This is a genomic window from Streptomyces sp. SS1-1, from assembly GCF_008973465.1.
GTDB lineage: Bacteria > Actinomycetota > Actinomycetes > Streptomycetales > Streptomycetaceae > Streptomyces.
In genome coordinates this window covers 6,063,053-6,120,723 of sequence record NZ_WBXN01000004.1, presented here as the reverse complement: position 1 = coordinate 6,120,723, position 57,671 = coordinate 6,063,053, and the positions used below count along the sequence as shown (strand labels likewise).

Below are 57,671 nucleotides of genomic sequence, written 5' to 3'. Positions count from 1 at the left end.
CCACGCGCACGACTCTCAGCTCCAGCGGCTCCACCGGCCGCGGACGGCCGAGCCGACGGGCACGCTCCTTCTTGTACCGGGCCTCCGCCCGCGACCGTGCCCGTCGCACCGTGCGCGCCTGCGCACGCAGGCGCCGCAGCCGCTCGGCAGGCTGTACCGCGAGCTCCGCCCGCCGTACGGCCCCGCGGGCGAGGACGTCGGCGTGCGCGAGGACGACGGTGACGGGGCCGACGAGCGCGGGATCCTCCAGAGCCGCCGCCGTCTCCGCTGCGCAGACCCCGTTCGCCTGACGGAGAACGGCCTCCTCCAGGGCGGTGAAGTCGTCGGCGAGCCGGCGGATCAGCTCGGTGTGTTCTGCCATCACGACGGTGTCCTCTCAGGCGGGTCGGAGGTCGGGGAAGCCGCTGCGGCGCGGGTTATCGCACCTGGCCGGTGAAGATGGCCGTGCGGTACCACCCGGAGCCCGAGGTGTCGGCCGGCGTGATCTCGATCTGGGCGTCCTTGGCGGTCTTGGGGAACACGCAGGCCGCCTTCCAGGTCCCGGACTTGCCCGACAGGAGGTGCGTGTCCGGCGCACCGTCGAACCCCGCGTCCGTGTCGAAGACCTCCTCGGCACCCTCCGGGCAGGACAGGCTGATCATGCTCAGGTCGAGGGCGGACTTGGAGCCGTTCTCCACCGTGACGGAGAAGGACAGGTAGGCCTTGCCGGATGGGCTGGCGTACTCGCCGGAGGTACCCCGGCCGAAGCTGCCCAGGTGCGCCTTGACGCCGTTGTTCCACGTGGCGGTCTTGTCGAGGTCGACGGTGAAGGTGTCGCCCTCGGAGTCGTCCACGGCGTCCGACGCCGCCTCCTTCTCGGCGGTCTGGTCCTCCTGCGAAGCACTGACCGTGGCGCTCTTCGGCGTGGAGTCGGTCTCGGTGCCGTCGATACCGGAACAGGCGGTGAGGAGGACGCCCGCGGCTGCCGCGGCCACGGCCAGGAGGGGCTTGCGCCTGCGGGCCGGGCTCGTCGTGATCGGTGTGCGGGGCGCGACGGCGATGTTCGGGATGTTCATGGTCTTTTCCTTGTCTGTATGGAGAGGGCGGACGGAGGCCGCCCTTCGGGTACGGCCCCGAGACACCGGATACGCGGGAGCGAGGGGCCGTGCCCAGGTGAAGGGACTCGTGCGGGCGGTGCTCGGCCGAACGGATCTACACGTCAACAGGACCCTGATATGGCGCTGTTGACGGACGTACGCCGCGGACCTTCTGACCCAGTTCGCTGCTCGGACGGAGGAGCGCGCCGGCGACGCGGCCGGCTGAGTCCCTGACACCCCCGCTGAAGTTGAGGCGACCGGAGGAGCCCACGGTGGCGCAGACGCCCTCCCAGTAGCAGGCTTCGCGCTCCCAGCGGACGTCGGCGAGCAGGTGCTCCACCGTCTCGTAGTTCACCGCGTCATCGGGGGCGCACCACGGGGTGGCGCGGTGAAGCAGGATGCCGAGGCCCGCCATCACGGCCGGGGCGGTGATGGCGCTGCGCCGGGCGAAGTCCGGGAAGTGGTCCCCGATCAGCCGGGACACCAGGCGGGCGACCACCGTCGCCACCTCGTCGGCGTCGGTGCTGGGCGGCAGGTCTCCCTCGTGGACGTTGGCCGCCGAGTAGTGGACACCCTTGCTGCCGAAGACGGTGGTGACGATCAGTGCCCGCAGCGCGGACAGGGTCACCACCTCCTTGTCGGACTTGGTGAGTTGCCGCTTCCCCGCGTTGACCAGCTTGCCGAACGGCATCCGCTGCCCGTCCGACTCGACCTCGAGCGTCTCGCCGACGGCGTAGGCGAGGCGGGTGGCCACGTCCCGCTGATCCATGGACATGGCCAGGTTCTTGGCGACGTCGACGCCCTTGACGTTGCGGTCGTAGAAGATCTGCCGGGCGTCCGCCGCAGAGATCCCGAGGTAGAGCTCGAAGGGGATGCGGACGCGCTGGTTGAGCTCGGTGTAGCTGAGGCCGAAGGCCTCCGGGTCCCGGTAGATGTCGTGCCAGGCGGTGGTCTGGGTCTCGCCGTCGACGGCGATCACCATGGCGTCCGGAGCCACCGTCAGCGTCCGCAGGCCGGAGCCGGGAACCAGCTCGTCGCTCATCGCGGCGACCTCGCCCGGGTGCCAGAGCGTGACGGGCGGCGTGGACCAGGCGGAGCCGTGCTTGCCGAGGATGCCGGCGGCGATGTACTCGGCGTAGTCCGGGATGTTCTTGCCCTTCTGGGACTTCAGCGTCCGCTGCACGGTCGCACGCAGTTCGGCGCGGCGCCGGTCGTGCCCGGAAGCGGCCTTGAGGACGCGCGGGTCCTCCTCCTGACGCGGCGACGGCACGAGCCGCACCAGCGTGGCGAGGGACATGGTGCCGATGACGGCGTCCTCGCGGAACGGCATGACGGTGAGCGGGATTCCTTCCGGGATGCCGCTCGGCATGGTCAGGCGCATGGGGTCCCCCCTGATGGTGATCGATGGCCCGGCGTCAAGCCGCGAGGCGCGGACTTCGCAGGTGTCGTGATGTGGAGCTGAGACGCGGGCCGGGCTCTCGAGACATGGCTGTGGCCAGGTACGTGCTGTGTCGGACCACCGGTGCACTGCTCACCGGCGGAAGCGATTCCATGTAAGCATGACCGTGAAAGCATTGTCCATCAACTTGCCAGGGTTGACGGGTGCTGTAGGGTGTGACCACGCCGACCATCGGAGCCAGGACCTCACCCATGCCGCAGCCCTCCACACCCTCCGCCCAGGTGACAGCCGCCGAGATCTCCCGCATCGCGGGCGTCACGCGCGCCACCGTCAGCAACTGGCGCCGGCGGCACGACGACTTCCCCGCGCCCTCGGGCGGCACCGACAGCAGCCCGCTCTACGACCTCGAAGAGGTCCGTGCCTGGCTCGCCTCCCGCGGACAGCACACGGCGGCCACGCCCAGCGGGGAGTTGCGCACCACTCTGCGTCTCCGCGAGCCGGCGGGAGCCGGTGCCTCCGACCTGCTCGTCCTCGTCCTGGCGGCGGCCCGCCGTCCCGCCGACGAGCTCACGGACCTGCTCGCGGCGACCGACGCCGACCTGGTGAAGCGGGCGAACGAGGCTGCCGCCGGGGTGGCGGACGTGGTCTCGGACACGGAATCGGTCCGGTTCACCGACGTCGACACCACCGTCCTGCGCGCTCTGCTGCTCTGTGTCCGCGACGAAGGCGCGCAGGCGGCGCTCGGTGTACTGGCCGAGCGGGAGCTGGAGGACAGCGCTGCCAGCGGCGCCTACCGAACCCCCGCCCCCTTGGCCGACCTGATGGCCGGCCTGGTCCCGGCCGACCCGGCCCGCGTCCTCGATCCGGCCTGCGGCAGCGGCACCCTGCTGACGGCTGCGGCGGCACGGGGCGCGCGTGAGCTGTACGGGCAGGACAGCGTGCCGGTCCAGGCGCGTCGCACCGCGGTCGGCGTGACCTTGACGGCGGGCGAGGGCGCACAGGTCACCGTGCGCACGGGCGACAGTCTGCGTGCCGACGCGTTCCCGGACCTCACGGTCGACGCCGTCCTGTGCAACCCGCCCTACGGCGACCGGGACTGGGGACACGACGAACTGGCCTATGACTCGCGCTGGGCGTACGGCTTCCCGCCCCGCGCCGAGTCGGAACTGGCCTGGATCCAGCACGCGCTGTCCCACCTCGAGCCGGGCGGCCACGCCGTACTCCTCCTCCCGCCGGCTACGGCGTCCCGCTCCTCCGGCCGCCGTATCCGCGCCGAACTGATCCGGAGCGGCGCGCTGCGTGCCGTCGCCGCCCTGCCTCCGGGGGCGGCGGTCCCGCTCCACATCGGCCTGCAGGTGTGGGTGCTGCAACGCCCCGAGCCGACGCGGCCGGCCTACCAGAGCGTGCTGTTCGTCGACCCGGTGGGCGAGCCGTCAACCCCGGGGCGGGGCGCAACCCGTTCGGGTTCGGTGGACTGGGCACGGGTGACCGAGCAGATCCTCTCCGCGTGGACGGCGTATGCCGAGGACCCGGACGGCTTCGAGGCGCAGGCCGGTGTGGCACGGGCGGTGAGCGTGGTCGACTTGCTCGACGAGGTCGTGGACGTGACACCCGCCCGGCAGGTGCGGGCCTCCCAGTCGGACATCGATCCGCAGGACCTGGCCCGCGAGGCCGCGGCGGCTCGCGAAGGGCTGTCGGCCGCGGTGCGGACGGTGGCCGAACTGGCCGGCACGACGGCGTGGGACGCGGCCGGGGCCTCGGCCCGCGAGTGGCGCACCGCGACGGTGTCGGACCTGGCCCGGGGCGGGGCGCTGAAGGTACTGCGCGCGGTACCGGTCTCACCGAGGGCGGCGGCCGAGGCGGGTGCCCTGGATGCGGGCAGCGGCGACAGCCGCGACCCTCGCCCTGTCCTGACCGGCCGTGACTTCAACGCCGGGACGGGACCGACCGGACTCTCCTTGGAACTCCAGGCCGAGCAGATGCCGGAGATCGCCGAAGGCGACGTCCTGGTCCGCAGCCTGGTCGGCGGCAGCGGCCCCATGGCCCGGGTGGCGGGCGAGGCCGAGGCCGGTGTTCTGCTGGGGACCGGACTTCACCTGTTCCGTCCGGACCCGGCGCGGCTGGACCCTTGGTTCCTCCTCGGTTTCCTCAGCTCCGAGGCCAACCTGGCCGGCGCGTCGACCGGCAGTTCCACACTCCACCTCACACCGGGCCGGCTGCGCGTACCGTTGCTGCCGCTGGAGGAACAGCGCCGGTACGGCGAAGCCTTCCGGCACGTTGAATCGTTGCGTGAACAGGCGCGGCGCGCCAGGGACTTGGCGGAGGAGACGGCGCGGCTCGTGAGCGGGGGGCTCGCGGGCGGCCAGTTGGTACCGGACCCCACCTAGGCTCCGGCCACACCCCCACTTATACGCGGACGGACGAGGCCCCAGCGTCCCGCGCCCGCCGCACCACAGTCATCCGTACGGCCCCGGAAGGGAAACGGAAGAAGTCTTGAACAGCAGCAAGCACACGGAGTTGGCGAACCACGCGTGGTCCGTCGCCGACCTCCTGCGGGGGGACTACAAGCAGTCCGACTACGGCAAGGTCATCCTGCCGTTCACGGTGCTGCGGCGCCTGGAGTGCGTCCTGGAGCCGACGCGCGACAAGGTCGCGGAGATCGCCGAGCAGCACAAGGACAGCGGCATCGACCCGGACCGCTTCCTGCGCCGGGCCGCGGGCCACTCCTTCTACAACCGGTCCCGCCTGACGCTGAAGAAGATCGCGGCCGACCCGCAGAACGCGGGGAAGAACCTCCACGTCTACGTGGGTGCGTTCTCCGACAACGCGCGCGGGGTGCTGGAGCGCTTCGACTTCGCCCAGCAGATCAAGAAGCTCGACGACGCCGACCTGCTCTACAAGGTCATGGGCCGGTTCACGGACCTGGACCTGCGCCCCGAGGTCGTGCCCAACCACAACATGGGCTACATCTTCGAGGAGTTGATCCGCCGCTTCTCGGAGCAGTCGAACGAGACGGCCGGTGAGCACTTCACGCCGCGCGAGGTCATCCAGCTCATGGTGCGGCTGCTGGTCGCCCCGGACGGCGACGCGCTCCAGCTCCCGGGCGCCGTGCGCACGGTCCTGGACCCGGCCTGTGGCACGGGCGGCATGCTTTCGGCGATGGACGACCTGATCACCGAGCTGAACCCGGACGCGACGGTGGAGGTGTACGGGCAGGAGCTGAACCCCGAGTCGTGGGCGATCTGCCGGTCCGACCTCATGATCAAGGGCCAGGACCCGGAGAACATCGCCTTCGGCAACTCCTTCTCCGACGACGGCCACGCCCGCAAGACCTTCGACTACATGCTGGCCAACCCGCCGTTCGGCGTGGAGTGGAAGAAGGTCAAGGAGGCGGTCGAGGACGAGCACAAGTCGCTGGGGGATGCCGGCCGCTTCGGCGCGGGCCTGCCCCGCATCAACGACGGCTCGCTGCTGTTCCTACAGCACATGGTCTCGAAGATGAAGCCGGTCGACGTGAACGGCGGGGGCGGCTCGCGCATCGCGATCGTCTTCAACGGTTCGCCCCTCTTCACGGGCGCGGCCGGGTCCGGTGAGTCGGAGATCCGCCGCTGGATCCTGGAGAACGACTGGCTGGAGGGCATCGTGGCCCTGCCGGACCAGCTCTTCTACAACACCGGCATCTCCACGTACTTCTGGATCCTCACGAACCGCAAGAGCCCCGACCACAAGGGCAAGGTCGTGCTGCTGGACGCACGCGACCAGTGGGAGAAGATGCGCAAGTCGCTGGGCGACAAGCGCAAGGCTCTGGGTAAGGAGCACATCGCCACGGTGGTCAAGCTGTACGGCGAGTCCCTGGCGGTGGCGGGCGACGCCGAGCACCCGTTGCACGGGAAGGTGAAGGTCTTCCGGAACGAGGACTTCGGGTATCAGCGGATCACTGTCGAGCGCCCGCTGAAGCTGCGGTTCGAGGTGACGGAGGAGACGCTGGCGGCGCTGGAGGCGTCCAAGACGATCCAGAAGCTGCCGCAGGCTTCTGTCCTGGCGGATGCGTTCAAGTCGCTGATGGGAACGAGTTGGGGTACGAAGCAGGAGGCCTGGCTCGCGCTGAAGGATGCGGTGGTGCAGGCCTGCGGGACGTGGCCGACGGGAGCGCCGTTCAACAAGGCGCTGCGGGAGGTCGTCGGGGTACGGGACCCTGAGGGCGAGGTGCAGCTCGTCAAGGGGCAGCCTGAGCCGGACGCGGAGCTGCGGGACTACGAGAACGTGCCGCTGGGCGAGGACGTCGAGGAGTACTTGGCGCGGGAGGTCCGCCCGCATGTGCCAGATGCGTGGATCGACCACAGCAAGACGAAGATCGGGTACGAGATTCCGTTCACTCGACACTTCTATGTGTATGAGCCGCCTCGGCCTTTGGCGGAGATCGACGCGGAGTTGAAGGCGCTGGAGGCGGAGATTCAAGGGCTGCTGGGAGAGGTGACGGAATGAGCTCTGTGTTGAACGTTACCATCCCCGACTCCTGGTCTTCCGCTCCGCTAAAGCGCGTGACATCAGCGTTGAATCGTGGGTCCGCTCCGGACTACGTCGATGCTGGTCCCGTAAGAGTCATCAGCCAGGCCTCGAACCAAGCTAGCGGTCTAGACTGGTGGCGCACTCGTTTCCATGACTTCAACGGAAACCCAAAGAGCCTTAAGGGCTACCTGTACCCTAGCGACGTGCTCATCAACTCCACAGGCACAGGCACTTTGGGTCGCGTCGGCTACTTCACTGGTTCGCCTGACGGACTCCCATGTATGGCGGACAGTCACGTCACGATCGCGAGGGCAAAGCGCGACGAGCTGGATGCTCGCTTCTCCTACTACTGGCTCGGTTCAAAGCCTTTCCAGGAGTATATCTACGCAGCCCTCGTGGTCGGGGCAACAAATCAGATCGAACTCAACCGGGACCGGCTTGGCGACGCGCCGGTTCCCTTGCCGCCGCTGGATGAGCAGCGCAGCATCGCAGACTTCCTCGACGCCGAGACCGCCCGCATCGACCACTTGATCTCCAAGTTTGACAAACAGCGAACCTTGGTCAGCGAGCGCGAAAGAGCGGCCCTGCCACTATCAGTCGGTGGCGCTCTACTCGGAGATGGGCATATCGAGACCGGCCTGCCTTGGTTTGCAATGGCTCATCCGGAATCTCGTTTGGTGCCCCTCATTCGAGTACTACACCTACAGCGAGGAGTGGACCTTTCTGACAAACAGCGACGCCCGGGAAGTGTACCTGTATTCACGACAGCAGGCCCCTCGGGCTCACACGACACGGCAATCGCAGGTGCACCCGGCGTCGTAATTGGCCGGTACGGCTCAGTCGGCAACGTCCATTGGGCAGAGACGCCGTACTGGCCCCACAACACCACGCTCTATGTCAAGAATTTCGGCGGAAACGACGAGCGCTACTGCTATCACCTTCTACGCGCGCTCCCATATGACATGGAGCAAGCTAGGGCGGCGGTTCCCGGGGTGAACAGGAACGACCTACACAAGCAGCTTGTTCCACTTGTCCCCCGCAATCTTCAGAAGCGCACCTCTCAGCAAGCTGACGAACTAGCTTCTTGGCGCCACGCAACTAACAGTCGCATCGAGCGTGCTCAGATCTTGTTGAAAGAACGCCGCAAAGCCCTAATCACCGCCGCCGTGACCGGCCAGTTCGACGTATCCACCGCTAGCGGCCGCAACGTAACCGAAGGAGTGACCGTATGAGCCCCGTGCACGACGAGTCCTCCTTCGGGTCTGCCATCGTCGCTGCCCTCTGCGAGCGAGGCTGGCGTGAGGCGAACCCCGAGGACTACCGACCCGACCTCGGGCTCGACACCAACGAGTTGTTCACCTTCATCGGGGCCACCCAGCCCGACGAGTGGGACGAACTGCTCACCGTCTACGGCGGAAACCCCAACGAGGCGCAGCATGGCTTCGCGCAGCGGCTTGACCGGGCCATCGCCGATGATGGGCTGCTTCACGTGCTCCGGAGCGGCGTCAAAGACCGTGGAGTCCGGCTCCGTGTCGCCTACTTCAAGCCCAACCTGATCTCCGCCGACTCCGTCCTTAACGGCTACCGGGCCAACCGTCTCACCGTGGTCCGCGAACTCCCCTATGCCAGCAAGCAGGCCGACTGGGGACACCGACTCGACCTCACCCTGTTCCTAAACGGCATCCCCATCGCCACGGCCGAGCTGAAGAACCCACTCACCGGCCAGGGCGTAGAGCAGGCCAAGGAGCAGTACCGCACCGACCGCGACCCGACCGAGTTGATCTTCACGCGGCGGGTCGTCGCGAACTTTGCCGTGGACCCGGACCTCGTATTCGTCACCACTCAACTCCGGGGCAAGGCCACCCAGTTCCTCCCCTTCAACACCGGCTCGAACGGCCCCGGCCAGCCCGGCGGCGCCGGGAACCCGGCACCCACGGCGCACGGCACGTACGCCACCTCGTACCTATGGGAACAGGTATGGGAGCGCAACAACTGGCTCGACCTGCTCCAGCGTTTCGTGCACCAGCAGAAGCACAAGACGCCCGGCGGAGGCACCACCAAGTCGACGATCTTCCCTCGTTTCCACCAGTGGGACGTGGTCAAGAAGCTGACCGCGCACGCGTCGGTGCACGGCGCCGGCCAGAACTACCTGATCATGGCCTCTGCCGGCTCGGGCAAGTCGAACACGATCGGCTGGCTGGCCCACCGCCTGAGCGACCTGCACGCCCGCATGGACCCGCACGTCCTCAACGCGGAGGCGCTGGCCGACTGCCGCATCAAGCCGGGTGAGCCCGTCTTCGACAAGGTCATCGTCATCACCGACCGCCGCGCCCTGGACGCACAGCTCTCCGCAACCGTAGGCAGCTTCTCGCAGACGGACGGCCTGGTCGTGAAGGTCGACGAGAAGCACGGCGCCAAGAGCGAACAGCTCGCCCGCGCCCTCTCCCGCGACACGGGAAAGATCGTCACGGTCACCCTGCACTCGTTCCCGGCGCTTCTGGACTACATCAAGCGCAACCCCACGGAGATCAAGGGCACCCGCTTCGCGATCATCGTGGACGAGGCGCACTCCTCGCAGTCCGGCGACGCGGCCACCGCAGTGAAGTCCGCGCTGCGCGATCTCGGCCTGGACGCTGACTCGGACGATGAGGGCGCGACGACGGTCACCGTGGACGAGCAGTTGAAGGCGAAGGCCGTGTCGCGTTCCCGCGCCGCGAACCTCTCCTACTTCGCGTTCACTGCCACTCCCAAGTCCAAGACGCTCGAACTCTTCGGCACGGAGGGCGTGGAGAACGGCAAGGCCGTCTACCGCCCGTTCCACACGTACTCCATGCGCCAGGCGATCGAGGAAGGCTTCATCCTCGATCCGCTGCGCAACTACGTCACGTACAACACGTACTGGAAGCTCGCGAACTTGAACCGCGACGAGAAGGAGGTGGACCCCTCCAAGGCGAACAGCCACCTCGCCCGGTTCGCGCTCATGCACGAGCACACGGTGTCCCAGCACGCCCAAGTGATCGTGGAGCACTTCGTCCGCCACACCCGTGGGCGGCTCGGCGGGCGGGCCAAGGCGATGGTGGTCACGGCGTCGCGGCTCTCCGCCGTCGAAATGGCGCGGGCCATCCGCAGCTACATCGCCGACGTCGGGTACGACACCAAGTACCCGGACCTCGGCGTCCTGGTCGCGATCTCCGGTTCCCTCACCCTCGACGGCGAGGAGACCACCGAGGTCAAGGAGAACGGCGGCCTCTCGGAAGCGGCGCTGCCGAAGGCGTTCGCCTACACCCGCGCCGACGACAAGGCAGCGAAGGCCGGCGGCAAGGGGCAGCAGGAGTACCGCATTCTCGTCGTCGCCGAGAAATACCAGACGGGCTTCGACCAGCCGCTCCTGACGACGATGTACGTGAACAAGACGCTGACCGGCATCGCCGCCGTGCAGACCCTCTCGCGCCTCAACCGCACCGCCGAGCGCAAGTCCCAGGCCGACCTGGCCGTCCTGGACTTCGTGAACGAGGCCGAGGACATTCAGGACGCCTTCCGCCCGTACTTCGAGGAGGCGCACACCCTCCCCTCCGACCCGAACCTCCTCTACACGGCCCAGAGCCGCGTCATGTCCGCGCCGATCATCTCGGAGCAGGACATGGACCAGTTCGTCGCCGCGTACATCGAGGCGGAGGCAAAGGCGGCCGGCAACCAGTCCAAGTGGGAGAAGCTGCACGCCGAGCTGTACCGGCTCCTCTCCCTCGCCGTCACCCGCTTCACCCACCTCCTGGAAAGCGAGGAGGAGGACGACGTCGAGACCGCCGAGGAGTTCCGCGCGAACCTCAATGACTACGTGCGCAAGTACGGGTTCCTGGCCCAGATCGTCCCGTACCAGGACGCCGAACTGGAGCGGCTGTACCTCTACGGCCGGCACCTTCTCAACCGCCTCCCGCGGCTGGCAGACGGCGGCGTCGACATAGGAGAGGTCGACCTCAGTCACCTGCGCGTGGAGAAGACCGGCGAGCACGACGTGTCCCTCACGCCCGAAGGCCCCGCCGAGCTCAAGGGGTTCGGTGACGGTGTCGGCGGCGGCAAGGACGCCGAGAAGTCACTGCTGTCCGAGCTGATCGAGAAGTTCAACGCGAAGTTCGGAACGGAGTTCACCGAGGAGGATGTTCTCCCGGCCTTCAACGCGACCAAGAAGGACCCGAAGGTGCGGGCCGCCGCCCTCGTCAACGACGAGGAGAACTTCGGCATCGTCTTCGACAAGAAGTTCGAGGAAAACATGATGGACCACGTGTCCACCATCGACACCCTCGGCAAGCGCTACTTCGGCGCCGACCGCAGCTTCAAGTCCAACCTGGACCGCAGCGCCCGCCGCGCGGCCTGGCGCATGATCCGCAACGAGGAAGGTTTGGACGACCTGTAGTCCCGAGCCATGAAGAGGGGCCGACCGCATGACGGTCGGCCCCTCTTCGGTATGTCAGCGGGCACCGGCCGCCGCGATGAACGCCGACCATGCCTCGGCCCCGACAGCGAGCACGGGGCCGGTGACCCGCTTCGAGTCACGGATCAGAACGGCGTCGGACGACGGAGCCACCTCAAGGCACTCGCCGCCGTTCCCCGTGCTGTAGCTGCTTTTGAACCAAGCGGCTTCCGGTACAGCCGCCCTGGTGCGCTGCACGCTCATCCTTCTCCCATCAATTCCTCGATGAACGCCGACGACTCACTCGGTGTCAACGCCTGTGATCGGAGGATCCCATAACGGGCTTCGAGCGTACGGACGTAGGAGGCATCGGTATACAGGCGGCTGTCGTCCTGTGCTTCCGCATAGGCGATGCGCTGGTCCTGGTCCGTGTCGATCAGGGTGAAGGGAGCACCCAACGCGGCGTTGTCCTCCCGATCGATGGGCATGACCTGCACTTCGACGTTGCGCAACTGGCCCGTGAGCAAGATCTGTTCCAGCGTGCCACGAATGACCTTGCGGCCACCGAAGGGCCGACGGAGCACCACTTCCTCGATGACGAAGCTCACCAACGGAGCCGGTCGCCGGTTGAAGATCTCCTTCCGAGCCAATCGCGCTTCAAGACGCTGCTCGATCACATCGTCCTCCAGGAGTGGGCGTTGCATGCGGAACACTGCCCGCGCGTAGTCCTCTGTCTGCAACAGTCCCGGCACGGCGTACACCGCGTACACGTCCAGGGTCCTCGCCCGCGCCTCAAGCCTCGCCGCGTCACGGAAGAAGGCGGGATAGCGCGCCCGCGCCAACTCGTCCTTCAGCGCGACCAGCACGCCCCCCGCCCCCAACACCTCATCCGCCCGCTCCACCAACCGCGGCTGCGGAATCCGGCGCCCCTGCTCAATGGACGCGATGGACTCCGCCGCGTACCCGACCCGCTTTCCGAACTCCGCCCGGTCGAGCCCCGCGCGGACCCGCAGCAGCTTCAGCTGCTTGCCGAAGGCCGCGACGACGCCCGTCCCCGGTTCGTCCTCCGGACGCTGTGCCACCCCGTCGTCGTTGCTCATCGCGTCGCTCCCAGCTCGCCGCTCAGTCCTCGGCACGCAAGTTCCGGATATGGGCCCGCAGCGCGTCCGTGCTGTGGAAGATGCGGTAGTCACCCGCCTCCAGGGCCGCCTGCTCCTCCTCGGTCATGTCCGGCGCGAGAACGACCGGCATCCCGCCCTCCGCGCGGAGCCCCTGCGGCCAGTACGCGGCAGCGACCACGATCGCGGCCCCGGTGGCCGGGTCGCTGACCTCGCTGTCCAGCTCGGGTGCCGCGAGGTCCGCCTCACTGGCCTCGGCCAGGAGCGCGCCCAGGCCGGGGATCTCCTCAGCCGCGTCGGCGCGTGCCGTGCCGGACAGGGCGACCACGGACGGAGCCGCACCCGGACCGGGGCGGGAGTCCGCGACCGCCGCCGGGTACGGCCCGTCGTGGAGGCCCTGGAGGAAGTCGTTGGCCGCACGGGCGAGGAGTTCACGGCGGGCGGCGAGGAAGTCGTGGTAGGCGGACACCTGCCACAGGTCCCGGTCCATCGGGATCCACTGGCTGGCCAGCGCCCCGGGCATACGCGACTCGATCTCCTCCAGGTACTCCATCGGTTCCCTCGCCCCGATCTTCAGGTTGGTGTCCTGGGTGAGGAAACAGAAGTTGGCGACGGCGTTGACGTCGGCGCGGCTGTAGTCGTGCTTGTAGAGCAGGGCCTTGGGGAAGATGTGGTGGACCTGGAGCGAGCTGAGCCGCCCCAGCATCCCCGCCCGCAGTGGGACGCCGCTGACGAAGTCCTGCGCGCTGTGGACGCGGGTGAGCATGTAGAGCAGCGGGTAGAACCGCGAACCCATGCTGGAGCCGACGAAGTCGTCGGGCTCGACCACGAGTCGGCCACCCCGGCTGCGCCGCAGCACGCTGATCAACTGGTTCACGCCGCCCTCGTCGACGGCCTGGAGGTCCTGGTTCAGGTAGGTCTCGGTGGCTCCCGTGTGGCGGCCCCAGAGGGAACTGTGCACGTACCAGTAGAAGAGGCGGTCGCGTGTCATGGCGTCGGGGAACCTGCCGCCGTGGTGGTGCAGCAGCCGGCTCATGACCGGGAAGGCCACGCGGCCGTTCAGCACCGAGCCGTGGTCGAGCCCCAAGCGGCCGCCGAGGGCGTTGAGCAGGTACGAGACGGCGTCGATGGTCTCGGAGAGGCCGGACCGGAAGGCGGAGACGTCAACGTCGGCGAGCTTGGAGAACTGTGCCTCACCGGTCAGGACGGCGTTGACGTTGCGCAGGAGCCAGTCGAGCTTGAATCCGAACCCCGCGGCGGTCCACTCGTCCAGGGCCTTGTTCATGGTGGGGCGAGCGGCCGGCCAGGAGGCGCAGATGGTGGCCAGCGCCAGATCACCCTTGGTGAGCTTCGTACCGCCCGAGTTGACCCGGTTGAAGATCTGCACCACCACGTCGATGGTCTTGTCCTCGCCGGTCACCTCGTCGATGTGGACGTTGCGGTCCTTGATCTGGGTGATGCGGTTCAGGCGCTCGATGTAGACGGCCTGACGGCCCGCGTCACCGCTGGCGAGTTCGGTCACGGCGAGGAGCTGGCTGCCCAGCCCGTTGAGGAAGAGCGCCGTGACGTCCACCCACACCGGGTTGTCCTTCATCTTGGCCGGGGCGTAGAACTCGAAAGCCTCCGTATCCAGGTGGAAGTGGAGGCCGGTGAGGGCGGAGGCGTTGCCCTCGAAGAACTCCGGGGGCCGGCCGCGGGTGACGCCGTACAGCGTGGTCACGCGCTGCTGGCCGTCCAGGAGGAGGTGGATCGTGCCGTCACGGCCGGAGTCGCCGCCACGGGTCTGGACGCCCTCCGCCTTGGTGCTCCACGTCAGGAAACCCCCGATCGGGTAACCCCGGTACAGGGACTGGAAGAAGCCGCGTACCTGGTCCCGTGTCCAGACGTAGCCGCGCTGGAACTCGGGGAGCGCGATGTCCCCGGCCTCGACCTTGTCCAGAACCTGTGAGATGTGCACCGTCGTTGTGCCCGTTCGTTCGGTCCTGGCGACTCCGTCACCAGAACGTAGCTGACCGATCGCCCGAAGCTAGCAGTCCGGTCGCCTGGTTACTCCCGGAACAGCGGCATATGCGCCCGACCGGGCGGCCCAAAGGACGGCACCGAGAAGAGCGCTGTTCTCCGCTGCCGCCTGGACGCCGGCAAGCCCACGTACAGGCGTCGCCGCCGCGCGTACAACGAGCCGGTGACGGCACGTCACCTCTATACGCGGAGGGTGAGCGGCGAGCAGCGTACGAGTCATGACCACCGACCCGGACGCCACGGCTCACCCCTCGTTCGCCCGCCCCGAACTCCGCTCCCCCACCCACCATTTCGCGATGGACTTCTCCTCCACCCGGCGCGGCGCCCGGCTCGCCCGGCACTTGTGCGGGGCGCGGCTCGACGCGTGGGGTGTTCCGTACGGCAGCGATCCGCACGAGGCCGCCACGCTCGTCGTCGCCGAGCTCTGCGCCAACGCCGTCCGGCACGGCCATGTGCCCGGCCGTGACTTCAGGCTGCGACTCCTGGGACGGGATACGACCGTGCTGGTGGAGGTCTCCGACACACGCGCCGAGCGTCTCCCCGTTCTGAGCGCACTGCCCGAAGTGCTGGGTGGCCCCGATGAGGTTCCGGAGGACGACCGGGACGGAGGCAGAGGCCTGCTGCTCGTCGCGGCCCTCGCGGACGGTTGGGGCTGGTGCCCGCGCGCGGAGGGCGGGCCGGGCAAGACGGTGTGGGCGCGGCTCGCCCTCCCCGCGAGTTTCGCCCTTATCGCGCCCACACTGTCACCGGCACCCATCTCCCCCTCCATGCCCCGGACGCTCGCCCGCCTCCCCGGGTCGGCGGCGGCGCGACGGTCCGTAACGGGGTCCCTGCGGGCCTCCCCGCCTCCCGGGCAGGACTCTGCCGGTCACTTCTGATCACCCTTCGGTGGCCGCTGGGGCATCTCGGCTGGACTGGCGTTCCCGCAGCGACGACACTGGTGCCCGACCAGTCGGACCGGCGCCGATCCATCGCTCGCCGGCGAGGTGACTCGACGGGGGCAGGGGTGCCGCAGAAACCGGTCGCGGGGCGTTACGAACTGCTGGAGCAGCTCAACCACGGCGGGATGGGCGAGGTCTGGCGCGGCTACGACGCCGTACTGGACCGACCGGTCGCCGTGAAGGTGATCCGGGGGCAGGCCGCCGCCACCCCGCAGCTCGCCGAGGAACTGGCGAAGCGGTTCCGGCGCGAGGCACGGATCACGGCCCGCATCCAGCACCCGGGCGTCCCGCAGGTGTACGACGCGGTGCTCGACGAGGACTCCTATGACCGGCTGTTCCTGGTGATGGAACTGGTCGAGGGTGTGCCGCTCAGCCACCTCGTCCAGCCGGACCGGTCGCTGCCCATCGGCTGGGCGGTGGCCGTCGCCGCGCAGGTCGCCACGGTGCTCTCGTACGCGCACGAGGTGCCCGTCATCCACCGCGACCTGAAGCCGGGCAACATCCTCGTCGCCCACGACGGGACGGTGAAGGTGCTGGACTTCGGCATCGCCGCCATCCTGCGGACCGACGTCACCAAGCTGACCGCTACCGGCAGCCCCGTCGGCACCTACCAGTACATGTCGCCGGAGCAGGTCCGCGGCGGACAGGTGACCCCGAAGGCCGACCTGTACGCGCTGGGCTGCGTTCTGCACGAACTGCTCAGCGGACGAGCGCTGTTCAGCGCGGACAGTGAGTACCTGGTGATGTTCCAGCACGTCAACGCGCCGCCGGCGCCGCTGCGGCAGCTGCGGGCCGACGTACCGGTCGAGCTGGAGGAACTCGTCCTGCACCTGCTGCGCAAGGCCCCGGAGGCCCGGCCCGCGGACGTGCAGGAGGTGTACGAGCGGCTGCGGCCCTTCCTGCCGGCGGCGGGCGAGGAGGCCGCCCCGCACGAGGCGGTGCCGCCCGGCACGCCGGACCCGACCGGGGTGTTCCGCCGCCCCTACGCGCCCCGCAGCCGCGGCCGATCGGCGGGCACGCCGGGCCCAGCAGTGGCCGAGGCCTCGCCCGAACCTGCCGCCGCGCCCCTGTCCGAGACGTTGCGCGCGCAGATCCGTGAGGCACGCGAGCACTACGACGCACTCGTGGAGGAGGAGCGCTTCTCGCAGGCCGCCGAGGTCGCGGGCGAGATCGTCGAGCCCGCCGCACAGGCCCTGGGCGCCGAGAACAAGGTCGTGCTGGCCCTGCGCGCGCGGCGGGCCGGCGCCCGGCTGCTCGGCGGCGACTTCCGGGCGGCACTGCCCGAGTTCGAGACGCTGGCGGAGGCGTACGGCCGTATCAACGGGCCCACCAGCCGGGCCGCACTGGACTGCCGCGCCCAGGCCGCCCGCTGCCGCGCCGAACTCGGCCAGGTCACCGAGGCCCTCGCCACGCTGGAGAGCGTCCTCGGTGTCGTGCGGAACGTGGACAGCGACGCCAGCGAGGACGCCGTCGTCCTGCGCCGGGACATCGGCATGCTGCTCCTCGCCCAAGGCCGCGCCGACGAGGCCCGCGCCCTCCTCGAACCCCTCCACGACGACCTGAACCTGGTCTACGGCCCCGAGGACGAGATGACGCTGGAGGTCGCCGAAGCCCTTGCCGTCCTGCGCCTCGACCTCGACGGCACGACGGGCTGAGCCCGGTCCGCGACATCGGTCCGCCCCCGCCGGCCTTCTTGACCCCGGTCACTGTCACCCAGGAGAGAACCGCCTCATGCCCCGCCTCGCCTTCGACATCGGCTTCTGTGCTCAGCTCGGCAAGCTTCAAGGGACCGTGCGGGAAGGGGTGTTCTCAGCGTGGGAGAAGTTCGAGCGGCTCACGCTGGACCAGTTGTTCAAGGATCCCGGCCTGAAGCTGGAGTCGTTGAAGCAGGCGCGTGACCCGCACATCCGCACCATCCGGATCGACCAGGGCACCAGGGGCGTAGTCCTCGCGCCGGAGTCCGGTGAGACGTTCGTACTACTGCGGGTGATGCCGCACGACAAGGCCATCGCCTGGGCGGTCAAGCAGAAGTCGAGCATCAACACCGTCACCCGTGCCGTCGAGATCCGCGACATCGCCTCCTTGGAGGAACTGACACCCGCGTACGAGCGGATCGCGCCCGAGCCGGACAGGCGGCTGTTCGCGAAGGTCTCCGACGGGGACATGGCGGCGCTCGGCATCGACGGTACGACGCTGCGGCAGGCCCGCGCGCTGACCGACCTGGAGCAGCTGGAGGTCTTCGCTCCGTACTTCCCCCAGGACCAGCGGGAGGTGCTGGAGTACCTCGCGGCCGGGTTCACCGTGGAGGAGGTCTGGCGGGATGTGGTGTCCGTCGCGCTCGCCCACGCGCCGGCGGCCCCCGTCGACGCGTCGGACTACGAGACCGCGATCCACCGCAGCCGCGCCCGCATCGCGGTCGTCTCGGACTCCGACGAGATGCGCGACATCCTGGACAAGCCCTTCGCCGCCTGGCGCGTCTTCCTGCACCCGACCCAGCACAAGGTGGCCTACCGCCCGTCGTACTCCGGTCCCGCCCAGGTGACCGGGGGTCCCGGCACCGGCAAGTCCGTCGTCGCCCTCCATCGGGTGCGCCACCTGCTGCGGCACCTGCGCGACGGCGACCGCATTCTCCTGACCACGTTCACCAACGCGCTCGTGGACGCTCTCACCGAGGGGCTCGGCCTGCTCGTCGACGACCCGGACCTCCGCGACCGGGTCGACGTCATGACGGTCGACGCCTTCGCCGGACGTGTGGTGAACACGTCTCGCCGGCCGCTCAACGGATACGAGGAGACCGCCCGGTGGGAACAGGCCGCGGCGGCCGCCGGCTTCTCCGGAACCCCGCAGTTCCTCGCCCAGGAGTACAAGCACGTCGTCCTGGCCCAGGACATCCGTACGCAGGAGGTTTACGAGAGCTGCGAGCGGCGGGGCCGCGGCAGCGCCCTGTCCTCCGGTGCGCGACCGCTGGTGTGGCGGACCGTGGAGGAGTTCACCCGGCGGCTGGACGAGGACGGACTTCGCACCTATCTCGGCACCTGCGCGGAGGCCACCGACCTGCTGGCCGGGCAGGGCCCGTCCTACCGGCACATCGTCGTCGACGAGGCGCAGGACCTGCACCCGGTCCAGTGGCGGATGCTGCGGGCGGCCGCCCCGAAACGGCCGGACGATCTGTTCATCGCCGGTGACCCGCACCAGCGGATCTACGACAACCGGGTGTCGCTGAAGGCCCTCGGCATCAACGTCGCGGGCCGTTCGACGAAGCTGCGCAAGAACTACCGTTCCACGCATGAGATCCTCAGCTGGGCGACAGGTCTCCTTCTGGGCCGGCCCTTCGCCGAACTGGCCGACAGCGGGCGGCACGACACCCTGGTGGGGTACAGCTCCGTCCTGCACGGCTCCGGGCCGTACGTCCACGAGGCGGCTACGGAGGAGGCCGAACTCGACGCCCTGGTCGAGCAGGTGCGGGAGTGGGTGGACGGCGGTGCGGCGTACGGCGAGATCGGGGTCTGCGCACGCTTCAACAAGACATGCGAGAAGGTCAGGGACGCGCTGGTGAAGGCCGGCATCCCCGCCAGCCGTGTCCGAGCCGGTGCGGCCCGCACCGACGACGCTGTGAACGTGGGCACCATGCACACCTTCAAGGGGCTCGAGTACCGCTATGCCGCCGTCGTCGGCGTCAACGACACGGCCCTGCCGAACCCTTCAGCGGTCACGCCGGAAAACGTCGACCGCCTCCAGCACGAAGCCGACCTCGCGGCGGAACGCTGCCTGCTGTTCGTCGCCTGCACGCGGGCCCGGGACGGCCTGTACGTCTCGTGGACCGGGCAACCAAGTCCCTTCCTCGTGGAGGCCGGTTGCGGCGCGGGTTAGTCACCGGACCCAGGCACCACCGGTGGGCAACTTCGAGCCAACTACAGCCGTTTGACGACGCTTTCAACCTATGGAAGGGTGGAGCCGCTTCGGCTTGTAAGGGGCGGCACGGCGAGGGGAGCCGTGACGCGAAGTCGTGGGCGGGTGGGAGCAGGGGGCACGACTTCAGACGGCCGCGCGCGTCCGCGGCACGTCTGACCGGACTCTTCCGCCCTGCTCGCAGCAGTGCGGGGCTCCGATGGGGAGCGCCGCAGGAGGGGTGGTGCGTGATGGCCGACGAGAAGACTCCCGACGAGGGGGCCGACGAGAAGACTCCTGATGAAGGAGCCAACGGCAAGACTCCGGACGAGGCGGCCGACGGCAAGACTCCCGACGAGGGGGCCGTCGAGAAGACCGGGCGATGGGTCGCCGATCTCGCGGAGAAGGTGATGGTGAAGGGCGTCGGCCCGATCACCGGGTCGGTCACATGGGCCGAGGAGCGTCTGTCGCGACGGCAGGGCGCCGCCTACCGCGCACCGGACGACGAAGAGCGCCGGTCTCCGGAAGACATGAAGGACGACATCGACGCGGTCGTCGCCCGGCTCATCAAGGAGTCCGTGGCGGCGGCCGGTACTCAGGGGTTCATCACCGGTCTCGGCGGGCTGATCACCGCGGGTGTGACACTCCCCGCCAACGTGGCCGCGGCCCTCACCGTCAACATGCGGATGGCCGGCGCCATCGCGCACCTGCGGGGGTGGGACATCCGTGATCCGCACACCCGGACCGTCGCGATGATGCTCGCGATCGGGATGAGCACCCAGAGTGTCCTGGCGGCCTTCGGCGTGAAGGTCGGCCAGAAACTCGGCGAGCAGATGATCAAGAAGATCCCGATCACCATGATCCGGGCCATCAACAAGAAGGCCGGCACTCACCTGGTCGCGAAGTACGGAACGAAGCGCGCCACGATCACACTCGCCAAGGGCGTCCCGATCCTGGGCGGATTCGTCGGAGGCGCCGTGGACGCCGGATCGACCGCCGTCATAGGACGGGCCACGGACAAGGCTTTGAGGGGCGACATGCTGCGGGTTGAGGAGCCGGAGAAGTAGCGCCCTGTCCGCCCCGAGCGGCACGCACGGGGGTCCGCCGGTTTCAGGAGGTTTTCTGGCCGGCGGGGCTCTCGGTGCCGACGGCCACCCCCGCCCCTCGGGGAAGCACCGGAAGCCACAGCAGACACCCCAGCAGGGGCACGGCGGCATAGACGGCCATGCCGACCCCGGAACCCATCCCGTCCATGAGCGCGCCGAGGACGAGATAGCCGGTGCCGATGAGCACCGACTCCACGAAGGCGATCACCGACAGCAGGCTCGCCCGGTGGCGCGACGGCACGGCCTCGTTGAGCACGTTGTCCACGAGCACGGCGGTGATCTCGGGAATGCCGACGAGGACGAGAAACGCGGCGATGGTGACGTGGACCAGGCCGAGGCCGCTCAGCCCGAGTGCCGCGGCGAGCGCCAGGAGGGACACCGGGACGGCGACCCGGTACCCGAAGCGCCGGTGCACGCGATCCGACAGCAGGGGCACGAGTCCCCCGGCGAAGAACCCCGCCGCTATGACCACACCGACCAGCCCCGCGCCCGCGCCCTGATCGGCGAGGGTCTTCTGCGTGAAGATGATGTACGGCGTCAGCGTCGCGTGCATCAGCCCGGACACCACGGCGAGCGTGACGAGCGCGGGCGTCGCGACGCGAAGCAGCGCCCGCCACGCGGTGGCGTCGCGAGGTGCCTTGTCGGCACCGTCCCCCTCGTCCGCCTCATCCACCGCGTCCGCGCCCCGGATCTCGGGCACCCGAGCCAGCAGCACCAGTACGGCCAGGACGAGGCACAAGGCCGAACCGGCGTAGACGATCCCCCAGGAGAACCGCTGCAGCTGGCCGCCGAGGACGATGGCGACACCCGACGTCACCGTCCCGAGCATGGTGAACCGGGACCTGATCCTGACGTACCCGGCCGTCACCCCACGCCGCACGAGCAGGTCATACAGCAGGGCGGTGTCCGAACCGGACACGCACGCCATGCCCACGCCGTGGCCGATGAACAACGCCACGAACATCCAGTACGAGGTGGACGCCGCCTGGCCGAGCAGGCTTCCCGCGATCAGCACCTGGCCGATCACGATGCTCGCCCGTCGGCCGATCCGGTCGGAGATGACACCCGTCGGCAACTCCGCGAGCCCGCTGACCAGGTAGATCAACGTCTGGAGAAGGGCCACCTGCCCGGCGGAGAAGCCGCGCTGCTGGAGGTAGAGGACGAAGACGCCGCGCTGGAAGAGGGAGTTGGCGAGGACGGCGTACACGGAGAAGGGGCGGGTGACCCCGCGTACGCCGCGTACCGTGTCGCCGACCGCGGCCGATCCGCCGAGGGCCCCCGTGGTGGTCATACGGCGGGCTCCGCCTGGTGAGTCCGGTGCTGATCGCGGACGAAGCCGAACACGACGGGGAAACCCCCGAAACGACGAATTACCGGTGAGTCAGTTGACTCGACCGGTAATCCGTCGTGCTGTGTGTCCGAGGGGGGACTTGAACCCCCACGCCCGATAAAGGGCACTAGCACCTCAAGCTAGCGCGTCTGCCATTCCGCCACCCGGACTAGGTGTGCGCCGCCGCGCCGGGGTGTCCCGTCGGCGACATGGACAACAATACCAAGCTTTCGGAGTGCCTTTCACCTGCGTTTCCTTCCGCCGGGCGGGGGTCCCGGACCTCGCGGGCCCGCGCGCCTAGGGTCGCACCATGAGTGACTGGCTGGTTACGCGGAGCCCGGCCGCGGGGCGGCGTCGCCCGCGGGCGCTGTCGCCCTTCCGGGAGCATCTTCGGGACACCTTCTGGTTCGCGCCGACGGCCGCGATGGTGATCGTCTTCCTCGTCTGGCTGGCCGCGCAGGCGCTCGACACGGCGATCGTGGACGCGCTGCGGGAGGACGGCGACTACGGGACTCTCGAGGATCTGCTGCGGTTCGCGGAGGACGCCAAGACCGTCGTGAACGCGGTCGGGTCGGCCATGATGACGTTCATCGGGGTGGTCTTCAGCATCTCGCTGGTGGCCGTCCAGATGGCGAGCGGGCAGTTCACCCCGCGGGTCGTACGGCTCTTCGTGCGCAGCCGGATCACCAAGGCGACGTTCGCCGTCTTCCTGGCCACCTTCGTGCTGAGCCTGCTGGTGCTGACCTCGTTCGACACCACCGACGATCCGCGGAAGGTGACGACGCTGCCGCTCGTGCAGTCGGTGCTCACGCTGTTCATGGTGGCGCTGAGCCTGCTGCTGTTCGTGCTGTACGTGAACGGCACGCTGCGGCTCATGCGGATCAGTCATGTGATCGCGCGGATCGCCGCGGAGTCGTTCCGGATGGTGGCGGCGATGCCGTCCTCCGCGAGCGGGCCGGGGGTGTCCGAGCTCGGGTCGCCGACGGCGTGGGTGCCGCACGACGGGCCGGCCGGGGTGCTGCGGGACGTGCACATCGCGCGGCTGGTGCGGGTGGCCCGCCGGCACGGGGTCGTGCTGCGGCTCGTCCCGCGCATCGGGGACTTCGTGGTGCCGGGCACTCCGCTGTTCGCCGTGCACGGCGGGGCGGCTCCGCCGGTGGGCGCGCTGCGCCGCACCACGTCCGTCGGTGTGGAGCGGACGTTCCACCAGGACCTCGGGTTCGGGCTGCGGCAGCTGTCCGACATCGCGCTGCGCGCCCTGTCCTCGGCGGTCAACGACCCGACGACGGCCGTGCAGGCCCTGGACCGGATCGTGCAGTTCCTAGCGGCCCTGTCCCGGCGTCCACTGGACGAGGCCGTGCACCGGGACCGGGGCGGCGCCGTGCGTCTGGTGCTGCCGGTGCCGGGGTGGACCGAGCTGGTGGATCTCGGGTTCAGCGAGGTTCGGGGATGCGGCGCCGACAGTCCGCAGGTGACCCGGCGGCTGCTGGCGGGGCTGGACGATCTGCTGCTGCTCGCTCCGGCCGAACGGCGCGAGCCGCTGCTGCGGCATCGCGAGCTGCTGCGGCAGGCGGTCGAGGAGACCGTCCCGAACGCCTCCGACCGCGCGTTCGCGCTGCGCCCGGACCGGCAGGGCATCAGCTGACCGGACGCGAACGGCCGGCCCGCCGATGCCCCGGTCGGTCCGGGTGCCCCGGTCAGGGGAGGGACGGGTGCCGGGGAGCCCTGCCGGTCGCTCCCGCGGCCACTGTCAGGGAAGCAGCTGGTACTCCGGGAAGTTCCCCGGCAGCCTCTCCCCCGCCGGGCCCTGCGTCACCGCCCGCACCAGCAGTTCGCCGCCCACGAACGCGCCCCGCCAGGACGCGCCGAAGCCGCCGAAGAGTTCGGCTCGGTCGCCGCGCGAGCGCGGGGTGCCGTGGCCGATCTTGAAGGCGCGGATCTGGGGGGCCAGGCGGGCGAACGTGGCGTCGTCGTCGGTGGAGAGCGTGGCGACCAGGGCGCCGTTGGAGGCGTTCATGGCGGCCAGGAGCTCCGCCTCGGTGTCGACCAGGACGATCGTGTCGACCGGGCCGAAGGGTTCCGCGTGGTGCAGTGGGGAGGACCGGGGCGGGTTGAGGAGGGTGACGGGCTGGACGTATGCCGAGGTGTCCTGGCCGGGCAGGAAGCGGGCGTCGGAGAGCCGGCCGCGGTGCAGCGGGACGGCGCCCCGGTCGATCGCCTCCGCCACCTGGTCGTGGAGCTCCTTGGCCTTGGCGGCGTTGATCACCGGGCCGAAGTCCAGGCTCGGGTACGGGTCGTCGGGCTGCTCGACCGCCAGGGGGTGGCCGGTCCGCAGGGTGCGGACGGCGGGCAGGTAGGCGGCGAGGAAGGCGTCGAACAGTTCGCGCTGGACGACGAAGCGCGGGTACGCCGTGCAGCGCTGTTTGCCGTAGTCGAAGAGCTTGGGGACGACGGCCGTGAGCGTGTCCCAGTCCGAGTAGTTCCAGATGCCCCAGGTGTTGAGTCCTTCCTGTTCGAGGATGTGGCGCTTGCCGAGGTCGGCGACGGCCGTGGCCACCGCCGCGCCGGTGTCGCGGCCGCCGACGAAGGAGACGCAGCCGATCTCGGGCGCCCGCACCAGCGCCTGGGACAGCTCCCCTCCGCTGCCGCTGACGAGGGTGACGGGGATCCCCTCGCGGGCGGCGAGCGCGCAGGCCAGGGTCAGACAGGCGACACCGCCGTCGGTCGGGGTCTTGGCGATGACCGCGTTGCCCGCCAGGGCCTGTACCAGCACTGCGTGAACGAGCACGCTCATCGGGTAGTTCCAGCTGGCGATGTTGGAGACGGGTCCGTCGAGCGGGGCCCGGTCCGCGATCATCGGTTCGATGCCGTCGACGTACCAGCGGACGCCGTCGATGGCGCGGTCGACGTCCGCCGTCGCGAGCCGCCAGGGCTTGCCGATCTCCCAGACGAGGAGCAGGGCGAGCAGGTCGCGGTGCTGGGCGAGGGCGTCGAGGGTGGCGGCGACGCGGGCCCGGCGTTCGTCGAGGGGGACGTGCCGCCAGGCGCGGTGCTGGTCGAGCGAGGCGCGTACGGCCTGGTGGGCGATGGCAGAGTCCAGGCGGGGCGGGCCGGCGATGGGGCTGCCGTCGACGGGGCTGGTGGCGGGCAGCGCGCGGCCGTCCGCCTGCCAGGTGCCGTTCCAAAGGTTGAGGACGCGGTCGTCGCGGAACGCCTCCGGGGCGACGGCGAGGCAGCGCTGCCAGGCGTCGGTCCAGGAGGTGCCGGATTTGAGGGTGAGGGTGGTGGCCAAGGGGTCTCCGCTCTCGGTGCACAGTCGGGGGCGGTGGAGAGATGGCTGGGGGGACGCTAGCGAGGGGTGGGCTCACCCGTAAGTGAGCACGCGTGGACTATGAGTGACGTCACGCGCCGGTGGTGAGCCGGTCCATGGCGAGGCGGGCGGTCTCGGTGGGGGTGCGGCCGACCCGTACGCCCACGGCCTCCAGCGCTTCCTTCTTCGCGGTGGCCGTCCCGGAGGAGCCGGAGACGATCGCGCCGGCGTGCCCCATGGTCTTGCCCTCGGGGGCGGTGAATCCGGCGATGTAGCCGACGACCGGCTTGGTGACGTGGTCGCGGATGTAGGCGGCGGCGCGCTCCTCGGCGTCGCCGCCGATCTCCCCGATGAGCACGATGAGTTCGGTGTCGGGGTCGTCCTGGAACGCGGCGAGGCAGTCGATGTGGGTGGTGCCGACGACGGGGTCGCCGCCGATGCCGACGCAGGTGGAGAAGCCGATGTCCCGCAATTCGTGCATGAGTTGGTAGGTGAGGGTGCCGGACTTGGAGACCAGGCCGATGGGGCCGGGCTTGGTGATGTCGGGCGGGATGATGCCCGCGTTGGACTGGCCGGGGGTGATGAGGCCGGGACAGTTGGGGCCGATGACGCGGGTGCCGCGCGCACGGGCGTGGGTGGTGAAGGCGACGGTGTCGTGGACGGGGATGCCTTCGGTGATGACGACGGCGAGCTGGATGCCGGCGTCGGCGGCCTCGATGACGGCCGCCTTGGCGAAGGCGGGCGGGACGAAGACGACGGTGACGTCGGCGCCGGTCGCGTCGATGCCCTCGGCGACACTGCCGAAGACGGGGACGGCACGGTCGTCGAAGTCGACGGTGCGGCCGGCCTTGCGCGGGTTGACGCCGCCGACGACGTTCGTGCCGGCGGCGAGCATCCGCCGGGTGTGCTTCATGCCCTCGCCGCCGGTCATGCCCTGGACGAGGACCTTGCTCTCCTTGGTGAGGTGGATCGCCATGTCGTCATGTCTCCTCAGGCGGTGGCGGCGAGTCGGGCGGCGCGCTCGGCGGCGCCGTCCATGGTGGTGGCCTGCTGGACCAGGGGGTGGGCGTGCGCGTCGAGGATGGCCCGGCCGCGGGCGGCGTTGTTGCCGTCGAGGCGGACGACGAGCGGCTTGGTCAGCCGGACGGTGTCCAGGGCCCGGACGATGCCGTCGGCGACGGTGTCGCAGGCGGTGATGCCGCCGAAGACGTTGACGAGGACGGACTTCACGTCCGGGTCGGACAGGATGACGGAGAGACCGTCGGCCATGACCTGGGCGGAGGCGCCGCCGCCGATGTCGAGGAAGTTGGCGGGGCGGGCGCCGCAGCCGGCGACGACGTCGAGGGTGGACATGCCGAGGCCGGCGCCGTTGCCGATGACGCCGACCTCGCCGTCGAGCTTGACGTAGTTGAGGCCCTTGGCGGCGGCGGCCGCCTCCAGGGCGTCGTCGTGCCCGGCGCCGTCGGCGCCCCAGCGCGCCTGCCGGAAGCGGGCGTTGTCGTCGAGGGTGACCTTGCCGTCGAGGGCGAGGATCTGCCCCTGCGCGGTGCGCACGAGTGGGTTGACCTCGACGAGGAGGGCGTCCTCGCGGACCAGCACCTGCCACAGGCGCACGAGGACGTCGACGGTCTGCGGCGGTAGTCCGGCGGCCTCGGCGATCTCGCCGGCCTTGGCCGACGTGACGCCTTCGGCGGGGTCGACGGGGACCCGCGCGACGGCTTCGGGCCGGTTGGCCGCGACCTCCTCGATCTCCATGCCGCCTTCCGCGGACGCGATCGCGAGGAAGCGACCCGCCGCGCGGTCGAGGACATAGGACACGTAGAACTCGGCCTCGATGTCGACGGGTTCGGCCAGCATGACCGTGCCGACGGTGTGGCCCTTGATGTCCATGCCGAGGATCTGACGGGCGGTGAGCTCGGCGGCGGCGGGGTCCGCGGCGAGTTTCACGCCGCCCGCCTTGCCCCGGCCCCCGGTCTTCACCTGTGCCTTGACGACGACTCGGCCGCCGAGCCGCCGGGCGATCTCGCGGGCCTCCTTGAGGGAGTCCGTGACCTCCGCCCGTGGCACCACGATGCCGTGTACTGCGAAGAGTTCCCTTGCCTGGTGTTCGTACAGGTCCATTCCGGCTCCTGACTCGAAAGTGCCGCACGCCCCCTGGACACCACCCACCGGATGCGGGATAACAAGGTTCATACAGTATTCGTCGACTGTATGCAATGTACCGCGAGACGCTCCCACCCCCTACGAAGGGACAGGACTTCGCCATGCCCGACGACACCCAGGACGTCATCTCCGGTGGTCATCTCGTAGCCAAGGCACTGAAGGCCGAGGGGGTCGACCGCATCTACACCCTCTGCGGCGGCCACATCATCGACATCTACGACGGCTGCGTCGACGAGGGCATCGAGGTCGTCGACGTCCGTCACGAGCAGGTCGCCGCCCATGCCGCCGACGGCTACGCCCGCATCACCGGCAAGCCCGGCTGCGCGGTCGTCACCGCCGGGCCCGGCACCACCGACGCCGTCACCGGCGTCGCCAACGCCTTCCGCGCCGAGTCACCGATGCTGCTCATCGGCGGCCAAGGCGCCCTCACCCAGCACAAGATGGGGTCCCTTCAGGACCTGCCGCACGTCGACATGATGACGCCCATCACCAAGTTCGCGGCGGCCGTGCCGGACACGGCCCGTGCCGCGGACATGGTGTCGATGGCGTTCCGCGAGTGCTACCACGGCGCCCCCGGGCCCTCCTTCCTGGAGATCCCGCGTGACGTCCTCGACGCCAAGGTGCCGACGGCTAAGGCGCGGGTGCCCCAGCCGGGCGCCTACCGGGCCTCCACCCGCTCCGCCGGTGACCCCGAGGCCGTCGAACGCCTCGCCGACCTGCTGGTGCACGCCGAGAAGCCGGCCATCCTGCTCGGCAGCCAGGTGTGGACGACGCGGGGCACCGAGGCGGCCGTCGAGCTGGTGCGCACCCTCAACGTCCCCGCCTACATGAACGGCGCCGGACGCGGCACGCTGCCGCCCGGCGACCCGCACCACTTCCAGCTGTCCCGCCGGTACGCCTTCTCCAACGCCGACGTCATCGTGATCGTCGGCACGCCCTTCGACTTCCGCATGGGGTACGGCAAGCGGCTGTCGCCGGACGCGACCGTCGTGCAGATCGACCTCGACTACCGCACCGTCGGCAAGAACCGCGACATCGACCTCGGCATCGTCGGCGACGCCGGCCTGGTGCTGAAGTCGGTGACCGAGGCCGCCTCCGGGCGCGTCAACGGGGGCGCGTCGAAGCGCAAGGAGTGGCTGGACGAGCTGCGCGCGGCCGAGCAGACCGCCCTGGAGAAGCGGCTGCCGAGCCTCCGGTCCGACGCCTCGCCCATCCACCCGTACCGGCTGGTCAGCGAGATCAACGACTTCCTCACCGAGGACTCCATCTACATCGGCGACGGCGGCGACATCGTCACCTTCTCCGGTCAGGTCGTGCAGCCCAAATCGCCCGGGCACTGGATGGACCCGGGTCCGCTCGGCACGCTCGGCGTCGGGGTGCCGTTCGTGCTCGCGGCCAAGCAGGCGCGGCCCGACAAGGAGGTCGTCGCGCTCTTCGGCGACGGCGCTTTCTCCCTGACCGGCTGGGACTTCGAGACCCTCGTCCGCTACGACCTCCCCTTCGTCGGCATCGTCGGCAACAACTCCTCGATGAACCAGATCCGTTACGGCCAGGCCCAGAAGTACGGCCTGGACCGCGAGCGGGTCGGCAACACCCTCGGCGACGTCCACTACGACAAGTTCGCGCAGATGCTGGGCGGTTATGGCGAGGAGGTCCGCGACCCCGCCGACATCGGCCCCGCGCTGCGGCGCGCCCGTGAGTCCGGGAAGCCGTCGCTGATCAACGTCTGGGTCGATCCCGACGCGTACGCCCCCGGAACCATGAACCAGACCATGTACAAGTGAGGTGACCCGTATGACCGGCACGACGGGTACTCCGTCCAAGGCTCTCGAAGGTGTCCGCGTCCTGGACATGACGCATGTGCAGTCGGGACCGTCCGCGACCCAGTTGCTCGCCTGGCTCGGCGCGGACGTCGTCAAGCTGGAGGCGCCGACCGGTGACATCACGCGCAAGCAGCTGCGCGACCTCCCGGACGTCGACTCCCTCTACTTCACGATGCTCAACTGCAACAAGCGGAGCATCACCCTCAACACCAAGACCGAGCGCGGCAAGGAGATCCTGACCGAGCTGATCCGGCGTTCCGACGTCATGGTCGAGAACTTCGGGCCGGGCGCGGTCGACCGTATGGGGTTCACCTGGGACCGCATCCAGGAGATCAATCCTCGGATCGTCTATGCCTCCATCAAGGGGTTCGGCGACGGCCCGTACACCAACTTCAAGGCGTACGAGGTCGTGGCGCAGGCCATGGGCGGGTCGATGTCGACCACCGGCCTCGAGGACGGGCCGCCGATGGCGACGGGGGCCCAGATCGGGGACTCGGGCACGGGGGTGCACGCCGTGGCGGGGATCCTCGCGGCCCTGTTCCAGCGCGAGACCACCGGGCGTGGTCAGCGGGTCAATGTGGCGATGCAGCACGCCGTGCTCAACCTCTGCCGGGTGAAGCTGCGCGATCAGCAGCGGCTCGCCCATGGCCCGCTTCCCGAATATCCCAACGACGACTTCGGCGACGAGGTTCCCCGGTCCGGGAACGCGTCCGGCGGAGGCCAGCCGGGCTGGGCGGTCAAGTGCGCACCGGGCGGCCCGAACGACTACGTGTACGTCATCGTGCAGCCGGTCGGCTGGCGGCCGATCAGTGAGCTCATCGGCCGGCCCGAGCTGGCCGACGACCCCGAGTGGGCGACGCCGGAGGCGCGGCTGCCCAAGCTGAGCAAGATGTTCCAGCTGATCGAGGAGTGGTCCTCGACGCTGCCCAAGTGGGAGGTGCTGGAGCGGCTGAACGCGCACAACATCCCGTGCGGGCCGATCCTGTCGACCAGGGAGATCATCGAGGACCGGTCGCTGGTCGCCAACGAGATGGTCGTCACCGTGCCGCATCCCGAGCGCGGCGAGTTCACCACGGTCGGCAGCCCGCTGAAGCTGTCGGACTCCCCCGTCGAGGTGACCAGTTCACCGCTGCTCGGCGAGCACAACGAAGAGGTGTACGTCGGCGAGCTCGGCCTCGGTGACGAGGAACTGCGCCTGCTCAAGTCGAACGGGGTGATCTGAGTGATGGCCGAGGACCGTGTCATCAGGGTGCGGACGCTGCTCGACGCGGTGCGGGCGGAGGGCCGTACGGCGCTGACCGCGCCCGAGGGCAAGGTGATCGCCGACGCGTACGGGATCGCCGTACCGGGCGAGGAGCTGGCCAGGGACGTCGACGAGGCCGTGGCGTACGCGGCGCGTTTCGGCGGACCGGTGGTGATGAAGATCGTCTCCCCGGACATCCTTCACAAGACCGACGCCGGCGGGGTGGTCGTCGGAGTCGAGGGGGCGGCGGACGTCCGGGCGGCGTTCCACCGCATCGTCGACAACGCGCGCGCGTACGACGCGGACGCCCGGATCGAGGGCGTCCAGGTGCAGGAGCTGCTGCCAAAGGGGCAGGAGGTCATCGTCGGCGCGGTCACCGACCCGACGTTCGGGAAGGTCGTCGCGTTCGGGCTGGGCGGGGTCCTGGTGGAGGTGCTGAAGGACGTCACCTTCCGGCTGGCGCCCGTGACCGCCGACGAGGCGCTGTCCATGCTGGACTCGATCCGTTCCGCGGAGATCCTGCGCGGGGTGCGCGGCGGGGCGGCGGTGGACCGGTGGGCGATCGCCGAGCAGATCCGCCGGGTCGGCCAACTCGTCGCCGACTTCCCGGAGATCGCCGAGGTCGACCTCAACCCGGTCGTCGCCACCCCGGAGGCCGCGGTGGCGGCTGACATCCGGGTGATCCTCTCCTCGGCGCCACGCAAGGAGCGCAGGCGGTACACGCGCGCGGAGATCCTCACCTCGATGCGCCGGCTGATGCAGCCGTCGTCGGTCGCCGTCATCGGCGCGTCCAACGAGCAGGGCAAGATCGGCAATTCGGTGATGCGCAACCTGGTCGACGGCGGCTTCGCCGGGGACATCCATCCGGTGAACCCCCGGGCCGATGACATCCTGGGCCGCAAGGCGTACAAGAGTGTCACGGACGTACCCGGTGAGGTGGATGTGGCGGTCTTCGCCATCCCAGCGAAGTTCGTGGCGTCGGCGCTGGAGGAGGTGGGGCGCAAGGGCATCCCGAACGCCGTGCTGATCCCCTCCGGGTTCGCGGAGACCGGTGAGCACGCGCTCCAGGAGGAGATCGTCGCGATCGCCGAGCGGCACGGCATCCGGCTGCTCGGGCCCAACATCTACGGCTACTACTCGACGTGGCAGGACCTGTGCGCCACGTTCTGCACGCCGTACGACGTCAAGGGCGGAGTGGCGCTGACCTCGCAGTCCGGCGGGATCGGCATGGCCATCCTGGGCTTCGCGCGGACCACGAAGACGGGCGTGTCGGCGATCGTGGGCCTCGGCAACAAGTCGGACCTGGACGAGGACGACCTGCTGACCTGGTTCGGCGAGGACCCGCGCACGGAGTGCATCGCGATGCACCTGGAGGACCTGAAGGACGGGCGCGCGTTCGTCGAGGCCGCGCGGGCGACCGTGCCGAAGAAGCCCGTCGTGGTCCTCAAGGCGGGGCGCACGGCGGCCGGCGCGAAGGCCGCCGGGTCGCACACCGGGGCCCTCGCGGGCGACGACGCCGTGTACGACGACATCCTCCGGCAGGCCGGTGTCATCCGGGCTCCCGGGCTGAACGAGATGCTGGAGTACGCGCGCGCGTTGCCGGTCCTGCCCACTCCGCGGGGCGACAACGTCGTGATCGTCACGGGGGCGGGCGGCAGCGGGGTGCTGCTGTCGGACGCGGTGACGGACAACGGCCTGTCCCTGATGGAGATCCCGCCGGATCTGGACGAGGCGTTCCGCCGGTTCATCCCGCCCTTCGGGGCGGCGGGCAACCCGGTGGACATCACGGGCGGCGAGCCGCCGTCGACGTACGAGGCGACGATCCGGCTCGGTCTGGAGGACCCCCGCATCCACGCGCTGGTCCTCGGCTACTGGCACACCATCGTCACTCCCCCGATGGTCTTCGCGGAGCTCACCGCGCGCGTGGTGGCCGAGTTCCGCGAGCGGGGGATCGAGAAGCCCGTCGTCGCGTCGCTCGCGGGCGACGTGGAGGTCGAGGAGGCCTGCCAGTACCTCTTCGAGCGGGGGGTCGTGGCGTACCCGTACACGACGGAGAAGCCGGTGGCCGTCCTGGGCGCCAAGTACCGCTGGGCGCGGGCGGCGGGACTCCTGGAGGGCGGTTCATGAGGTGACACGGCGGGGGGCCGGCCGACGGTGCGCGTCGGCCGGCCCCGGGACCCGCGCGCGCACGAAAGGCATTGGACAGGGGGCGCTGGCCAGAGCTTTCGACGCAAGGGGTGCAAACAACGTGACTACTACCGACGTTACGCGGGTCGCCACCTATCGGGAGGTGACCGACAGGAACGGACGCGTCTACCGTGTCGGCGAGACCGACGTCGACATCATGGGCCGCAAACGCAAGTGGATGGTGATTCTGCCCTGGGTCGGCATGATGGGCATCTCGTCCGCCGAGTACGCCTTCGCGTCCGCGGAGGACACCCTGCACCAGGCCCACCAATGGTCCAGCAACAGCATCTACTGGATGATGACCGCCTGGGTGTTCTGTCAGGCCGCGGTGGCCTTCCCGGCGGGGCGGCTGCGGGAGAACGGCAAGCTGCCCGCGCGGTGGGCGATGATGCTGGGGTCGGCCGGCACGCTGCTCGGCTATCTGTCGCTGGCCTTCGCGCCGCATGTCGCCCTGGCCTTCCTGGGCTTCGGCGTCTTCAGCGGGATGGGCGCCGGCATGGTGTACGCGACCTGCGTCAACATGGTCGGCAAGTGGTATCCGGAGCGCAAGGGCGGCAAGACCGGTTTCGTCAACGGCGGTTTCGCCTATGGCTCGGTGCCGTTCGTCTTCATCTTCCACGGCTACATGGACGGCTCCAACTTCCGCTGGGTGCTGGTCTCCTCCGGCCTCTTCCTCGCCGCGCTGGTGGCGGTCGCCGGGTTCTTCTTCCGGGACCCGCCGAAGAACTGGTGGCCGTCCTCCGTGGACCCGCTGAACCCGCCGGACGACCCGCGCGCGCGGCGCTCGCTGGAGAAGAACCCGCCGGCCGTCAAGCAGTACTCCCCGCTGGAAGCCTGGAGGACCGGCCGGGTGGCGCTGATGTGGTTCTGTCTGGCCTGCACCTCCGGCGTGAACATCTTCGGCATAGCCTTCCAGGTCGACATCGGCGAGGAGGCGGGCTTCGCGGCCGGCATCGTCGCGACCGCGATGTCGCTGAAGGCGATCGTCAACGGCACCGGCCGCGGGGTGATCGGATGGCTCTCCGACCTGTACGGGCGCAAGCAGTGCCTGCTGTACGTGTGCGCGATCCTGGGGCTCGCGCAGTTCGGCATCATCTGGTCGGCCGAGATCAAGAACCTGCCGCTGTTCCTGGTCTTCTCCGCGATCTCGGGGTTCGGCGGCGGCGCCATCTTCCCGATGTTCGCGGCGCTGACGGCGGACTACTTCGGTGAGAACAACAACGCCACCAACTACGGCATGGTCTACAGCTCCAAGCTCGTCTCCGGCCTGGGCGCGGGCATGGGCTCCCTGGTCGTCGCCGCGTGGGGCTACACCGGCGCGTTCAGCCTGGCGGGCGGCATCTCGCTCTTCGCCGGAGTGGTCGCGCTGTTCCTGCACCCGCCGGGACGGACGAAGACGAAGAAGGTGACGCCCAACCCCCGCCCGCTCGGCGAGGGGTGACCTCGGCGGCACCGGCGCGCACGGACCGGGCGGCCCCTCCCATGGTGCGGGAGGGGCCGCCCGGTCCGTGTGCAGGGGTCAGCGGTGCCGCTTGCGCAGGGCCGCCATGTTGTCGTAGCTGATCTTGGCCTCGCGCAGCGACTGCGCGGGGTCGGTGGCGCTCGGGGAGTTGTCGTCCTCCACCATCGGGTTGCGGTAGTTGCTCAGCCCGACCCGGGAGAAGAACGTCGTGTAGTCGATGTCGCCGGTGCCGAACGGCACCATGTCCCAGCCCATGCCGTTGGTGGTGTCGACGACGCCGTCCTTGGCGTGGAACAGCGGGTAGCGCTTGTTGTACCGGGTGACCAGGGCCGCCGGGTCGAAGACGTTCTCGCGGGTGGAGCCGTCGTGGGCGGTGTAGGTGTGGAACTTGTACTGGGCGACGTGCGCCCAGAAGATGTCCATCTCCAGCCAGACCACCTTCGGGTCGGTGATCTTGAGGAAGTACTCCAGCTTCCGGATGCCCGAGCTGCGGGTCGGGCGGCCCTGGTCGTCCAGCGGGCCGCCGTCGAGCAGGAAGCCGTAGGCGCTGTCGTGGTTGTGGGTGTACAGCTTGATACCCGCCCGGCGGGCTATCTCGCCGAGGGCGTTCCACTTGTCGGCGGCCACGTCCCAGTCGGCCCGGTAGGAGCTGCCGGTGGGGTCGCCGCCGGTGCCCATGTGGTCCATGCCGAGGATGTTGGCGATCTCCAGGTGCTTCTTGAAGGTGTCCTTGTCGGCCGTGGTCAGCGGCCAGGACGACGGGATGAAGCCGTGGTTGCCCTGGGCGCGCAGTCCGTACTCGTCGAGCCAGCGGCGCAGCAGCCGGGCGCCCTCGACCGACTCCAGGTTCGCGCCGCCGGGGGCGTTGGCGTGCTGGCCGTAACCGGCGAACTCGATCTGGCGGTAGCCGTGCCGGGCGAGCTGCTTGAACACCTCGCGGAAGCCGGACGGCAGGTCGCTGGCGAGCGGGTCGCGTGCCGTGGCGTCCCGGACGGTGTAGAGGATGATGCCGCGCTTGTGGGGCGGCACGAGCACCTGGCCACGGCCGTGATCGTGGCCGTGGTCGTGGCCTGGTCCGTGGCCGTGGTCTCTGCCCTGGGCGAGGGCCGGCGCGGCGCCGAGGACGGGGGCGGCGACCGCTCCGGCGGCCACGGCGGTGCAGGTGCTCAGGAAGCGGCGCCGGCCCACGCCGAGGCTGCGGCGCAGCGCCTCGTCGGGGGTGTCGCCGAGCGGGACGGCTGGGGTGCTGGGGTCGTTGTACGGGGTCACGGGTGCCCTGCCTTCTCGGTCGTGGCCGGTGCCGATGGCGCCGGGACCGGCCGTTGTCAGTGCCGTGTGTTTCACTCTCGGTAGTCGGATTTCGGCGGCCGTGCGTGGTGCGGTGTCAGCCGAGTCCGGCGAGCCGGAGCAGGAGTTGCTTGACGTCGGTGGCCGCGACGCGGTCACCGACAGCGCGGGGGGTGGAGCAGATGAGGAGCGGACCGTCGTCGTCGCTCGCGGGGAGGCGGCCGTGGCTGCCTCGAATAGGTGAGGGGTCCAGGGGCACGACCGCCATGCGGTAGCGCATGCCGAGTTTCTTGCGGGCGAGCGCGGTCGCGGCCTTGACCTTGACGTAGGGGTCGAGGGGGTCCATGAAGAGCTCGACCGGGTCGTAGCCGGGTTTGCGGTGGATCTCGACGAGCTGCGCGAAGTCGGGCGCGCGGTCGTCGTCGAGCCAGTAGTAGTACGTGAACCAGGCGTCGGGCTCCGCGACGGCGACGAGTTCGCCCGAGCGCGGGTGGTCGAGGTGGTGGGCCTTCTTGCCCTCGTCGTCGAGGAGCTGGTCGATGCCGGGCAGGCCCTCGAGGGCTTCCCTGGTCGCCTCGAGGTCCTCGGGCCGGCGGACGTAGACGTGCGCGATCTGGTGGTCGGCGACGGCGAACGCCCGGGACGCCATCGGGTCCAGGTACTCCATGCCGTCCTGGGTGTGCACCTCGAGCAGTCCGGCGCGGCGCAGGGCCCGGTTGATGTCGACGGGCCGGTCGGCGCGGGTGATGCCGTACTCGGAGAGCGCGACGACGGTACGGCCCTGGGCGCGGGCGTCGTCGAGGAGCGGGGCGAGGGCCGCGTCCAGGTCGGCGGCGGCCTTCAGGGAGCGCGGGTCGTCGGGGCCGAAGCGCTGCAGGTCGTAGTCGAGATGAGGGAGGTAGCACAGGGTCAGGTCGGTGTCGCGGGTCCGCATGACGTGCCGGGTGGCGTCGATGATCCAGCGGCTGGACACGAGGTCGGCGCCGGGGCCCCAGAAGTGGAACAGCGGGAAGGTGCCCAGTTTCTCCGTGAGTTCGTCGTGCAGGGCGGGGGGCCGGGTGTAGCAGTCGGGTTCCTTACGGCCATCCGCGTAGTAGACGGGACGGGGGGTGACGGTGATGTCGGTGTCGGCGCCCATGGCGTACCACCAGCAGATGTTGGCGACGGTGTAGCCGGGGTGTGCGCGGCGGGCGGCGTCCCACAGCTTGTCGCCGGAGACCAGTCCGTTGTGCTGGCGCCACAGCAGGACGTCGCCGAGCTCGCGGAAGTACCAGCCGTTGCCGACGATGCCGTGCTCGGACGGGTGGGTGCCGGTGAGGAAGGTGGACTGGGCGGCGCAGGTGACGGCGGGCAGGACGGTGCCGAGCGGCGCCTGGGAGCCGGACTGGGCGAGCCGCTTCAGGTGAGGCATGTGGTGCAGGAGACGGGGGGTGAGGCCGACGACGTCGAGGACGAGGAGCGGTGTGGGGCGGCCGGTGGCGCCGGAGGGATCGCCGGGCCGGGTGGCCGGGGCGGGTCGCTCGGTCATGGCAGCTCCTTCAGGCCGAGGTCGGTCAGCAGATCGCGGGCGAGGGTGAGTTCGGCGGCGATGCCGTCGGCGAGCTGATTGCGGGCGCGCGGCCGCAGCTCGGGCGGCAGGGCCTGCCAGGTGTACGTCTCGACCTCGAGGTGGTGGGTGAGCGGCTTCGGTCCGCCGGCCAGCCGGGTCAGTACGGACTTCAGGACGGGGAGTGTGGAGGTGAGGGGCGCCGCCGGCGCGGCGTGCAGCGGTACGTGGAAGTGGGCGCGCCACGGCGAGGCGTCGGGCAGGGCGTCACCGGTGAGGGCCTCGCCGAGGTCGTCGGTGCCGCGCAGTCCGGCGGCGGTGGCGACGCGGGTCTGGTGCAGGAAGCGGGGTTCGTCGAAGGCGGCGAGCGCTTCACGGACCTCGGGGAGGTGCGGGTCCTCCGCGTGCAGCGCGGCGGACAGCTGGGACTTGACGACGGGGACACCGGCCGTGGTGAGGGCGTCCAGGGCGGTGTGCGGGTCTTCGAAGGAGGTGGCGAGGTGGCAGGTGTCGACGCAGACACCGATGCGGGGGTGGCCGATGGCGGCGAGCGGGGCGAGGGCGTCGCCGGTGGTCTCGACGACGCAGCCGGGTTCGGGTTCGAGGCCGATGCGGATGTCCTTGCCGGTGAGGTCCTGGAGGGCGTCGAGGCGTTCCCCGAGGGTGGCGAGGGCCGCGCGAGCAGTCTCGGCGCGCCGGTCGTCGTAGGCGGTCCGCCAGGCCAGGGGCAGCGTGGAGATGGTGCCGCGGGTGACGTCGTCGGGCAGCAGTCCGGCGAGGACGCGGGCGAGGGCGGTGGTGTGCTCCAGGCGTTCGGGGTCGGCCCAGTCCGGCTTGTAGACGCGGTACTTGACCTCCTCGGCGCCGAAGCCCTCGTAGGGGAAGCCGTTGAGGGTGACGACCTCCAGGCCGCGCCGGTCGAGTTCGGTGCGCAGTCCGCGCAGCGCGGACGGGTCGGAGACGAGGGCCCGGGCGGCGTCCCTGGCGAGCCACAGGCCGATGCCGAGGCGGTCGCGTCCGAGGCGTCGGCGGACCGGTTCGCAGTGGTCGCGCAGCTGGGCGAGGACGCCGTCCAGGGTCTCCGCCGGGTGCACGTTGGTGCAGTAGGCGAGGTGGACGGTGGAGCCGTCGGGGTGCCGGAAGCGCATGGGTCACGCCCCCGGGACGGCGGTTGCCTCGTGCCGGTCAGCCGCCGCGCCGGCCGGTGCCGTACCGGGGTCGTCCGCCGGTCCGGTGCCGGGGTCCTTCGGTACGCCGCGCAGGATGGAGTTGCCCTCGTGGGTGGCGTCCGGGGTGGGCACGTCGAGGGTGAGGCGGCCGCTGAGCCCGTAGAAGGCGACGGGGTTGCGCCACAGGACCCGGTCCACGTCGTCCTCGCCGAAGCCCTCGGCCAGCATCAGGTCGGCGACCTTGCGGGTCTTCAGGGGGTCGCTGCGGCCCCAGTCGGCCGCGGAGTTCACCAGGACCCGCTCGGGGCCGTAGGCACGCAGGATGGCGACCATCCGTTCCTCGTCCATCTTGGTGTCGGGATAGACGGAGAAGCCGAGCCAGCAGCCGCTGTCCTTGGCCTCCTTGACGGTGGTCTCGTTCAGGTGGTCGATCAGGACGTGGTCCATGGGCAGCGCGGACTCGCGGACCACGTCGAGGGTGCGGCGCAGGCCGGCGAGCTTGTCGCGGTGCGGGGTGTGGACCAGCGCGGGCAGTTCGTGTGCGGCGGCGAGTTCGAGCTGGGCCGCCAGGGCGGTGTCCTCGGCCGGGGTCATCGAGTCGTAGCCGATCTCGCCGACGGCGACGACCTGGTCCTTGACGAGATAGCGGGGAAGCGCGTCGAGGACCGGGACGCAGCGCGGGTCGTTCGCCTCCTTGGGGTTGAGGGCGAGGGTGCAGTGGTGGGCGATGCCGTGCTGGGCGGCGCGGAACGGCTCCCAGCCGAGGAGGGAGTCGAAGTAGTCGAGGAAGGAGGCGGGAGAGGTGCGGGGCTGGCCGAGCCAGAAGGAGGGTTCGACGACGGCACGGACACCGGCGGCGTACATGGCCTCGTAGTCGTCGGTGGTGCGCGACGTCATGTGGATGTGGGGGTCGAAGAGGCGCATCGGCACTCCTTGCCGTCGGGTGCGCTCAGCCGTGGTCGGCGGCGGGCGCGGAGGGGGTGGCCGGGGGGTCGGTCAAGGCCAGGACGCGGTGCAGGTCGGCGGGGACGGCGCGGCCGGCGGCGGTGCGCTCGGCCGCGTAGTCGGTCAGCATGCGGGCGAGTTCGGTGTCGCGGTGCGCCCGGCGGTCCAGGTCCGCCACGGCGTCGACGGGCACGCCGGTGAACAGGCACTTCAGGACGGCGTGACGCCAGGCGTGGGCGTCGAGGTACCGGGCGGCGTAGGGGCCGACGGCGGCGGTGACGAGCCGGGTGTCGTTGGTGCGCAGGGCGTCCTCGACGAGCGGCAGTCCCTCGCGGCCGGGCACCAGGTGTGGCAGGGCGTACAGGACGGCTCGGCGTTCGGCGCCGGTGCCCTGGTAGTAGACCCGGGCGAGCGCGTCGGCGTCGGCGCGGGCCGCGTGCAGGATGAGGACGCGGGCGGCGTCGGCGTGCACGGGACCGCAGCGGCGGCCGGCCTCGGCGATGCGCAGCTCCCACACCGAGATGGGGCCGTGGGTGCCGGGGTGGGCGGCGGCCTCGTCGAGGGCCCGCCGCAGCCAGCCGCGGGCCGGTTCGTCGAGCAGGGCGACGAGGTGGTCGCGGAGTTCGGCGGGGGTGGCGGTGGCGAGGGTCGCGGCGCCGGGGTCGATGGCGGCACCCGTGGGGGTCACGTCGGCTGGGGTGCCGGGCACGGGTCTTGGTCCCGTGCCGGTGGCGGGGTCCGTGAGCGGGTCGGCGGCCGTGTCCGCGCCCGGGGTCGCCGGGCTGGTGCGGGGGTGGGTCATGAGGTGCTCCCTTCAGGGGTGGCGGAGGGATCGCCGTGCGACGGGACGGGGAGGGATGAGGCGAGGGCCGTGGCCTCGGCGCGGCGGAGGAACGGGAGGGACAGTTCGGCGTGGTGCGGTCCGGCGTGGGAGTGGCGGGGCAGTTCGACAACGGTCAGGCCCTGGTAGCCGGTGGCGGCGAGGGCCGCGAGGACGGGCGGGAAGTCGATCTCCCCTTCCCCGAACGGAAGGTGCTCGTGGACGCCGCGCCGCATGTCCTCGATCTGCACATGGCGCAGCCAGGGCGCGGCGGCGCGCACGCAGTCGGCGGGAGAGGAGGTCTCCAGGCACTGGCAGTGGCCGATGTCGAGGGTGAGCCCGAGCGGGCCGGGGTCGCCCAGGAGGTGGCGCAACTGGTGGAAGTCGTCGAGGCGGGCCACGAGGTGGCCGGGTTCCGGTTCGACGGCGAGGGGCACGCCGGCGGCCGCGGCGGCGTCCAGGACGGGGGCGAGGCTGTCGGTCAGACGCTTCCACGCCGTGTCCTCGTCCGTGCCGGGCGGGAGGACGCCGCTGAAGCAGTGCACGGCGTGGGCGCCGAGGTCGGCGGCGACCCGGACGGCCCGCAGGAGCAGGTCGACGCGGCGGGCGCGGTCGCCGGGTTCCGCGTCCAGGAGGGAGGGGCCGTGCTTGCGGCGGGCGTCGAGCACATAGCGGGCGCCGGTCTCCACGGTGACGCCCAGACCGAGTTCGGCCAGCCGCCGGGCGAGGCGGCCGGTGCGGGCGGCCAGGTCCGGGGCGTAGGGGTCGAGGTGCATGTGGTCGAGCGTCAGGCCGAGGCCGTCGTACCCGAGGTCGGCGAGGAGACCGAGGGCGTCGTCGAGCCGGAGGTCGGCGAGGCCGTTGGTGCCGTAGCCGAAACGAAGGGGGGTGGGAGGGGCGGTGGCCGCGGTGGCGGCAGTGGCCGCGGTACCGGGGGCGTGGGCCGGGCGGGGCGCGGACAGCGAGGTACCCGGAGCGGGCTGCCGGGCCGGGGCGGCGGCTTGCCCGGTGGGCTGCGCGGCGGACCCGGCGCCCCGCACAGGCAACCCGGCGGCGGACTGCACGGTGGACTCGACGCCCCCCGCAGGCGGCCGACCCGAGGCAGCGGCTCGCGCGGCAGCCCCGGCCGTGGCCGGTGACGGGGTGGGCCAGGAGCTCATGTGATGCTCACCTTCTTCGCGTACCGCCGCCCGAGTGGGGCGAGCGCGGCGATGGCCAGGGCGGTGAGCCCCGCTCCGGCGCGGGCCGCGAGCGCCGCCTGGAGCGGGATGGTGGCGCGGATGCCGCCGCCGACCGCCCGCTGGGTGAGGGGCGGTGAGGGGTTGAGCGCCGCGTGGGTGTAGGGGCGTCCGGCGGTGACGGCGTAGGCGGCGGCCAGGCCCGTGCGCAGGGCTCGGCCGGGAGCAGAACCACCCCCCATGGAGCCGTTGCCCAGGGCACCGGTCCTCACGGAGGGGCCAGCCCGCCCCGAAGCCCCAGGAGCCCCCGCCCCTTCCCCGCGCGCCAGCACCCGCGTCAGTACGGCCGTCGCTGCCAGGGCCGCCAGGGGTGGGAGGGAGGTGCCGCCCTGGGTCTCGCGGCGGGAGACCGTGGTCACCGCGAGGGTGTGGGTGCCGAGCAGGGCCGCGGAGGACAGGGCGGCCCGGGGGCGGCCGGTGGTGGCGGCCGCGCCGAGGAGGTGGTCGAGGCCGCGGGCGACGGCCATGGCGACGGGTCCGGCCGGGGTGTGCTTGAGGCCGAGGTCGTACGCCCAGACCGTGGCGGCCAGCGGGGCCGCCACCGCGAGCGCCGGGCGGCCGGCGCCGGCGGCCAGGCCGAGGCCGGCGGTGGTCAGGGCGCAGGCCGCCGCGAGGGCGGAGGACGGCCGGATGCGGCCGGAGGGCAGGGGGCGGTGGGGGCGTTCGGCGGCGTCCTCCGCGCGGTCCGCCCAGTCGTTGAGGGCCATGCCGGCCTCGTAGAGGCAGAGGGAGGAGCCGATGGCGAGCAGGGTGCGGGGGCCGGGCCGGGCCCCGGCGGCGACGGCCCCGCTGAGGGCGTCGCCGGGGACGGTGAACAGGGCGGGCAGCCGCAGCAGTTCGGCCCATGCGCGGCGACGGCTCACGGACGCTCCTCCGCGTCACCGGCGTCCACCGGGCGCAGCCGCTCACCCAGTTCCAGCAGGGCGGCGTACTGTTCGCCGAGGCTCGCCGGGCCGTCGCCCACAGGGTCCTTGAAGTAGAAGCCGAGCGGGGCGAGCGGGCCGGAGAGGCCGGCCTCGTGGGCGCGGGCGGTGAGGCGGGCCAGGTCCAGGACGAGGGGGGCCGCGAGCGCCGAGTCGCAGCCCTGCCAGATGGTCTGCAGGACCATGCGGGTGCCGAGGAAGCCGTCGAAGGCGATGTGGTCCCAGGCGGTCTTCCAGTCGCCGAGGGCCTGGACGTCGTCGATGTGGACCTCGCCCTCGGGGACGGTGCCGAGGGTGTCGGCGAGGACGCGTTCCTTGCCGGCGTTCTTCGCGGCGGCGGCGGCCGGGTCGGCGAGGGCGGCGCCGTCGCCGCCGCCGAGCAGGTTGGTGCCGGACCAGGCGCGGACGGTCAGGGCCCGCTGGGCGAACATCGGGCCCAGCACGGCCCGCAGCAGCGTCTGGCCGGTCTTGCCGTCGCGTCCGGCGTACGGCAGGCCGCTCTCCTCGGCCGCGCGCGCGGCGGCGGGGTGGTGCAGGCCCTCGGACGGGGTGAAGTTGACGTAGGGGCAGCCGGCGCGCAGGGCGGCGAGGGCGTACAGGGTGCTGGCGGGCAGGGGTGCGTCCGCGCGGCCCTCGGAGGCGGGTTCGGTGGAGGCGACGTTCACCACGACCGTCCGTTCCAGGGCGTGGCGGCGGGTGAAGTCGCGGATGTCGGCGGCGAACGCGTCGATCAGTCCGGCCTCGGTGCGGGTGTCCCCGCGGGTGGGTCCGCCGGGCCTGATCTCGCGGTCGGCGGCGGCGAGTTCGGAGGCGACGGCGGTGGCGACGCCGGGTGGGAGGACTCCCCCGGCGGTCAGGGTCTCGGCGCGCTTGGGCAGCGGGCAGTCGAGGGTGTCGTGGCCGCCGAAGACGAGGTCGGACAGGGCGGGCAGGCCGCTGCCGGTGAAGGCGGGGGTCTCGGTGACCATGCCGGTCGGCGGGTGCAGTCCGGCGGCGATGGCGGCGCATCCCGTGACGACGGTGGTGGCGACGGAGCCGCGGGCTCCGATCAGCCACACCCCCGTACGCGGGCGGGGCTGGGGCGCGGAAGGGGACGCGGACGCGGACATGGGCAGCAGCCTCCTGGTCGTGCGCGAACACCGGGGTGGGGAGGGCGAGGGACGGCGGGCGGGGGTCCGGCGTCCCCCGCCCGCCGCCGTTCAGTCGCCCTTGACGGGCAGTTCCTTCAGCTGGACGTTGCGGAAGGAGACCTTGTCGTCGGCGCTGTGGTTCTGCAGGCCGATGTAGCCGTCGGTCAGGCTCCGCCGGGGGTCCTTGTTGGTGAAGTCGTTGATCTTGACTCCGTTGAGGAACACCTGGAGGCGTTCGCCCTGGACCTTGATCTCGTAGGAGTTCCACTGGCCGGGCGGCCGCAGGACCTGGTCACGGGCCTTGATGTTCGCCGCCTTGAACGTGTAGATCGCACCGGTGGTGCGGTCCACCGCGTCCGTCGCGTCGATCTGGATCTCGTAGCCGTTGTCGACCGCGGACCAGGGGTCGTCGGAGGCGGGGAAGCCCACGAAGACACCGGAGTTGTCGTCGCCCCTCATCTTCCAGTCCAGCTTGAGGGAGTACGACTTCAGCTCCTTGGCCTGGTACCAGAGCAGGCCCATGCCGCCCTCGGTCTCCATGACCCCGTCGTCCTTGACGACGAACCTGCCGGGGCCGGCCTGCTTCCAGCCGTCCAGGGTCTGGCCGTTGAAGATCTTCCGGTAGCCCTTGTCCGGCTTGCAGTCGGCCTTCACCTGGCCGGTGGCGTACTGGAGGCCGCCGAGCAGATGGGCGCGGAACGCCTCGTCGGCGTAGGACTCCTTGGTGTGGCCGCCGCCGGTGTAGAAGGAGCGGCCGCCGCCGTAGGTCTGGCACCAGGCGATCGGGTGGTCGCCCTTCATGGTGCCGCCCTGGTAGGTGGTCTCGTCGAGGGTGGCGAGGACCTTGGCCTGCTCACGCGGGTTGGTGCGGTAGTTGTACCACTCGTCGGTGCGCTCCCAGGTGTCGTCCAGGTGCGCGGTGGCGGGGTGGTCGTGGTCCTCGACGCGGACGGTGGCCTTCTGGATGGCCGGGTGGGACTGGAAGTAGGCGCCGACGAGGCCGCCGTAGAACGCCCAGTCGTACTCGGTGTCGGCCGCCGCGTGGATGCCCATGTAGCCGCCACCGCCGGCCACGTAGTCCTCGAACGCCTTCTGCTGCTCGGCGTTGAGGACGTCACCCGTGGTGGACAGGAAGGCCACCGCGTCGTACTTGGCGAGGTTGGTGGTGGTGAACTGCCGGGCCTCCTCGGTCGCGTCGACCGTGATGCCGGCCGGGGCGCCGAGCTCCTTCAGCGCGGCGACGCCCTCCGGGATGGAGTCGTGCCGGAAGCCGGCGGTCTTGGAGAAGACGAGGACCTTCTTGCCGCCCTTGAACGGCTGGGTGGAGAACTCGAAGTCGTCCACGTCGTACAGGGCGCCTTCGCCGCCCTTGAAGACCAGGTAGATCTCGGTGGTCTTCTTGGGCAGGGCGCGCAGCGGCACGTCGACGTTCTGGAAGGTCTCCCAGCTGCCGGTCGGCGGGATGTACGCCGAGCCGTGCAGGGGGCCGTCGGGTGAGCCGGTGCGCAGTTCGATGAAGCCGCCGGAGCCGCCGGAGGAGGCCCGTACGGTCATCTTCTTCTGCCCGTCGAAGCGGTAGGGGCTGAAGGAGATCCAGTCGCCGTCGTGGATGTCGCCGACGGTCTTGCCTCCGTTGGCCTGCGCCTTGTCGAAGGTGTTGACGCCGGACTGGGCGGTGAAGTGCTCGGCCTGGCGGTGCAGCGGCTGGACCACGGCCCGGGCGGTGCCGGTCAGGGCCTCCTGGCCGTTCGCCCCGCCGTCGGTGTAGCTGGCGCCGACCACGCCGTAGATGTTGGCGTTGGGGTCGTGTCCGCCGTCACCGGGGGGCGGGTTCAGGGTGCCCTCGCAGCCCATCTCGCTGGTGAGTTCGTGGGCGTGGGAGTCGTGGCCGAGGCTGTAGGCGACCTTGACCTTGGAGCAGTCGACGGTCTCCTCGGGGTCGGTCACCGTCACCTTGAACGGAACGGGCTTGCCGAACTCGGAGAGCGCCCCGTTGCCCGGGAGGTCGATGCGCACCTTGGGTTCGGTGTTGCCGACGACGATCCGGACGCTGGCGTTGCCGGTGTTGCCCTCGGGGTCCTTGGCGGTGAAGGTGGCGCTGTAGGTGCCGACCTTCTTGTACTGGTGGGTGGGGGTCAGGCCCTCGCCCTTGGTGCCGTCGCCGAAGTCCCAGCTGTAGGTGAGGTCGGTGGAGTCGGCGTCCTTCGCGGAGCCGGTGAACTTGACCTTGAGGCCGGCCGCGCCGGACGTCTTGTCGGCGCTCACCTCGGCGATCGGGGAGAAGCCGTCCTCGGCGTTCTCGATCCGGTACAGCGCGGAGTCCTTGTCCCCCTGGAACCAGGACAGGCCGTAGTCGAGGACGTAGAGCGCGCCGTCGGGGCCGAACTCCATGTCCATGATCTGGGTGCCGGTCCACGGGAAGTCGTTGATCTTCGCTACCGAGCCGTCGTCGTTCTGCTCGATGCGCTTGATCCAGCGACGTCCGAACTCACCCGCGAAGAAGTCGCCGTCGTACTCCTCGGGGAACTTCACCTTGGAGTCGAGGTCGGGGTCGTAGCGGTAGACCGGGCCGCCCATCGGGGACTCGGAGCCGCTGCCGAACTCGGGCACGGAGCCGTCGTCGTAGGGGATCCAGGCGGGCTGGGCGGGCGGCAGGTCGGTGAGGCCCGTGTTGTGCGGGGAGGTGTTCTTCGGGGCGTCGCAGTCGAACTTGTCACCGGAGACGCCGGTGCCGAAGTCGTAGTCGTTGTAGGCGTCGTTGTCGCCGGTGCAGAACGGCCAGCCGAAGTTCCCGGCCTTGGTGACCTTGGCGAACTCGACCTGTCCGGCGGGCCCGCGGGTGGGGCTGGCGGCGCCGGCGTCTGGGCCGTAGTCCCCGACGTAGACGATGCCGGTCTTCTTGTCGACGCTGATCCGGAACGGGTTGCGGAAGCCCATCGCGTAGATCTCGGGGCGGGTCTTCTCGGTGCCCGGCGCGAAGAGGTTGCCCTCCGGAATGGTGTACGAGCCGTCCTCGGCGACCTTGATGCGCAGGATCTTGCCGCGCAGGTCGTTGGTGTTGCCGGCGCTGCGGCGGGCGTCGAAGGCCGGGTTGCGGTTCGGCCGGTCGTCGATCGGGGTGTAGCCGTCGGAGGAGAAGGGGTTGGTGTCGTCGCCGGTCGACAGGTACAGGTTGCCGTCGGCGTCGAAGGCGATGTCGCCGCCGACGTGGCAGCAGGTGCCGCGGGAGGCCGCGACGTCCAGGACCTTCTTCTCGCTGGCGAGGTCCAGGGTGCCGTTGGCGTTGAGGGTGAAGCGGGACAGGCGGTTGACGCCGTCGAACTTCTTGAAGTCGTCGGCGGTGCCGGTCTCCGGGGCGTCTCCGGCCGGGGTGTCCAGCGGCGGGGCGTAGTACAGGTAGATGGCCCGGTTGTTCTTGAAGTCCGGGTCGATGCCGACGCCCTGGAGGCCCTCCTCGTCGTGGTTGTAGACGTCGAGGCGGCCGGCGACCTTGGTGACGCCGCCCTGGTCGGTGAGGCGCAGGGTGCCGTCCCGCGAGGTGTGCAGGACGCTGCGGTCCGGGAGCACGGCGAGCGACATGGGCTCGCCCGTCTCGGGTTCGCCCTTGGCGAGCGGCACCTGCTGGAACTGGCCCTCGGCGGCGGCCGGTTCGTCCTGCTGGGGGTGGCCGGGGTGGGCGCCGGCGACGGTGGCCGGGGTGCCGACGGCCAGGAGCAGGCCGGTGAAGAGGGCGACGGTGGTGCGGAGTCTGCGACGCCTGGGGGTTCGGGTGTCTCTGAAACCGGTTCTGTGCACGAAGTCCCTCCGGGAACGGGGTGGGGCCGTACGGGTGGGTGCTTTGAGACGTGCGGTGCGGGCGCCGGGGTGCGCCGTCACCCCGGAGAAAGGTGTGTCCTGAACACCTCAAGGACGGTAACCGGGTCCGCGCGGGGCGAACACCCCTTGCACCGGATTCGGTTGAACTTTTTCCCAACCGAGGACAAAGCCGAATTCGCGCAGGTCGGAGGGGGGATCGGCAGGCTTGCCGATCCCCTTCCCCGACCTGCGGCCGGTCCCCCGGCTCAGCTGTTGAACGCGGCGTCGAAGGACGCGCTGGGTGGCTCGAAGTCGAAGGCCTTCAGACGGCTGAGCGCCTCGGGGGCGCCCTGCAGCCGGTCCATGCCGGCGTCCTCCCACTCCACGGAGACCGGCCCCTGGTAGTCGATGGACCGCAGCATCCGGAAGACGTCCTCCCAGGGCACGTCCCCGTGTCCGGCCGACACGAAGTCCCAGCCGCGGCGCGGGTCGCCCCACGGCAGATGGGAGCCGAGGCGGCCGTTGCGCCCGTCGAGCCGCCTGCGGGCCTCCTTGCAGTCGACGTGGTAGATCCGGTCGCGGAAGTCCCACAGGAAGCCGACCGGGTCGAGGTCCTGCCACACGAAGTGCGACGGGTCGAAGTTCAGGCCGAACGCGGGCCGGTGATCCACCGCCTCCAGCGTGCGCACGGTCGTCCAGTAGTCGTAGGCGATCTCGCTCGGGTGGACCTCGTGGGCGAAGCGCACGCCCTCGGCGTCGAAGACGTCCAGGATCGGGTTCCAGCGCTCGGCGAAGTCCTCGTAGCCGCGCTCGATCATCGACTCGGGGGCGGGCGGGAACATGGCGACCAGGTGCCAGATGGCGGAGCCCGTGAACCCGATCACCGTGTCCACCCCGAAGGCCGCGGCGGCGCGCGCGGTGTCCTTGACGCGTTCCGCGGCCCGCCGGCGCACCCCCTCCGGGTCGCCGTCGCCCCAGATGTCGGCCGGCAGGATCGCCTGGTGGCGTTCGTCGATGATGGCGTCGCAGACGGCCTGGCCCACCAGGTGGTTGGAGATCGCCCAGCACTTCAGGCCGTACTTGTCGAGAAGCTGGTGCCGGGACTCCACGTACCCGGGGTCGCTCAGGGCCTTGTCGACCTCGAAGTGGTCGCCCCAGCAGGCGAGTTCGAGACCGTCGTAGCCGAAGTCGCGGGCGAGCCGGCAGACCTCCTCCAGGGGCAGGTCGGCCCACTGGCCGGTGAACAGCGTGAACGTGCGCGGCATTCTCGTTGGCCTCCTCAGACGGCGATCGGGGTGAAGACGGAGTTCTTCTCGGCGCTCTCCTCGACGGCCGCCAGGACCCGCTGCACCTGGAGTCCGTCGGCGAACGAGGGCCGCGGCGAACGGTTCTCGGCCACGGCGTGGACCAGGTCGCGGGCCTGGTGCACGAAGGAGTGCTCGTAGCCGAGGCCGTGGCCCGGCGGCCACCAGGCGTCCACGTACGGGTGGTCGGGTTCGGTGACGAGGATGCGGCGGAACCCGGCGTGCGTGCCCGGCTCCCGGCCGTCGTGGTACTCGAGCTCGTTGAGCCGCTCCAGGTCGAAGGCGAGCGAGCCGTGCTCGCCGTTCAGCTCGATGCGCAGGGCGTTCTTGCGGCCGGTGGCGTAGCGGGTGGCCTCGAAGGAGGCGAGCGCGCCGGAGGCGAAGCGGCCGGTGAACAGGGCGGCGTCGTCGACGGTGACCGGGCCGGTGGCCTCGCCGGCCTCCACGGCGGACAGGCCGCTCGCCGCGCCGCCGGGCAGCGGGCGCTCCCGGACGAAGGTCTCCGTCAGCGCGGACACCCCGGTCAGCCGCTCCCCCGCGAGGTGCTGCGCGAGGTCGACGATGTGCGCGCCGAGGTCGCCGAGCGAGCCCGAGCCGGCCGACTCCCTGCGCAGCCGCCAGGTCAGCGGGAACCGCGGGTCCACCAGCCAGTCCTGGAGGTAGGTGACCCGTACGTGGCGCAGCCGGCCGACCCGGCCCTCCGCGACCATGGCGCGGGCCAGCGCGGTGGCGGGCAGCCGGCGGTAGTTGAAGCCGACCATCGCGACCTGGCCGTTCGCCTGCGCCCGCTGGGCGGCCGCGGTCATCGCCTCGGCCTCCTCGACGGTGTTCGCGAGGGGCTTCTCGCACAGGACGTGCTTGCCGGCGTCCAGCGCCGCCAGCGCGATCTCGGCGTGGCTGTCGCCGGGCGTGCAGATGTCGACGAGGTCGATGTCGTCCCGGGCGATCAGGGCACGCCAGTCGGTCTCCGCCGTCGCCCATCCGTGCCGGTCCGCGGCCGCGCGGACGGCGGTGGCGTCCCGGCCGCAGATCGCGGCGAGCACCGGGGTGCGGGGCAGGTCGAAGACCCGGCCCACGGTGCGCCAGCCCTGCGAGTGGGCCGCGCCCATGAAGGCGTATCCGACCATGCCGACGCGCAGGGGTGGTGCGCCGGACCCGGTGGCCCCTGCCTCGGCCTGGTCGGGCTGCTGCGGCTGTCCCATGCGATGGTCCTCCTCGTCGTCGTGCCGCGGTGGGGGGTGGGGGGCGCCCCGGGCCCGGCGGTGCCGTCACCGGTCCGCGGGCGGGCCCGGCGGTCCGGCCGGCGTCGTCGCGCGGCCGGGCCGCCGGCGCTCGTGCCGGCCGGTGCCGCCCGTGGCCGCCCCCGGCCCTGCCCGACGGACTCCCCGTTCCCGTCGGGCAGGGGGCGCCTCACTTGAAGCCGGTGGACATGTACTGGTCGACGTTGTCCTTGTCGACGACGGCCGAGTACAGGGTGATCGAGGCGGGGATCTCGAACTCGGCCATGCCGCCGACGCCCTTGCCCTGGCCCAGCGCACGGGCCAGGTCGATGGCGGACGCGGCCATCGTCGGCGGGTACAGGACCGTGGCCTTGAGGACGCCGTCGTCCTTCTTGATGGCCTGGAAGGCGGACAGGGCGCCGGCACCGCCGACCATGAGGAAGTCGTCGCGGCCCGCCTGCTCGATGGCGCGCAGGGCGCCGACGCCCTGGTCGTCGTCGTGGTTCCACAGCGCGTCGAACTTCGACTGCGCCTGCAGGAGCTGGGACATCTTGGACTGCCCGGACTCGACGGTGAACTCGGCGGCCTGACGGGCCACCTTCTTGATGTTCGGGTAGTTCTTCAGGGCGTCGTCGAAGCCCTGGGTGCGCTGCTTGGTCAGCTCCAGGTTGTCCAGTCCGGCCAGCTCGATGACCTTGGCGTCGGACTTGCCCTTGAGCTTCTCGCCGATGTAGTGCCCGGCGTTGAGGCCCATGCCGTAGTTGTCGCCGCCGATCCAGCAGCGGTACGCCTGCGGGGTGTTGAAGACCCGGTCGAGGTTGATGACCGGGATGCCGGCGCGCATCGCCTTCAGGCCGACCTGGGTGAGCGCCTTGCCGTCGGCGGGCAGGATCACCAGGACGTCGACCTTCTTGTTGATGAGGGTCTCGATCTGGCCGATCTGCTGGGCGGTGTCGTTGGAGCCCTCGGTGATCTCCAGCGTCACGTCGGAGTACTTCTTGGCGCGGCTCTTGGCGTTGTCGTTGATCGCGTTGAGCCAGCCGTGGTCGGCCTGCGGTCCGGCGAAGCCGATGGTGACCTGCTTGCCGGGCTTGTCGTCGGCGGCCGGCTGGTCGTTCGCGGCCGGTTCGTCCTTGGACTCGTTGCTCGTGCATCCCGCGAGGAGGGCTCCGGCGCCCACGGCGGCGGTTCCGAACAGCAGCCCTCTGCGGCTGGTGAACTCTGGCATGGCGGTGAACCCTTTCCTCAGGTCGTGCTCGGGGTACGGCGCTGGACCAGCACGGCGGCGACGATGATCGCGCCCTTGGCGATCTGCTGGACGTCGCTCTGCAGGTTGTTCAGGGCGAAGATGTTGGTGATGGTGGTGAAGATCAGGACGCCGAGCACCGAGCCGACGATGGTGCCGCGGCCGCCGGTGAGCAGCGTGCCGCCGATGATCGCGGCGGCGATGGCGTCGAGTTCGTAGAGGTTGCCGTTGGTGTTCTGACCCGAGCCGGACAGGATGATCAGCAGGAACGCGGCGATGCCGCAGCACAGTCCGGACAGCAGGTAGAGGTAGAGCCGCTGGCGGCGGACGTCGATGCCGGCGAGCCTTGCGGCCTCCGGGTTGCCGCCGACCGCGACCGTGCGGCGCCCGAAGGTGGTGCGGTTCAGCACCAGCCAGCCGATGACCGTCACGACGGCGAACACCATGACCAGTGGCGGGACGCCGAGGACGTACGCGTCGCGCTCGCCGAGGTCGAGCACCGAGGGGATGGTGACGATCTGCGTCTTGCCGTCGGTGATCTGCAGTGCCAGGCCGCGCGCGGAGGCCAGCATGGCGAGCGTCGCGATGAACGGCACCATCGCGCCGTAGGCGATCAGCACCCCGTTGACCAGCCCGCATCCCACACCGACGAGCACCGCGGTGAAGAGGATGCCGGCGAACCCGTACTCCTGGGTGGCGACCGTGGTCGCCCACACCGAGGCCAGCGCGACGATCGCGCCGACGGACAGGTCGATGCCCCCGGAGATGATCACGAAGGTCATGCCGACGGTGACGACACCGATCACGGACGCCTGGGTGAGGACGAGTTGGAGGTTGCGGGTGTCGAGGAACTCGTCCGGCTTGGTGATGCCGCCGATGAGGATCAGCGCGGCGAGGACGCCGAGCAGGGACAGGGTGCGCACGTCGGCGTGGGCCATCAGGCCGCGCCAGGCGGGCGCCGCACCGGACGGGGGCACCTTGTCGGTGCTGTCCCGCGGCGGGGAGGCGTGCTGCGTCATGACGCCGGGCTTCCTTCCATGACGAGGTCGAGTACGCGGTGTTCGTCGAGTTCGGGCGCGGGAGCCGTGTGCACGACACGGCCCTCGCGCAGCACCAGGACCCGGTCGGCGAGCCCCAGCACCTCCGGCACTTCGCTGGAGACCAGCAGCACGCCGAGCCCTTCGTCCGCGAGCCGCCGCACGACCGCGTACAGCTCGGCGCGGGCGCCGACGTCGACACCCCGGGTGGGTTCGTCGAGCAGCAGGACACGGCAGCCGCGCAGCAGCCAGCGGGCCAGGACGGCCTTCTGCTGGTTACCGCCGGACAGGGTGCGCACCGGCACCGAGGGGTTGTCGGGGCGCAGGGACAGCTCGCGGGTGGCGGCGCGCGCCGCGCCGCGTTCGGCGGCCCGGTCGATCCAGCCGGCGCGTGCGAAGCGGGACATGGACGACACCGACACGTTCCGGGTGACGGACTCCAGCATCAGCAGGGCCTGCGCCTTGCGCTCCTCGGGGGCGAGCCCCAGCCCGGCGCGTACGGCGGCCCGGACGCTGCCCGGCCGGAGCGGGCGCCCGTCCACGAGGACCTGGCCCGCGCTGGGCCGCCGGGCACCGTAGATCGTCTCGAGGATCTCGGAGCGTCCCGAGCCGACGAGTCCGGCGAGCCCGACGATCTCCCCGGGCCGCACGATCAGGTCGAGTGGCTCGAACTCGCCGTCCCGGGCGAGGCCGCGGACCTCCAGCAGCGGGTCGCCTCCGGCCGCGTCCCGCACGGACCTCTCCGGGAAGACGTACTCGACGTTGCGTCCGGTCATCATCGCCACGACGTCACGGGTCGGGGTGGACTTGGCGGGCAGTCCGCCGGCCACCGCCCGGCCGTCCTTGAGGACGGTCACCCGGTCGCCGATGCGGCGGATCTCCTCCAGGCGGTGCGAGATGTAGACGACGGCGACGCCTTCGGCGGTGAGGTCGCCGACGATCCGGAAGAGGTTGTCGACCTCGTCGGGGTCGAGGGCGGCGGACGGCTCGTCCATCACGATCAGGCGGACGTCGTGGGAGAGGGCGCGGGCCATGGAGACGATCTGCTGCTGGGCGGCCGAGAGGTCGCCGACCAGCCGTCCCGGGTCGATCTCGGGGTGCCCGAGCCGCTTGAGGAGCCGGGCCGTCGAGGACCGTGCGGTCCGGCCGCGCACGATGAAGCCGGCGGTGGTCGGCTCGTGCCCGAGGTGGACGTTCTCGGCGACCGACAGATGCTCCACCAGGTCGAGTTCCTGGTAGATGGTGGCGATGCCGAGGCGCATCGCGGCGATCGGCGAGCGGAGGGTGATCTCCTCGCCGCGCCAGCGGATGGTGCCGGTGTCGGGCTGGTGGGCGCCGGCCAGGACCTTGATGAGCGTGGACTTGCCGGCGCCGTTCTGGCCGAGCAGGCAGTGCACTTCACCGGCCTGGACGTCGAGGTCGACGCCGTCGAGGGCGCGGACTCCGGGGAACGACTTGGTGATGCCGTTCATGCTGAGCAGCGGTGGTTCTGGTGCCATGAGGTCCCCTTGGCGGGCATGCGGGCCGGATTCAGGGCAGGGCGGGGCAGGGCAGGGCGGAGCGAGGAGGGGCGGAGCGGTACGGGTGGTGCGGCTCTGGTGCCTCCGGAGAGGCTCGGGTGCGGCTCGGTGTGACGACGCGGTACGGGTGGTGCGGCGAGGCGGTGCGGGGACGTGCGGGGACGTGCGGGTGGAGCCCCCGGCCGGCGGGTGGCCGGGCGGGTGGTGCCGGGGCCGGCCCGGGGGCCGGCGGGTGCCTACGCGGGTGAGAACAGGTGGTCGCTGATGAGGCGGGCGGCGCCGATGACTCCGGCGGTGGGGCCCAACTCGCCCAGGACGATGGGGAGGTTGCCGGTCGCCAGGGGCAGCGACTGGCGGTAGACCTGGGTGCGGATGGCGGCGAGCAGGGTGTGGCCGAGACCGGTCACCCCTCCGCCGATCACCACCAGGCCGGGGTTGAAGAAGCTGACGAGTCCGGCGATGACCTGCCCGACCCGGTTGCCGCCCTCGCGGATCAGGTCGAGCGCGGTGGCGTCACCGGCGGCGGCGGCCGCGGCCACGTCGACGGCGGTGAGGGTGCCGTTCGCCGCCAGACGCGAGGCGAGTTCCTCGGACAGCCCCTGCTCGGCCGCCTCGACGGCGTCCCGGGCGAGGGCCGCCCCGCTGAAGTGCGCCTCCAGGCAGCCCCGGTTGCCGCAGGCGCAGGGGCGTCCGTCGGGCACGGCCTGGATGTGCCCGATGTCGCCCGCGCTGCCGGTGACACCGCGGTGGACGTCACCGCCCGCGACGATGCCGCAGCCGATGCCGGTGCCGATCTTGACGCAGAGGAAGTCGCCCACGGAGCGTGCGACGCCCGCGTGCTGCTCCCCCATCGCCATGAGGTTCACGTCGTTGTCGACCATGACCGGGCAGCCGAGTTCCTGGCTGAGCGCCTCCCGCACGGGGAAGCCGTCCCAGCCCGGCATGATCGGCGGCGCCACGGGGACGCCTTCGGGGAAGCGGACGGGTCCGGGGACGCCGATGCCGGCGCCGTCGAACCCCTCGGCGAGCCCCGACGCCTTCAACTTGGCGGCCATGGACAGGACTTGCTCGAAGACCGCGACCGGGCCCTCACGGACGTCCATGGGCTGGTTGAGGTGCCCGAGGATCTCCAGTTCCGCGTTGGTGACGGCGACGTCTACCGAGGTCGCGCCGATGTCGACGCCGAGGAAACGCAGACCGGGGTTGAGCCGGATGTTGTGGGAGCGCCGGCCGCCGCGCGAGGCGGCGAGGCCGTCGGCCACGACGAGGTCCGTCTCCAACAGGCGGTCCACCTCGACGGCCAGCTTGGACCGGGAGAGGTCGATCTGATCGCCGAGCTGGGCCCGGCTGTTGGGCCCCCCGTCACGCAACAGCTTGAGCAGCCGGGCCTGGTGGGCGTTAGCGGGTCGCGCCGTCATGCGTCTCACGTGCCCCTCCCCGCCTCGATCGGCCTGAGTGCCGGAATCCGGCCACCGCGGTGGCCTTGCTTTCGAGGGGAACGTAGCAGTGGCCGCCGGGAGTGGGAAGAAGTTGCGCAGAGATTGCCTCCAACTTTCTCCACTCACAGGACAAAGACGGACCCCCGTGCCGCCCGAGGGCTGACACGGGGGTCCGTGAGCGCGCGCTTCCCGCTGCCGTGAAGCCGCCGGAGAGCCACCGAAGGGCTGCCGTGGAGCGGCCGAAGAGCTGCCGAAGGTCTGCCGAAGAGCTGCCGGAGAGCTGCCGGAGAGCTGCCGGAGACCGGCTACTGGGCCCGCTGGTGGTACGACCGCCGGGTGTGCTCGGTGTGTTCGCGCATCAGCTGGGTCGCACGGGCCTCGTCCCGCTCGGTGATGGCGGCGATCAGCCCGCGGTGCTCGACCCACGACTGATGCCCGCGCCGGCGGGCGATCGGCGTGTAGTACCAGCGCACCCGCCGGTCGACCTGGGCGGCGAGCTCGGCGAGGACCGTGTTGCCGGCCAGCTCCATGACCTTCGTGTGGAAGCGGGCGTTGAGCGCCACGGCGGTGTCCACCTCGTCGGCGGCGACGGCCTGCTCGCCCTGGGCGCACAGCTCCTCGAGGGCGGCGATGCCGGCGCTGTCCGCGTGGGCGGCGGCCAGCCGGGCGGCCTCGGCCTCCAGAAGCGTGCGGACGGTGAGGAGCTGGTCGGCCTCCTCCTCCGTCGGCTCGTGCACGAACGCGCCCTGCGCGGGCCGCAGATCGACCCACCCCTCGGTGTTCAGCCGCTGCAGCGCCTCGCGCACCGGCTGCCGCGACACCCCGAGGTGGCCCGCCAGTTCGCTCTCGACCAGGTGCTGGCCGGGCTGGAGGGCACGGGTGGTGATGAGTTCGAGCAGCGCCTCGTAGACGCGGTCGCGCAGCGGGCCGGGCCGTTCGAGCTTGGGCACCGCACCCTGCGGCAGTCCTGTCGACAACATCGGTTCCCCTCCTGGGTGAACACCGGGCGACTGCGCCCCCGTGGCCGGCCGTCACCGCGAGCCCGTATGGATTGTCTTTCGTCTACAGTCTACGGCGCACGCGGGTCGGGAGAACTGAGGAGTCGGCCACATCCGGCCGCCACCTCAGCCCCCCGGGCCTTGGAAGCCGGCGTCACGGGCAGCGGACGACCTGTCCCGCGTACGACAGGTTGCCGCCGAAGCCGAAGAGCAGCACCGGGTCGCCGGTGGTGATCCGCCCCTGCTCCACCAGCTTGGAGAAGGCGAGCGGGATGCTCGCCGCCGAGGTGTTGCCGGACTCGGTGACATCGCGCGCGACGACCGCGTCGACCGCGCCCAGCTTCTGCGCGAGGGGTTCGATGATGCGCAGGTTGGCCTGGTGCAGGACGACACCGGCGAGGTCCTCGGGGGCGTACCCCGCGCGCTCGCAGGCGGCGCGCGCGATGGCCGGCAGCCGGGTCGTCGCCCACCGGTAGACGCTCTGCCCCTCCTGCGCGAACCGCGCGGGCTGGCCCTCGATGCGTACCGCGTGCCCCATCTCGGGCACCGACCCCCACAGCACCGGGCCGATGCCCGGCTCGCCGGACGCCTCCACGACGGCGGCGCCCGCCCCGTCCCCGACCAGGACGCAGGTCGTCCGGTCGGTCCAGTCGGTGACGTCGGACATCTTGTCGGCGCCGATGACGAGGGCGCGCGCGGAGGAGCCGGCCCGCACCGCGTGGTCGGCCGTGGCCAGCGCGTGGGTGAAGCCGGCGCAGACCACGTTGATGTCCATCGCGGCCGGTGAGGGGATGCCGAGCCGGGCCGCCACGCGGGCGGCCATGTTCGGCGAACGGTCGACGGCGGTGGAGGTCGCGACCAGGACGAGGTCGATGTCGCCGGGCGCGAGGCCGGCCGACGCGAGCGCCTTCGCGGCGGCGTGCGCGGCGAGTTCGTCGACCGGTTCGTCGGGCCCGGCGATGTGGCGCGTGCGGATGCCGACCCTGGACGTGATCCACTCGTCACTGGTGTCGACCATGCCCGCCAGGTCCTCGTTGGTGAGGACCCGGGCGGGCTGGTAGTGGCCGACGGCGGCGATGCGCGAGCCGTTCATCAGTGGTGATCCCCCTCGAACCTCGGGTAGCGGGATGCACCAGTCTGATCAGTGACTCACCGGTACGACGGCACGTGATGCCACAGGAAACGGACGTCCGTGTTGTCGGCTTCTTGCAGACTCCGGACGTCCGGTCACCTGCCGGAGACCTACCCGGTGAACAGCTGGGTCGCCTTGCGGACGAGTTCGTAGAGCCCGTACGCGAGCGGTGCCCCCACCCACACCCAGGCGAAGGCGATCAGGGGGCGCCGGGTGGGCGGGCTGCCGTCACTGGACATCGCTGGCCTCCTTCTCCTCGGGCCGCGTGGCCGGTTCATGGTGGCGGGGGTGGACGGGCCGTACGAGCTCGTTGGCGACGAAGCCGACGGCGAGCAGTCCGATCATGATGAACAGGGACAGGGTGTAGAGGGACGAGCCGTCCTTGCCCGCCTCCTCCTGCCGGTCCGCGATCCAGTTCACGATGAGGGGTCCGAGGACGCCGGCCGTGGACCAGGCGGTCAGCAGCCGCCCGTGGATGGCGCCGACCTGGTAGGTGCCGAACAGGTCCTTCAGATAGGCGGGGACGGTGGCGAAGCCGCCGCCGTAGAAGGAGAGGATGACCAGCGCGCACAGGACGAACAGCGGCTTGGAGGAGTCGCCGGCCAGCGCGATCAGGGCGTACATCAGGGCGCCGACGCCGAGGTAGACGCGGTAGATGTTCTTCCGCCCGATCAGGTCGGAGGTGGACGACCAGCCGATGCGGCCCGCCATGTTGGCGGCGGACAGCAGGGCGACGAAGCCTGCCGCGGCCGAGACCGACACCGGTGTGGAGGAGCCCGCGAAGAAGTCCGTGATCATCGGCGCGGCCTTCTCCAGGATGCCGATGCCGGCGGTGACGTTCATGCAGAGCACGATCCACAGGCACCAGAACTGCGGGGTGCGCACGGCACTGCGGGCGGAGACCCGCGGCCCGTCGAGGGCGGCGGGGCCGTCGCCGGCC

At 70.8% G+C, this 57,671-nt stretch carries 42 protein-coding genes and 1 tRNA gene (2 of these 43 running past the window's edge); 13 read left to right on the top strand and 30 right to left on the bottom strand.

Going from position 1 to position 57,671, the window contains the following annotated elements; genetic code table 11:
• From F8R89_RS29330 to F8R89_RS29320, 3 genes are all read right to left on the bottom strand, one after another.
• Positions 1-361: the 5' portion of an RNase H family protein gene (locus tag F8R89_RS29330; RefSeq protein ID WP_151786764.1), read on the bottom strand. The gene continues 1,259 nt to the left of window position 1, outside the view; the window shows 361 of its 1,620 coding nt (coding positions 1-361); its start codon is at positions 359-361; its stop codon lies beyond the left edge, outside the window.
• 55 nt (positions 362-416) lie between these two features.
• Positions 417-1,055 (bottom strand): hypothetical protein, encoded by a 639-nt coding sequence (locus tag F8R89_RS29325; protein WP_151786763.1) that lies wholly within the window; start codon positions 1,053-1,055, stop codon positions 417-419.
• Positions 1,056-1,191: 136 nt separating this feature from the next.
• The gene (locus F8R89_RS29320; protein WP_151786762.1) at positions 1,192-2,457 is read right to left on the bottom strand and encodes a DNA sulfur modification protein DndB; all 1,266 of its coding nucleotides are present in this window, start codon (positions 2,455-2,457) and stop codon (positions 1,192-1,194) included.
• Between the two features lie 269 nt (positions 2,458-2,726).
• Here F8R89_RS29320 and F8R89_RS29315 point away from each other — a divergent pair, with 269 nt between their 5' ends.
• The 4 genes from F8R89_RS29315 to F8R89_RS29300 all read left to right on the top strand — a co-directional run bounded on the left by F8R89_RS29315 (position 2,727) and on the right by F8R89_RS29300 (position 11,395).
• A complete protein-coding gene (locus F8R89_RS29315; protein ID WP_225994528.1) occupies positions 2,727-4,862 on the top strand; it encodes an N-6 DNA methylase in 2,136 nt (711 codons plus the stop codon).
• 106 nt (positions 4,863-4,968) lie between these two features.
• On the top strand, positions 4,969-6,960 hold the full coding sequence (locus F8R89_RS29310) for a type I restriction-modification system subunit M (RefSeq protein WP_151786761.1): 1,992 nt from the start codon (positions 4,969-4,971) through the stop codon (positions 6,958-6,960).
• Positions 6,957-8,216 (top strand): restriction endonuclease subunit S, encoded by a 1,260-nt coding sequence (locus F8R89_RS36930; RefSeq protein ID WP_225994527.1) that lies wholly within the window; start codon positions 6,957-6,959, stop codon positions 8,214-8,216. The genes F8R89_RS29310 and F8R89_RS36930 overlap by 4 nt, the downstream gene beginning before the upstream one ends.
• Positions 8,213-11,395, top strand: coding sequence for a type I restriction endonuclease subunit R (locus tag F8R89_RS29300; protein WP_151786760.1), 3,183 nt, complete (start codon positions 8,213-8,215; stop codon positions 11,393-11,395). Before F8R89_RS36930 ends, F8R89_RS29300 begins: the two co-directional genes overlap by 4 nt.
• 54 nt (positions 11,396-11,449) lie before the next feature.
• On the opposite strand, the gene F8R89_RS29295 is transcribed toward F8R89_RS29300, so the two are convergent.
• From F8R89_RS29295 to F8R89_RS29285, 3 genes are read right to left on the bottom strand one after another with little or no spacing between them, the layout of a single operon-like run.
• Positions 11,450-11,656: a DUF397 domain-containing protein gene (locus F8R89_RS29295; protein WP_151786759.1), complete on the bottom strand. Its 207-nt coding sequence runs from the start codon at positions 11,654-11,656 to the stop codon at positions 11,450-11,452.
• Positions 11,653-12,492, bottom strand: a complete 840-nt coding sequence (locus tag F8R89_RS29290) for a helix-turn-helix domain-containing protein (RefSeq protein ID WP_151786758.1) — start codon at positions 12,490-12,492, stop codon at positions 11,653-11,655. Before F8R89_RS29290 ends, F8R89_RS29295 begins: the two co-directional genes overlap by 4 nt.
• Before the next feature lie 22 nt (positions 12,493-12,514).
• Entirely contained in the window at positions 12,515-14,467 is a 1,953-nt protein-coding gene (locus F8R89_RS29285; protein ID WP_151786757.1) for a DUF262 domain-containing protein, read from the bottom strand.
• A 280-nt stretch (positions 14,468-14,747) separates the two neighbouring features.
• Between F8R89_RS29285 and F8R89_RS37380 the strand changes: the two genes are divergently transcribed.
• The 4 genes from F8R89_RS37380 to F8R89_RS29265 all read left to right on the top strand — a co-directional run bounded on the left by F8R89_RS37380 (position 14,748) and on the right by F8R89_RS29265 (position 20,425).
• Positions 14,748-15,407, top strand: a complete 660-nt coding sequence (locus tag F8R89_RS37380; protein WP_151786756.1) for an ATP-binding protein — start codon at positions 14,748-14,750, stop codon at positions 15,405-15,407.
• Between the two features lie 188 nt (positions 15,408-15,595).
• On the top strand, positions 15,596-17,125 hold the full coding sequence (locus tag F8R89_RS29275; RefSeq protein ID WP_413251300.1) for a protein kinase domain-containing protein: 1,530 nt from the start codon (positions 15,596-15,598) through the stop codon (positions 17,123-17,125).
• A gap of 76 nt (positions 17,126-17,201) precedes the next feature.
• The gene (locus tag F8R89_RS29270) at positions 17,202-19,340 is read left to right on the top strand and encodes a UvrD-helicase domain-containing protein (protein WP_151786754.1); all 2,139 of its coding nucleotides are present in this window, start codon (positions 17,202-17,204) and stop codon (positions 19,338-19,340) included.
• 269 nt (positions 19,341-19,609) lie between these two features.
• On the top strand, positions 19,610-20,425 hold the full coding sequence (locus F8R89_RS29265) for an EcsC family protein (protein ID WP_151786753.1): 816 nt from the start codon (positions 19,610-19,612) through the stop codon (positions 20,423-20,425).
• A 43-nt stretch (positions 20,426-20,468) separates the two neighbouring features.
• Here the strand turns inward: F8R89_RS29265 and F8R89_RS29260 are convergent, their stop codons facing one another.
• On the bottom strand, positions 20,469-21,755 hold the full coding sequence (locus tag F8R89_RS29260) for an MFS transporter (RefSeq protein WP_151786752.1): 1,287 nt from the start codon (positions 21,753-21,755) through the stop codon (positions 20,469-20,471).
• Positions 21,756-21,879: 124 nt separating this feature from the next.
• Positions 21,880-21,964: transfer RNA gene (locus F8R89_RS29255), tRNA-Leu, on the bottom strand.
• A gap of 140 nt (positions 21,965-22,104) precedes the next feature.
• Here F8R89_RS29255 and F8R89_RS29250 point away from each other — a divergent pair.
• Positions 22,105-23,439, top strand: a complete 1,335-nt coding sequence (locus F8R89_RS29250; RefSeq protein ID WP_151786751.1) for a DUF2254 domain-containing protein — start codon at positions 22,105-22,107, stop codon at positions 23,437-23,439.
• A gap of 105 nt (positions 23,440-23,544) precedes the next feature.
• Here F8R89_RS29250 and F8R89_RS29245 read toward each other — a convergent pair whose 3' ends face one another.
• The 3 genes from F8R89_RS29245 to sucC all read right to left on the bottom strand — a co-directional run bounded on the left by F8R89_RS29245 (position 23,545) and on the right by sucC (position 27,225).
• The gene (locus F8R89_RS29245) at positions 23,545-25,086 is read right to left on the bottom strand and encodes an aldehyde dehydrogenase family protein (protein ID WP_151786750.1); all 1,542 of its coding nucleotides are present in this window, start codon (positions 25,084-25,086) and stop codon (positions 23,545-23,547) included.
• A gap of 109 nt (positions 25,087-25,195) precedes the next feature.
• The gene (gene sucD, locus F8R89_RS29240) at positions 25,196-26,080 is read right to left on the bottom strand and encodes a succinate--CoA ligase subunit alpha (RefSeq protein WP_151786749.1); all 885 of its coding nucleotides are present in this window, start codon (positions 26,078-26,080) and stop codon (positions 25,196-25,198) included.
• 14 nt (positions 26,081-26,094) lie between these two features.
• Positions 26,095-27,225, bottom strand: a complete 1,131-nt coding sequence (gene sucC, locus F8R89_RS29235) for an ADP-forming succinate--CoA ligase subunit beta (RefSeq protein ID WP_151786748.1) — start codon at positions 27,223-27,225, stop codon at positions 26,095-26,097.
• 143 nt (positions 27,226-27,368) lie between these two features.
• On the opposite strand from sucC, the gene F8R89_RS29230 reads away from it, so the two are divergent.
• From F8R89_RS29230 to F8R89_RS29215, 4 genes are all read left to right on the top strand, one after another.
• Positions 27,369-29,051 carry a thiamine pyrophosphate-binding protein gene (locus F8R89_RS29230; protein ID WP_151786747.1) on the top strand — a complete coding sequence of 561 codons (1,683 nt, stop codon included), beginning with the start codon at positions 27,369-27,371 and terminating at the stop codon, positions 29,049-29,051.
• A 10-nt stretch (positions 29,052-29,061) separates the two neighbouring features.
• Positions 29,062-30,312 (top strand): formyl-CoA transferase, encoded by a 1,251-nt coding sequence (gene frc, locus F8R89_RS29225; protein WP_151786746.1) that lies wholly within the window; start codon positions 29,062-29,064, stop codon positions 30,310-30,312.
• A gap of 3 nt (positions 30,313-30,315) precedes the next feature.
• Positions 30,316-32,460: an acetate--CoA ligase family protein gene (locus F8R89_RS29220; protein ID WP_151786745.1), complete on the top strand. Its 2,145-nt coding sequence runs from the start codon at positions 30,316-30,318 to the stop codon at positions 32,458-32,460.
• Positions 32,461-32,581: 121 nt separating this feature from the next.
• Entirely contained in the window at positions 32,582-33,961 is a 1,380-nt protein-coding gene (locus F8R89_RS29215) for an OFA family MFS transporter (protein ID WP_192806265.1), read from the top strand.
• Positions 33,962-34,039: 78 nt separating this feature from the next.
• On the opposite strand, the gene F8R89_RS29210 is transcribed toward F8R89_RS29215, so the two are convergent.
• From F8R89_RS29210 to F8R89_RS29125, 19 genes are all read right to left on the bottom strand, one after another.
• Complete coding sequence (locus tag F8R89_RS29210) at positions 34,040-35,251, bottom strand: sugar phosphate isomerase/epimerase family protein (RefSeq protein ID WP_151786744.1); 1,212 nt, start codon at positions 35,249-35,251, stop codon at positions 34,040-34,042.
• Between the two features lie 115 nt (positions 35,252-35,366).
• Positions 35,367-36,797 (bottom strand): nucleotide pyrophosphatase/phosphodiesterase family protein, encoded by a 1,431-nt coding sequence (locus F8R89_RS29205; protein ID WP_151786743.1) that lies wholly within the window; start codon positions 36,795-36,797, stop codon positions 35,367-35,369.
• Positions 36,794-37,963, bottom strand: a complete 1,170-nt coding sequence (gene eboE / locus F8R89_RS29200) for a metabolite traffic protein EboE (RefSeq protein WP_151786742.1) — start codon at positions 37,961-37,963, stop codon at positions 36,794-36,796. The genes F8R89_RS29205 and eboE overlap by 4 nt, the downstream gene beginning before the upstream one ends.
• A gap of 3 nt (positions 37,964-37,966) precedes the next feature.
• Positions 37,967-38,908, bottom strand: a complete 942-nt coding sequence (locus F8R89_RS29195) for a TatD family hydrolase (protein WP_225994526.1) — start codon at positions 38,906-38,908, stop codon at positions 37,967-37,969.
• Between the two features lie 25 nt (positions 38,909-38,933).
• Entirely contained in the window at positions 38,934-39,731 is a 798-nt protein-coding gene (locus tag F8R89_RS29190; RefSeq protein ID WP_192806264.1) for an EboA domain-containing protein, read from the bottom strand.
• Positions 39,728-40,711, bottom strand: a complete 984-nt coding sequence (locus F8R89_RS29185) for a sugar phosphate isomerase/epimerase family protein (RefSeq protein WP_151788331.1) — start codon at positions 40,709-40,711, stop codon at positions 39,728-39,730. Before F8R89_RS29185 ends, F8R89_RS29190 begins: the two co-directional genes overlap by 4 nt.
• A gap of 194 nt (positions 40,712-40,905) precedes the next feature.
• Positions 40,906-41,850, bottom strand: coding sequence for an SCO3242 family prenyltransferase (locus F8R89_RS29180; RefSeq protein WP_151786741.1), 945 nt, complete (start codon positions 41,848-41,850; stop codon positions 40,906-40,908).
• Positions 41,847-43,019, bottom strand: a complete 1,173-nt coding sequence (locus tag F8R89_RS29175; RefSeq protein WP_151786740.1) for an inositol-3-phosphate synthase — start codon at positions 43,017-43,019, stop codon at positions 41,847-41,849. Before F8R89_RS29175 ends, F8R89_RS29180 begins: the two co-directional genes overlap by 4 nt.
• Positions 43,020-43,109: 90 nt before the next feature.
• Positions 43,110-46,835, bottom strand: coding sequence for a ThuA domain-containing protein (locus tag F8R89_RS29170; protein WP_151786739.1), 3,726 nt, complete (start codon positions 46,833-46,835; stop codon positions 43,110-43,112).
• A gap of 266 nt (positions 46,836-47,101) precedes the next feature.
• On the bottom strand, positions 47,102-48,100 hold the full coding sequence (locus F8R89_RS29165; RefSeq protein WP_151786738.1) for a sugar phosphate isomerase/epimerase family protein: 999 nt from the start codon (positions 48,098-48,100) through the stop codon (positions 47,102-47,104).
• Positions 48,101-48,114: 14 nt separating this feature from the next.
• Positions 48,115-49,341: a Gfo/Idh/MocA family protein gene (locus F8R89_RS29160; protein WP_151786737.1), complete on the bottom strand. Its 1,227-nt coding sequence runs from the start codon at positions 49,339-49,341 to the stop codon at positions 48,115-48,117.
• A gap of 208 nt (positions 49,342-49,549) precedes the next feature.
• A complete protein-coding gene (locus F8R89_RS29155) occupies positions 49,550-50,587 on the bottom strand; it encodes a substrate-binding domain-containing protein (protein ID WP_151786736.1) in 1,038 nt (345 codons plus the stop codon).
• Between the two features lie 17 nt (positions 50,588-50,604).
• Positions 50,605-51,624, bottom strand: a complete 1,020-nt coding sequence (locus tag F8R89_RS29150; protein ID WP_151786735.1) for an ABC transporter permease — start codon at positions 51,622-51,624, stop codon at positions 50,605-50,607.
• Positions 51,621-53,141 (bottom strand): sugar ABC transporter ATP-binding protein, encoded by a 1,521-nt coding sequence (locus F8R89_RS29145; RefSeq protein ID WP_151786734.1) that lies wholly within the window; start codon positions 53,139-53,141, stop codon positions 51,621-51,623. The genes F8R89_RS29150 and F8R89_RS29145 overlap by 4 nt, the downstream gene beginning before the upstream one ends.
• 257 nt (positions 53,142-53,398) lie before the next feature.
• Positions 53,399-54,580, bottom strand: a complete 1,182-nt coding sequence (locus tag F8R89_RS29140; RefSeq protein WP_086867059.1) for an ROK family protein — start codon at positions 54,578-54,580, stop codon at positions 53,399-53,401.
• A 326-nt stretch (positions 54,581-54,906) separates the two neighbouring features.
• Complete coding sequence (locus F8R89_RS29135; RefSeq protein WP_151786733.1) at positions 54,907-55,581, bottom strand: GntR family transcriptional regulator; 675 nt, start codon at positions 55,579-55,581, stop codon at positions 54,907-54,909.
• Between the two features lie 172 nt (positions 55,582-55,753).
• Complete coding sequence (locus F8R89_RS29130; RefSeq protein WP_151786732.1) at positions 55,754-56,692, bottom strand: beta-ketoacyl-ACP synthase III; 939 nt, start codon at positions 56,690-56,692, stop codon at positions 55,754-55,756.
• Between the two features lie 149 nt (positions 56,693-56,841).
• Positions 56,842-56,970 (bottom strand): MFS transporter small subunit, encoded by a 129-nt coding sequence (locus tag F8R89_RS37140; RefSeq protein ID WP_264158895.1) that lies wholly within the window; start codon positions 56,968-56,970, stop codon positions 56,842-56,844.
• Positions 56,960-57,671 carry the 3' portion of an OFA family MFS transporter gene (locus tag F8R89_RS29125; protein ID WP_151786731.1) on the bottom strand. 614 nt of this gene lie beyond the right edge of the window, so the window shows 712 of its 1,326 coding nt (coding positions 615-1,326); the start codon falls outside the window, past its right edge; its stop codon occupies positions 56,960-56,962. Before F8R89_RS29125 ends, F8R89_RS37140 begins: the two co-directional genes overlap by 11 nt.

Coding starts and splice junctions, on each gene's coding strand:
- F8R89_RS29325 (WP_151786763.1), bottom strand. CDS start 1,055: ATGAACATCCCGAACATCGCCGTCGCGCCCCGCACACCGATCACGACG.
- F8R89_RS29320 (WP_151786762.1), bottom strand. CDS start 2,457: ATGCGCCTGACCATGCCGAGCGGCATCCCGGAAGGAATCCCGCTCACC.
- F8R89_RS29315 (WP_225994528.1), top strand. CDS start 2,727: ATGCCGCAGCCCTCCACACCCTCCGCCCAGGTGACAGCCGCCGAGATC.
- F8R89_RS36930 (WP_225994527.1), top strand. CDS start 6,957: ATGAGCTCTGTGTTGAACGTTACCATCCCCGACTCCTGGTCTTCCGCT.
- F8R89_RS29300 (WP_151786760.1), top strand. CDS start 8,213: ATGAGCCCCGTGCACGACGAGTCCTCCTTCGGGTCTGCCATCGTCGCT.
- F8R89_RS29295 (WP_151786759.1), bottom strand. CDS start 11,656: ATGAGCGTGCAGCGCACCAGGGCGGCTGTACCGGAAGCCGCTTGGTTC.
- F8R89_RS29290 (WP_151786758.1), bottom strand. CDS start 12,492: ATGAGCAACGACGACGGGGTGGCACAGCGTCCGGAGGACGAACCGGGG.
- F8R89_RS37380 (WP_151786756.1), top strand. CDS start 14,748: ATGACCACCGACCCGGACGCCACGGCTCACCCCTCGTTCGCCCGCCCC.
- F8R89_RS29275 (WP_413251300.1), top strand. CDS start 15,596: ATGGGCGAGGTCTGGCGCGGCTACGACGCCGTACTGGACCGACCGGTC.
- F8R89_RS29270 (WP_151786754.1), top strand. CDS start 17,202: ATGCCCCGCCTCGCCTTCGACATCGGCTTCTGTGCTCAGCTCGGCAAG.
- F8R89_RS29265 (WP_151786753.1), top strand. CDS start 19,610: ATGGCCGACGAGAAGACTCCCGACGAGGGGGCCGACGAGAAGACTCCT.
- F8R89_RS29260 (WP_151786752.1), bottom strand. CDS start 21,755: ATGACCACCACGGGGGCCCTCGGCGGATCGGCCGCGGTCGGCGACACG.
- F8R89_RS29250 (WP_151786751.1), top strand. CDS start 22,105: ATGAGTGACTGGCTGGTTACGCGGAGCCCGGCCGCGGGGCGGCGTCGC.
- sucD (WP_151786749.1), bottom strand. CDS start 26,080: ATGGCGATCCACCTCACCAAGGAGAGCAAGGTCCTCGTCCAGGGCATG.
- sucC (WP_151786748.1), bottom strand. CDS start 27,225: ATGGACCTGTACGAACACCAGGCAAGGGAACTCTTCGCAGTACACGGC.
- F8R89_RS29230 (WP_151786747.1), top strand. CDS start 27,369: ATGCCCGACGACACCCAGGACGTCATCTCCGGTGGTCATCTCGTAGCC.
- frc (WP_151786746.1), top strand. CDS start 29,062: ATGACCGGCACGACGGGTACTCCGTCCAAGGCTCTCGAAGGTGTCCGC.
- F8R89_RS29220 (WP_151786745.1), top strand. CDS start 30,316: ATGGCCGAGGACCGTGTCATCAGGGTGCGGACGCTGCTCGACGCGGTG.
- F8R89_RS29205 (WP_151786743.1), bottom strand. CDS start 36,797: ATGACCGAGCGACCCGCCCCGGCCACCCGGCCCGGCGATCCCTCCGGC.
- eboE (WP_151786742.1), bottom strand. CDS start 37,963: ATGCGCTTCCGGCACCCCGACGGCTCCACCGTCCACCTCGCCTACTGC.
- F8R89_RS29195 (WP_225994526.1), bottom strand. CDS start 38,908: ATGCGCCTCTTCGACCCCCACATCCACATGACGTCGCGCACCACCGAC.
- F8R89_RS29190 (WP_192806264.1), bottom strand. CDS start 39,731: ATGACCCACCCCCGCACCAGCCCGGCGACCCCGGGCGCGGACACGGCC.
- F8R89_RS29175 (WP_151786740.1), bottom strand. CDS start 43,019: ATGTCCGCGTCCGCGTCCCCTTCCGCGCCCCAGCCCCGCCCGCGTACG.
- F8R89_RS29165 (WP_151786738.1), bottom strand. CDS start 48,100: ATGCCGCGCACGTTCACGCTGTTCACCGGCCAGTGGGCCGACCTGCCC.
- F8R89_RS29160 (WP_151786737.1), bottom strand. CDS start 49,341: ATGGGACAGCCGCAGCAGCCCGACCAGGCCGAGGCAGGGGCCACCGGG.
- F8R89_RS29155 (WP_151786736.1), bottom strand. CDS start 50,587: ATGCCAGAGTTCACCAGCCGCAGAGGGCTGCTGTTCGGAACCGCCGCC.
- F8R89_RS29150 (WP_151786735.1), bottom strand. CDS start 51,624: ATGACGCAGCACGCCTCCCCGCCGCGGGACAGCACCGACAAGGTGCCC.
- F8R89_RS29145 (WP_151786734.1), bottom strand. CDS start 53,141: ATGGCACCAGAACCACCGCTGCTCAGCATGAACGGCATCACCAAGTCG.
- F8R89_RS29140 (WP_086867059.1), bottom strand. CDS start 54,580: ATGACGGCGCGACCCGCTAACGCCCACCAGGCCCGGCTGCTCAAGCTG.
- F8R89_RS29135 (WP_151786733.1), bottom strand. CDS start 55,581: ATGTTGTCGACAGGACTGCCGCAGGGTGCGGTGCCCAAGCTCGAACGG.
- F8R89_RS29130 (WP_151786732.1), bottom strand. CDS start 56,692: ATGAACGGCTCGCGCATCGCCGCCGTCGGCCACTACCAGCCCGCCCGG.
- F8R89_RS37140 (WP_264158895.1), bottom strand. CDS start 56,970: ATGTCCAGTGACGGCAGCCCGCCCACCCGGCGCCCCCTGATCGCCTTC.